We start from the raw sequence: 43,939 nt of genomic DNA on the forward strand, positions 1-43,939 counted from the left end.
GCAGGCTCAAGGATTGGCGCCGTGTGGCAACCCGGTACGACAGGTGCCCGAAGGTCTTCCTCGCAGCAATCGCCCTCGCAGCTCTCGTCATCTATTGGCTATGTGTCCTGACCCTAGCGACGTGCTTCACGGTTGTCACTCGCCAGTATTTCAGCGCGCGTTTAAATCATCTGCAATCGTCCGACTCGGTGATCTCTTGCGTGGCAAACCCTTAAGCGCAAGAACAACCGACACTCTTGGGCACACAAGTTTACTGGTCATCGAAAACCGGTCGCGGCGAACCTTCTTTGTCCAGCGCAACAAATACGAAATCCGCATCCGTCACTTTCTCGGCCTTCCCCGAGTATCTTGGCCTTGCCCAAGCGTCCACGTGAATCCGCATCGAAGTCCACCCTACCGCTTGTAGTGTCGCGTAAAGCGTGACTTCGTCGCCGACTTTGACCGGCCTGAGAAACTTCATGGCTTCGACGGCCACCGTGGCACCACGCCCTTGCGACACCCGACCCGCTATGTTGCCCGCCGCCAGATCCATTTGAGACATAAGCCATCCCCCGAAGATATCGCCCGAAGGATTGGTATCTGCCGGCATGGCTATCGTGCGGATAACCAGCACGCCTTCGTCTTGCTGCCTGCCATGAGTCGCGAGGTCTAGCCCCCGCGCCAGAGCCGCTTCATAATCATCATTCATGTCTGACCTCTCCCGTTTCGGCACTTGGGCCAAGCATTATTGATCTATCACATGACCCGAAGGCTAACCGCTGCAGTGATGCATCGGGCCGCCTTTATAGCGCGGAAAGCCGTAGCCATTGACAAAAACCACATCGATGTCTCCGGGTTTCTCGGCGATACCTTCGCGCAAAATGGCGGTGCCTTCCTGATGCAGGGCGTGTATGCAACGCTCGGCAATATCGTGGTCAGATTGCACGCGATGCGCAATCCCGGCCTTTTCGGCGACGCTTTGAATCAGCGACTTAACGTCCTCGTCCAGTGTGACGTCACCCCCGTCGTAGCGGTAGAATCCGGCCTGTGTTTTACGGCCTTTGCGTCCCATTTCGACCAGCTGGTCATGCACCTGAAACGCGTGCGGATGCACTGCGCCCTCAGGCAGCGATTTACGCATCAGATAGCCGATATCAATCCCCGAAAGGTCCAGCACCTGAAAAGGCCCCATCGCCATACCGAGCCGGCGCAGCGCGGCGTCCACCACCTCGGGGGAGCCGCATTCCAGCATGAGAAGACCCGCCTCGCGCTGATAAGCCTGATACATGCGGTTGCCGATGAACCCGTGGCACACCCCGGCGATGACGCCAATTTTGCCCAGCTTTTTCATGACTGCAGCCAAAGTAGCCGTGACTTCGGGGGCCGTGCGGTCGGTACGAATGACCTCGACCAGTTTCATGATCTGCGCCGGGCTGAAGAAATGCAGACCCGCCACCCGGTCCGGGCGCGCTGTGGCCGATGCGATCTCGTTAATGTCCAGATACGAAGTGTTCGTGGCCAGAATGGCAGTCGGGTGGCAGACCTGATCCAGCCGTTCGAAGATCTTCTTTTTGATCGCCATATCCTCGACGGCGGCTTCGATCACCAGATCGGTATGTGCCAAATCTTGGTAGTCTGTGGTGAGGGTGACTTTTGCCAGAATGATCTCGGCCTGCGCGCGATCCAGTTTGCCGCGTTTGACGGCCTGTTCCAGGTTGTCACGAACACGCTCGATTCCGGCCTGAGCGGCTTCATCCGATATTTCGACCAACGTGACCGGGATGTTTTGCGACGCGAAGACTTGCGCGATCCCTGCCCCCATGGTGCCCGCGCCGATAACGGCCACACTATTGACTTCGGCGGCCTGCGACAGGTCCAGACCTTCGACCTTGTGGGTTGCACGCTCGGCAAAGAAGATATGGCGCAGAGCGGTGGATTGCGAGCTTTTGCGCAACTCCAGCGACAGGGCGCGTTCGGCATCAAGTCCGGCCCGAAAATCCGTGCCCGTGGCCGCCTGAACCGCATCGATGACGGCCAGAGGCGCGTCCAGCCCGCGTTTGCGCTTGCCACACATGGCGCGCCATTGATCGAAAACACCGGGATCAAAGCTGTCGGGAGCAATGGGCCGCTTCAGCTTGAAAGGGGTCGGGTCCATCCCTGTCAACGTTGCCGCAAAACTCAATGCGTCATGTTCGAGATCGTCGGCAATTGCATTGATCAAGCCGCTTTCCAGTGCTTTTTGCGCGCTGACCGGTTTGCCCTCAACCGCCATTTCCAGCGCGGGTTCGACCCCGATCAGGCGCGGCAGTCGCTGCGTGCCACCCGCGCCGGGGACAAAGCCCAGATTGACCTCGGGCAGGCCCAATCGCGCGTCCGCCGTCGCGATCCGATGCGAACAGGCCAGCGCAATTTCCAGCCCACCGCCAAGCGCCTGACCATGGATCGCTGCGACAACCGGCTTGGGGCAGGATTCGATGAACAGCACCAGATCGTTCAGGTGCGGCGGCACCGGCGGCTTACCCAATTCCGAGGCATCTGCCCCCGCCATAAAGGTTCGGCCAGCACAGATCAGCACCACTACGGCAACCTGGGGATCGGTCGAGACAGCCTGAAACGCATCCCACAACCCCTGACGCACAGCCTGCGAAATGGCGTTGACCGGTGGAGCATCCACCCGGATCAGCGCAACCTGTTCCGTTCGCGTCACTTTTACGGCGCTCATGCCTTGTCCTCCGGCTTGTGTGATGGGTTGCGGGTATCTGTACAGAAATTTCGGCGGATCGGGGTATAGAGAGTTTCGATCTCTGCCAGAGGCAAACCCTATAGGCACAAAGATCCCGTCTATATTTTTTTCGTATGGACAGCAGTTAAAAATGATATTTTTATTATCGCAAGACGCTCTCTACCCTGACCAGCAATCAGAGAAGGCCCCACTCCAGGTCGGGCCGGAACAGGAATTGCGAGGTTGTTATGACAAATCTGGGATATCTCGTAACCCGTGCCGCCCGTTTCTGGGCAGACAGGGTTGCTCTTAAGGACGAACGCGTCACACTGAGCTACGCACAGGTGGACGACCGCACGAACCGCTTGGCCACCGCGTTGACCGGGTTGGGCGTTGTACAAGGCGACCGGGTCGCGGTACTGGCCTGGAACCGGGTTGAGATTGCCGAGGCTGAGGTGGCGCTGTTGAAGGGTGGCTTCATCCGTGTGCCAATCAACGCCCGGCTTTCGGCGGATGAAGTGGTGCATGTTTGTGCCGACAGTCAGGTGCGCGTTCTGATCACGGATGAGGCGCATCTGCCCGCCGCCCAGCGCGCACTGACGGAAAACCCCGAACTGCAGACACTGCTGGTCATGGGTGATGGCGGAAGCTACGAAGACGCGCTCGCACAGGCCGATCCCAGCCCGGTCAGTGTTGAAACCGACCCCAAGGACATTGCCGTACACCACTATACCTCGGGTTCCTCTGGGGTTCTGAAGGCCGCGATGCATTCAGTGCGCAACCGCCGCGCGATCCTGCGCAAAATCACGTTTCGGTCGCGCCTGTACCCTGATCAACCTGAAACCTTTCTACACGTGGGGCCCATAACCCATGTGTCGGGGATGGCATTGCTGCCCATGCTTTCGCAGGGGCATACCAATATCATCCTGTCGCGGTTTGACGTGGACAATTACCTTTCGACGCTGGAGCGCGAAAAGGTAACTCAGACCTATCTGGTCCCGACCATGATCAACCGCATCCTCGCCGCACCGAACCGGAGCGCTTACGACCTCTCCTCTCTCAAACTGCTGCGGTACGGTGCGGCACCCATTTCTCCCACCCGTTTGCGCGAAGCGGTCGAGTTCTTCGGCCCGATCCTGAACCAGGGTTATGGCGCAGGCGAGGTCTGCTCCTCGGTCACGCTGCTGACCGAAGCGGACCATAAGCTGGCACTCGACACCCGACCCGAGCTGTTCCAATCCTGCGGCCGCCCGCTGTTCGAGACTGAGGTCAAGGTGGTTGATGAAACAGGCGCAGAAATGCCCGCCGGAGTGGCAGGCGAACTGGTGGTGCGGGGCGAAGACGTCATGCAGGGCTATTACAACGCCCCTGAACTGACTGCGCCAGTTCTGAAGAACGAATATTACCACACCGGTGACATCGCCTATATGGACGAGACCGGCTATATCTTCATCGTCGACCGCAAGAAGGACATGATCGTTACCGGCGGGTTCAATGTTTACCCCAATGAGGTCGAACACGCCCTGTTCGAGCGTCCCGAAGTATATGAAGCCTGCGTCGTTGGCGTGCCCGACCCGGATCTGGGCGAGGCCGTGAAGGCCGTGATCGTTCCGCGAAAAGGTGCTTCGGTTGACGCTGATGCTCTGATCACGCATTGCATTGAAAAACTTGGGAAATTCAAAAAGCCGCATTCAGTGGATTTTGTGGATGAACTGCCCAAGAACGACGCCGGCAAGATTCTGCGGAGGCAGGTGCGCGACGGATATTGGGCCAACTCAGATCGGAAGGTGTGACCATGAACCAAGGGTTGAACCGCGCCACATCCGGGCTTGAGGCCGGAGCTTTCGCCAACTTGCGCGCGAAGGTAAATGATCTGCTGTATGATGAGATGATCCCGTTCGAACGCGAAAACGGTCTGAGTCATGAAACCCGGTTCGAACGTTCGCAACTGGAAGAATGGTGGAAACGCTCGCGCGCGCTTGGCATCTATGGCTGCAACCTGCCAGAGGAGTTCGGCGGGCTCGGCCTTTCGATCGACCAGCTTTGCACCCTCAAGGCCGACTGCACACGATCCAACGCGGCGCTTTATGGCTGTGTTCTGGGCGAAAACGGCGGTCCGATGCGGATCGGATACATCATCACCCGTGCCGCGGATGAGCAGAACGAAGAGTTCTTCTATCCCGCCGCGCGCGGCGAACGTGCCGGGTGTTTCGCGCTGAGCGAACCCAATGCAGGGTCGGATGCCATGCGTATCGAAACCACCGCCGTGAAGGATGGCGACGATTACATCATCAACGGGCACAAGCGCTATATCACCGCCTCACGCACCGCAGATTTTGCCATCGTGATGTGCGTTACCGACCCTGATGCGGGCGCGGATGGGGTGACTGCCTTTCTCATCAATGCGGCCTCACCCGGTTACCGGGTCGAAGGGCACTACCTGCCGATGTCCGGACAGCATATCGACAATGACATTATTCTGGAAAACGTCCGGGTTCCTGCGCGCAATATTCTGGGCGGGTTGGGCAACGGGTTTAAACTGGGAATGGAGCGGATCAACATCAACCGCCTGCTGCAATGCCCAACCATGTTGGGCCACGCCCAGTTCGCGTTGGAACAGGCGGTCGACTATGCCAACCGTCGAGTGCAGTTCAAACAACCCATCGCCAACTTCCAGGCGATCCAGCACATGCTGGCCGATATGAAAACCGCGAATTTTGCCGCTCATTCGATGATCCACGCCGCCGCCGCCAAGGCTGATCGGGGCGAGAACATTCGGACCGAGGCGGCCATGTGCAAGGTTTTTGTCGCCGAAAACGCCTTTCAAGTGGCCGACAAAGCGATCCAGATCCATGGCGCAACCGGCATGACCAAGAACCACCCCGTCGAATGGGTATTCCGACGCCTGCGCATGTTCCGCGTGTTGACGGGCAGTTCAGAGATTCAGCGCAACACCATAGGCAAAGGCATCCAGAAAGAATGGCAAAAGGCACATCCGGAGGCGGCGCAATGACGAATGACTGGTCATTTCTGAACGGGATGCGCATCGTCGATCTGTCGCGTCTGTTGCCGGGGCCCTTTGCCACCCAGACACTGGCCGATCTGGGGGCCGAGGTCATCAAAATCGAAGAACCCAAGCACGGCGATCCGGGACGTCGGCTGGGCAAGGACATGTTCGCGCGACTGAACCGTAACAAGAAATCCCTTACGTTGGATCTGAAGTCGGACGAGGGCAAGGCGGTTCTGACCGACTTGCTGAAGGGCGCTGATGCGGTGATCGAAAGCTTCCGACCCGGCGTGATGGATCGGCTTGGTTTCGGCTACAAGGACGTGCGCGCACTGAACCCGGCCATCGTCTACTGCTCGCTCTCGGGTTTCGGTCAGACCGGCCCTTATCGCCAGCGCGCCGGGCATGACATCGATTTTCTGGCGCTGTCGGGCTATTTCGCCGTCCCCAGTCAAGTCAATGATAAGCTGGCCCGCCCAAAGATCCGCCTGTCGGACTACGCTGGAGCGATGTATGGCGCGCTATCGCTGGCGGTAGCCATGGCGTCGGCCAAAATAAGTGGCAAAGGCCAGTATCTGGATGTTGCGATTACGGACGCCATGGCCAACTGGTCCGCGCCTTTGGTGCGCATCGCGCATGAACTGTGCGGCGGGGACTCAGACAAAATGTCCTTTGTCATGCCCGACAATGACATCTTTGAAACCAGTGACGGCAGGTACATTGCGATCGGGTTGTTCGAAAACAAGTTCTGGGTGCAACTGGCTACAATGATGGACAGCGAATTCCCGCAGCTTGGTCGCACCGAATACGCCACCAACCAATTGCGCAACCAGCGCAAGCGCGAGGTGCATGCGATGATGTCTGAGATGTTTGCCTCAAAAACGCTGGCCGAGTGGGAGGCACTGTTTCGGCCGACCGATCTGCCCTGGGCCGTTGTCTATCAGGACATGCGCCTGTTCGATGACCCGCATTTGCAGGATCGCGGCATGTTCGGAGAGCTTGGCGAGGGCGAAAACAAGAGCTTTCAGGCCGGATACCCGACCAAGTTTTCCGCTGGCCTGAACGAGTTCAATCGCCCGCCGCCGGGCAAAGGACAAGATACTGACGAGATTCTGCGCGGGCTGGGCCATGACGATGCCGCCATTCAGGCGATGCGCGACGCAGGAGTGATCTGATGACCGAGGCTTTTATCTGCGATGCAATCCGAACACCCATCGGTCGGTATGGTGGAGGGCTATCCTCGGTCCGCGCTGACGATTTGGGTGCGATACCACTGCGCGCACTGATGGAACGCAATCCACAAGTGGACTGGACAGCGGTCGACGACGTTCTCTTCGGCTGCGCCAATCAGGCGGGCGAGGACAACCGCAATGTGGCGCGCATGTCGTCGCTGTTGGCCGGGCTGCCGGACACTGTGTCCGGGACCACGCTGAACCGGCTGTGCGGGTCGGGGCTCGATGCGGTCAGTTACGGCGCGCGCGCGATCAAGGCCGGGGATGCCGATCTGATCATCGCAGGCGGTGTCGAAAGCATGAGCCGGTCGCCCTTTGTAATGCCCAAAGCAACCTCTGCCTTTTCCCGCGCGGCTGAGATACATGACACAACCATTGGCTGGCGTTTTGTGAACCCGTTGATGAAAGCGCAACACGGTGTCGACTCGATGCCGGAAACCGCCGAAAACGTGGCCGAGGACTTCGATATCAGCCGCGAAGATCAGAACGCCTTCGCCCTGCGCTCGCAACAGCGCGCAGCCGCCGCGCAAGCGGCTGGTGTCTTCGCTGAAGAAATTACGCCCGTGACGATCCCGCAGCGCAAAGGCGATCCGCTGGTCATCGACACGGACGAACATCCCCGTCCCGATACCACACTGGCGGGCCTGGCCAAACTGAGGGCCCCGTTCCGCGCAGGCGGGTCGGTGACGGCGGGCAATGCTTCGGGCGTCAATGACGGCGCGGCGGCGCTGATCATCGCCAGCGAAGAAGCCGCCAAACGCCATGGCCTGACGCCCCGCGCACGCATCGTCAGTGCCGCGGCAGCCGGCGTCGCCCCGCGGATCATGGGGTTCGGCCCGGCACCAGCCACGCGAAAGCTGCTGGAGCGTATGGGGCTGCAGATCGACCAGATCGATGTGATCGAATTGAATGAAGCCTTCGCCGCGCAAGCATTGGCCGTTACCCGCGCATTGGGGTTGCCCGACGATTCGCCACAGGTGAATCCAAATGGCGGCGCGATCGCTCTGGGCCATCCTTTGGGCATGTCCGGCGCGAGATTGGCACTGACGGCGACACATCAGCTGCAGCGGACCGGAGCGGCCCGCGCGATCTGCACTATGTGCATCGGCGTCGGTCAGGGAATTTCACTTTTGTTGGAACGGGTTTGACCGCATGAGCACAGGTCGGGCCAATGAAACCAGGGCAATAGGGTGCGATCATATGATTTTCCTATAACCAAAATCGAAAGATAATATTACCCTAATGGCCTTAAGCGACGATAGCCTTTGAAAATGGATTTTCAGGCAATGGCGCATTGCCACGAACTCGATGGGAGGAGAACCATGACAAAACTAGGATGGATGAAGAGCCTGGCCGCAGGTGCGGCGCTGGTTCTGAGTGGGACACTGGCGCAGGCCGCCGATTTCCCAGAGCGCCCGATCGACATGGTCGTCGGCTTTAAGGCCGGCGGCGGAACCGACACTTATGCGCGCGCACTGGCCAGCGCAGCCGAGGCATATACTGGTGGTCAGCCGGTAGTCGTGGTCAACAAGCCAGGCGGCGGTGGTCTGGTTGGCGGACGCTTTGTAGCGGATCAGCCGCCCACCGGTTACACCCTGTACCTGGCCTCGGCAGGATCGATCGTCCTTAAGAACCTGATCAAACCGCAGGTCGTTTCGACCGATGACTTCAAAATGGTCGGCACCATCGGTGAACTGACTGCGGGTATCTTCGTACCTGCCAGCTCGCCCATTCAGTCGCTGGATGAGCTGATCGAAGCCGGCAAATCATCAGACACAGCATTGCGCTGGGGGCATACCGGTCGCGGCAACGTCTGGCACATGGCCGGCCTGGGCGTGCTGAAGCCGAATGACGTCAAAGCCAAGGACGTACCGTTCAAGGGTGGTTCCGGCGTCCGTGCCGCGCTGGCCAGTTCCGAGGTCGACTTTGGCGTGATGGGCGCGCATCTGGGCCGTGGTTTCGAGGATGAGGTCCGTCTGCTTGCGGTTCTGTCCAACAACCGCCATCCCGCCGCACCCGACGCACCGACGGCCAAAGATCTGGGAGTAGAGTTCATTCCGGTATCCTCTCCCATGATCGTAATGGCTCCAGCAAGAACTCCTGATGAGGTCGTTGCGCAACTTTCGGACGCAATCGTGGCAATAACTCAGGATGAAGCGTTTCTTGAAACACTGACGACCGCAGGTTTGCCGACCGCAAGTATCAACGGTCCGGACACCGCCGCCAATATCGAGACGTCCAAGGCTGATTGGAGCAAGCTGTTGGAAGGTCTGGAATGACCCAGAACATTGATATCGACGTGGCGCGCAAGACAGCGCGCCACAACATCGTGACAGGCGCAGTGCTGACCGTTCTGGCCGCCTTCTTTTTCTGGAAATCCTTCAACATCTCGTTGGATTTTGTTGACGAGGAAGGCGTTGGCCCCCGGTTCTTCCCACAGGCCATTTGCGTGGCACTTGGACTGATCGGGGTGACCCTGGCGGTGTTCGGCATCAGGGGGCAGGTCGCACCGGCTGACAAAAGCAGTTTTGACGCGAAACGGTTCTTTTCCGACGCTGTCCCGCTGTTCCTGCTCGGTCTCGCCTTTGTCTGGATGTTCGGCGCCTTCGGCTACATCGTTGCTTGTTTCGTACTGCTTCTGATCGCGTCACTGCTGTTTGCCGTGCGTCCCCCGGCCCTGATCCTTCTGCCGGTCATCGGTACGATCATTCTGTACCTGCTGTTCTTCAAGCTGATGACTGTGTTCGAACCAGCCGCAACAATCTTCAACCCCCTGTCCCTGCTCGGGCTGAAGTGAGGTAAGCGACGACATGGAACTTCTGCACGGATTCTATACCATCTTCACCACGCCCGAGACCCTGATGTTCGTGGTTTTGGGCGCAATCCTAGGCGTGATCGTGGGTGCGGTGCCCGGTCTGACGGCCTCGGCTGCCATCGCGATGCTGGTGCCCATCACCTACTACATTGACCCTCTGTCGGCGCTGGCATTCCTTTATGTCATCGGCAAGGCCGGGCGGTTTGGCGGGTCCATCTCGGCCATTCTTTTCAATACGCCCGGTACGACGGCCGCTGCTGCCACGGTCATCGACGGGCATGCTCTGACCAAGAAAGGTCAGGCAGGGAAGGCCCTGAAAACCGCCACGACTGCGTCGGTCATCGGTGACTATATCGGTGAGTTCATGCTGATTTTCGGCGCGCTGACCATCGCGCAGCTGACCCGTGAACTGGGGCCGCCAGATTATTTTGCCATTTATGTCTGTGCCTTCCTGATCATCGGATCGGTGATCTCGGACTCGGTTCTCAAGGGCATCGCTTCGACTCTGTTCGGTGCAACGTTGGCGATGATCGGGCTGGATCCCATCACATCCGAGCCACGCTACAGCTTTGGAATGGTTGAACTGTATAACGGGTTCTCACTTGTACCTCTGCTGATTGGTATGTTCGTGATTTCCGAAGTGTTCGCGCAGGTTCAGGCCGCCCGGTCCGGACAATCGCATCATGACGAGATCGCCGCCCGCAAGCCCGAAGATGATCAGCTCAGCTGGGTCGAGTTCCTTCGCTGCCTGCCCTTCATAGGCCGTGGATCTGCCATCGGCGCACTGGTGGGTCTGATCCCCGGCGTCGGATCGGCTGTGGCCTGTTTCGTGGCTTATGGTTCATCCAAGGCCAAAGCCAAGAACAAGGACGAATGGGGCAAAGGCGCCATCGAAGGCGTGGCCGCGCCCGAAGCCGCCAACAACGCCGTGTCAGGACCATCCATGATCCCGCTTCTGGCGCTTGGCGTGCCCGGTTCGACCATCGCGGCGATGCTGATGGGTGTTTTCCTGATCCACGGCATTCAGGTAGGTCCGAAGATCTTCGAGACCTCGGGCGACATCGTCTATGGCCTGTTTGCCGCCGGCCTGATCGGCATTGCGCTGTATGGGTTGATCGGCTGGTTCCTGGGACCGCTGATCGGTCGCGTCATCGACAAGGTGCCGCAGCAGCTGATCTACCCGACCATTCTGGCTGTGGCCCTGATCTCAGCCTACACCGCGCGGTCTTCGATGTTCGACGTGCTGGTCGCCTGTATCTTTGGCCTGATTGGGTATTTCATGCGGACGCTGAACTTCAGCCCTGCCGCCGCGATCATCGCCTTTGTGCTGGCTCCTGGGGCCGAGCAGGCGCTGCGCCAGTCGGTTCTGCTGACCGACGACGGGTTTGGTATCTTCCTGCACCGCCCCGTGGCGCTGGTCTTCTTTGCCATCCCCGTAATCGCAATCGGTATTCGCATCATCGGCCGGATGCGCGCCCGCAAGGCCACCCGGACCGAGTTGCAGACCTGACAAACCCCTGCCCGAGCGCCTCAAAAGGGTGCTCGGGCAAAACAACAGGGATTCTGAGGATATGCTGGACGACACCAACTCTAATCTACAGCAATATCTGAACGCCCTGCGCGCAGATGGCTTTGGCGGCGATATCGCCGATGACGAGGCCGCTCGGCTGGTCGGGGCGACCGACAACAGCATCTATCACATCGAACCGCAGGCAATCCTGTTTCCCAAGGAAGCTACCGATGTGGTGCGGGCCGCGACACTTGCGGATCGGTTTGGCATCGCGTTGACCGCCCGTGGCGGCGGGACCGGCACCAACGGTCAGTCACTGAATGACGGCGTGGTGGTCGACATGTCGCGCCACATGACCGGCATCCTGTCGTTGAATACGGATGCGGGCACAGTCACGGTCGAACCCGGCGTGGTGCTGGATCAGCTCAACGCATATCTAAAGCCGCACGGCTATTTCTTTGCCCCCACAGTTTCCACGTCCTCTCGGGCGACAGTTGGCGGCATGTTCGCCACCGATGCCAGCGGCAAAGGCAGTCGGATCTATGGCCGCATGTCGGATCATGTCCTCGCCGCCGAAATCACTTTGGCCAATGGGCGTCGAGTTTCAGTCACCACTCACGGTAGTTTGGATGAAGAATTGAGTCGCACTGCGACTGCAATCCGCGCTGACCTGGACTCTCACGCTCAAGAGATCGCCCGCCGGTTTCCCGTCATGAACAGGGGCCTGACCGGCTATAATCTGGACGAGGCGCGCGGAAACGCGGGCGATCTCAACCTCATCAAACTACTGGCCGGGTCCGAGGGCACACTGGCCCTGACTACCCATCTGACACTGCACATCACGCCGATCCCAAAAACGCGCGCCCTGACGGTATTGGCCTATGACAACTGCGTCGCGGCACTGGACCACGTTCCATTTTTGGTCAAATCCGAACCAGCGGCGATCGAGTTTCTGGACGACAAAATCCTTGCCCTTGCCGCTGCCTCTCCGATGTGGAGCGAGGTGGAAAGTGTATTGGGCCAAATCGGCGAGGCCGGCGGTCTTCTGTTCGTGGAATTTACCGGCGACAGCAATGACGAAGTGCGCGCGGGTCAGGACCGTTTGGCCCATATTCTTGATCAGAACCTTATCCATCTCGCTGCTCAGGTGACCACCGCTGCTCCGACCGAGATGTCGGCGCTGTGGGAGATGCGCAAACGCGCGGTGGGTCTGTTGGCCGCGGTGGAAACCAGCCGAATAGGCCTGCCCTTTGTCGAGGACGCCGCTGTTCCACCGGAAAACCTGTCGGCCTTCGTTTCCGAGTTCGGTCAGTTGCTGGATTCCCGAGGTCTGACCTTCGGAATGTTCGGCCACGCAGATGTGGGCTGTGTCCACGTGCGCCCGATGTTGAACATGCGCGACCCGGCGGATCGGGATCAAATCCGCCCGATCTCGGACGCGGTGTCGGCGCTGTGCCAAAAACACGGCGGCCTGATCTGGGGCGAGCATGGCAAGGGAATGCGAGGAGAGTACGTCGAAACCTACGTGGGCCCCGACCTTTATTCGGTGATGCGCCGGATCAAGGCCGCTTTCGACCCCGACAACCGCCTGAACCCCGGCAAGCTGGTGACGGCAGATGCCAGCGAACTGACGGTGACGAGGCTGGATGACGTTCCGATACGCGGCGCACGAGACGCCCAGATTGACGAAACCGTCCATGCCGCATTTGACCGTGCTATTGCGTGCAACGGCAACGGTGCCTGCCATAACTGGGCGCCCGACGACCCGATGTGCCCGTCCTACAAGGTCACGCGTGACAAAGTGCAGGCCCCCAAGGGTCGCGCCAGCCTGTTTCGCGAATGGGCGGGGCTGCGTTCGACCGATCAGGATGTCGGGCCTGTGGAAGAGGCACTGAAATCCAGCCTGGACACCTGCTTGTCCTGCAAGTCCTGCACAGGTCAATGTCCGGTGCGGGTGGATATCCCGGCGATGAAATCCGCCTTTCTGCACGAGTATTTCAAATCCCGGGCGCGCCCTGCCCGTGACCTCCTGCTGCGTCATATGGAAGGGCTGTCGCTGATCCTGCGTAAGTTGCCGCGTCTGGCTAATCTGGCGCTTGGCAATCCGTTAACGCGCGCGGCTCTGAACCGTGGCTTTGGCCTGGTCGATATCCCGACTTATGCGCCGCTGACCGCCGAACAGGCGGTACACCAGGGCAAAGGACGTCTGATCGATCCCCTGAACCTGCCATCGGATTGGGGTCAGAGCCCGGTCGTGCTGGTTCTGGACAGTTTCACCGGCGCGTTCGACACCAATGTAATCGCACAATCGGCGACACTGCTGAACCGGCTTGGCTTCTCCGTCTGGTCCCTCCCCCCAGTAGCAAATGGTAAGGCGCGGCAAGTGCGTGGCATGTTGGACGCGTTTGAAGCGCAGCGCCACAAGACCGGCGCGCTGTTGTCACGGATCAAGATGGATGCACTACCTCTGATCAGCCTCGAACCCGCCGTTACCGATCTGCTGAACAAGGACTACAACCTGGGCAAACAAACCGTTCTCTCGCTGGACCGGTTCCTGTCCGAAAATCTGGACTTGCTGCCCCAATTGGCTGCCGAAGACACCCAGTTCACTCTGTTTTCTCATTGCACCGAGAAAACCGCCGACCCGGCAACACCCCGGCGTTGGCAAACGGTGTTTCGCCGCTTCGGGCTGACGCTTGAAATCGCCGACACCGGGTGCTGCGGCATGGCGGGCCTGTTCGGCCACGAAACCGAGCATCGCGACATGTCCCGTGATCTATTTGACTTGTCCTGGCGCGCGCCCTTGAAAACGGCCGATGCCGGAGCGCTGGCTACCGGGTTTTCCTGCCGGTCTCAGGCCGAACGCTTTGGCTCGGCCAAACCCGCACACCCCAGCGCTGCGCTTTTGGCGCGGCTTGAACCGAAACCTCAAAAAGAAACGAGGCTCTCATGACCGCCAACAACATGATCGTCCTGATGTCCGATGAACATGCTTCCAACATCATGGGTTGCGCCGGACATCCCTTCATCAAGACCCCCAATCTGGATCGGCTGGCAGCGCGGGGCACCCTGTTCGACAGCGCCTATACCAATGCACCGATCTGCGTGCCCGCACGAGCCAGCTTCGCCACCGGCAAATATGGCCATCAGACCGGCCATTGGGACAACGCCACCCCTTACACCGGCGAGCCGAAATCCTGGGGTCATTACCTGCAGAAAAACGGCAACCCGGTGGGGTCAATCGGTAAGTTGCATTACCGCAATGCATCCGATCCGGTCGGATTGGATTTCCAGCAGATTCCGATGCATCTGGTCAACGGCGTCGGAGACGTTCTGGGCTGCGTGCGTGAACCGATGCCGCGCCGCTGGAAAGCACGCGATCTGGCAGACAGCGCTGGCCCGGGCGAGACGTCGTACACCACCTATGACCGCAACATCACCGATGCGGCCTGCAACTGGATCGCGGAGCGCGGACGCGAACCGGCAGGCGACAAGCCTTGGACCGTGTTCATCTCGATGGTCGCGCCGCATTTCCCGCTGACCGCGCCGCAGGAGTTCTATGACCTGTACAAGGATATGGACCTCAAACCCTCGAAACCCGCGCGCGAGGATGACCACCCGTGGCTCAAGGCGTTGCGCCACTGCTTTGTCTACGACAACTTCAACGAAGAACGCACGCAGGCCGCGCTGACCGGGTATTTCGGTCTGGTCAGTTTCATGGATTCCAATGTGGGCCGCATTCTGGACGCGATCGAGGCGGCAGGGCTAAACGCCACGACCAACATCATCTACGTAAGCGACCACGGCGATAATATGGGCGAGCGCGGTATGTGGGGCAAATCCAACATGTACGAAGAAGCCGCGGCCATTCCGATGATCATGGCCGGACCGGATGTGCCGGGCGGAAAAGTCAGCAAGACACCGGTATCGTTGGCAGATGTCTTCCCCACGGTTCTGGAATGCGCCGGTCTGATTGCCGATGACCCCGAGCTGCCGGGCCGCTCGTTGTTCCAGATCGCTGCCGAAGACGATTGTCCCAACCGTGCCGTATTCTCAGAGTATCACGCCGCTGGTGCGATGTCCGGGGCTTTCATGATCCGCAAGGGGCCGTGGAAGTATATCTACTACACCGGTCTTGCACCGCAGCTGTTCAACCTGGACAAAGACCCCGAAGAGATCGACGATCTGGGCACCGCGCCCGACTTCGAGGCCATCCGCGCCGACTTGCATGCCGAGCTTCTCAAGGTCTGCGACCCGGACGCGGTGGACCGTCAGGCAAAGGCCGATCAGGCAGTGATCATCGCAAAACACGGCGGGGTCGAGGCGGTGCTGGAACGGGGCGGTTTCGGCGCGACACCAGCGCCTGGCGCGAAGGCAGACTTCGTCGCTTCGAAAGATGCCGCCACATGAGCGGGACCAATAGGCAGATCCCGGTTTGTGCGGGGCCCGATCCGACGCCAAAAGCGCCGCGATTGGCCATGCCACCGCTGGCTTGCGACTGTCACGCGCATGTGTTTGGGCCGGACGCGCAGTTTTCAATGGTGCCGGACCGGCTTTACACGCCGCCCGAAGCACCATTGGGCGCGTACGAGTATTTGCTGGCCACGCTGGGATTACAGCGCGCCGTCATTGTGCAGCCCAGTATTTATGGCACGGACAACCGGGTCACTCTGCAAGCGGCCGAGACGGATTTGACCAGATACCGAGCGGTGGTGGTCGTGGACAGCTCGACAACCGAAGCCCAGTTGCAAAGGATGCACGATCGGGGCGCGCGCGGCGTTCGGGCCAACCTGCTGTTCAGCGGTGAAAAGGCCATGGCCGAGGTTCGCACCATTGCCGACAGGATCGAACCGTTGGGATGGCACCTGCAGGTACTGCTGGATATCAGCACATTCCCCGACCCATACGCCTATTTTTCAACCCTTCCGGTGCAGACGGTCTTTGACCACATGGGCCATTTCCCTGTGGCAAAAGGGATCGCAACCGAGGGTTTTCAGGCTCTGTTGCGCCTGATGCACGAGGGCAAAGCCTGGACGAAACTGTCCGGCGCGTACCGGATCACCGGCCAGACTGCGCCGCCATATGAAGATGTCACACCCATCGCAAAGGCCTTGATTGCGGCGAACCCAGATCAGGTGGTCTATGGCACCGACTGGCCGCATCCGCACATTCCTGTGGCAATGCCAAATGACGGTGATCTGTTGGATCAACTGGCCGATTGGGCCCTTGATGCGACTGCAATCAAGGCAATACTGACAGACAACCCCGCCCGTCTTTATGGTTTTTGATCGTCGGTCCTGACATGCCTGAAGGTGCCGCGGATCACGCCGCGATCAAACAGCTCATGGCAGATGTCCAGCATCTCCTGCCGAACGGCTCGTGAAGCTGCGTTTAGTGGCTGGTTGCGTGGCCAAGCGAGATAGATGTCTCGGATCAGGTCGGGATTAACCAGCCGTTTTGCCGAAATCTCTCCGCGACGCCAAAGCGCGTCAAGGGATGGCCATGGCAGCACTCCGGACGTCACGCCGCTGCGAATGTAGCTTAGTCTCAACCGTGCGGATTCAGTCGTCACACGCAAATTAAGGGCACGTCCCTTCTTTTCCGCGACATCTTCAACGATTTCACGCACGGCATGTGTCTGCTGGCTCAGCACCAGCGGCACTGTAAACAGGGCTTCAACATCCACCGTCTCGGATCCCGAGCACGGTTTTTCGCCCGCGCGATGGCGCGATACCAGATACAAAGGTTCAGTATAGAGATGCAGATATTCAGCCCTGGTCGTTTTCTCACGAGTGGCCAGTATCCCTAGATCAACGCGACCGTTTTCGATCATCTCTTTCACGGTCAGCGCCAACTCTTCCATGATCCGAAGCTCGACCTCTGGGTACTTTTCGGCAACCCGTTCCAACAAAAGCGGCGCGACGTGGACACCCAGCATCGGCGGCAGAACAATCGAGACCTCACCGCGGGGCGTGTCCGCCTCTTTTCGTACATCGTCGGTCGCCTGCTTCAACTGCGCCACTATCTTGCGGGCATGATGATATAAAACCTCTCCCGCCTTGGTCGGCTTGACCCCGCGCGACGAGCGCACCAGCAATTCGGTCGTCAATTCCTCTTCCAGATTGGCGATGTGTTGGCTTAGCGCAGGCTGGGCGATATGCAAAACCCGCGCTGCGCTGGACACACTGCCCTGATCGACAATCGAAATGAAGTAGCGAAGTTGGCGAATATTCATCACACACTCGGGCAAGACCTGAAGACAAATCCATTATAGCTCGGCGACCAGCAGAAGAAAATGTGATTGCAGGTCAGCGCAGATCCTGCGCAAAGGACGACCGCATCTGTGCCGCCCAGACACCATTGATCCGAGTGACCACCCAAAGCGACCGGAATGAGACCAGTGGCTGGCCTGCCTTGTCGAACCGGTCCACCATCACGTCCAGATGAACTTTGTTTTCGTCGGATTGCAGTACATTCAGATGGCCCCATTCCGTGTGCCCCCAATCCCCCCCTGCCCGAGCGTGAAAATCGCCAAGATAGCTGTCAGGCGTATCCCAGATTTTGACCGTCTCGCCAGCCAGACGATAATGGGGGAAGTGAAGTGTTTCAGCGATGGCTTTCGGATCTCGTGCGTTCAAAGCCTCAACGTGGCGCCGCATGACTTCCATGGCTGACTGGACGGCATCTTCGGACATACTTTATTCCCTTGAAAAATAGGTGTTGCAACGCAATTCCAGTATATATCAAGCCTTTAACGTAACATAGGCCTCTTCGGCCTCTCAGCTGCAAGTTTTGCCGCTAACCCTCGCAAAAAATCGCAATATTGCCATCCAAACTGACCTGTCAGGTGTTGGAAACCACCTATTCAGGCAGCTTACAAAGCCGAGCGCCTAGTCACCGCAAATTCCGGACAAATCAAACAAAGAAACAAGCGATCAGATCGTGCTTTCTTCGCCGTTACTCTGTAGTGACAGTTGGTCCGAAATAACCTGTTTCAGACCGTCTACAGGTCACGCACCATTAGGTTTCGAACCGCATCTGGTGCGACTGTGCGCTTGCAGAGCTGAAGCCCCGGAATCTTGCCGCCAAAATCGCGAAATCAAGTCATCATATCCAAACCCCAAACCTAACCGTGCAGAACCGGAGGAGAGGCATTTATCTATCTGAATTAGATTGAGTGTTAGAGTATCAAGGCTACAAGTTGCCCGCATCGTTCAGCATTGGTGGCGCAAGAATTTGGGGGAAAGTGACGTGTTTGAGTTTTACAACGCAATCTGGAAAACAACTGGACGCCATCAAATAGTGAACATACTGCTTTCGCTTTCAATTGCCGCGTTAGCCGCTTTTCCTTTGAATTATCAGAAGAATATCGTGAACGGGCTGACCGAAAAAGACATAGACCCCGGCCAGCTTCTAGTGCTTGGCGCAGCAATGGGTGGTGTCATACTTCTGAGCCTCGCACTGAAATGGATACTGGGATATCTTTCAAGTGTTCTGGGCGAGGATATGATCCGCAAGCTACGCAAACGCATTTGCGTTCTGTCGCGCGAACGTCCAGCAGGGTCCGATAAAATTGCCTACGGCGCAAAGGCGACAATGGTGTCGGCGGAAGCCGAACAAGTGGGAAAATTCACGGGAAGTGCCTTGTCCGAACCACTCGTTCAGGCCGGAACTCTTGTCGTGGTCGTGGGTTATATTGCTGCCAATCAACCGTCTCTGGGGTTGATCGCGATTGGTATGATCGTACCTCAGATCTTTATTGTCCTCATCGTTCAGACCCGCGTGAACTCGCTGGTCTCGGATCGTGTACACACACTGCGCGATGCCACAAACATGCTCGTAGATGCAGATCGGTCGGCTGCGGAAATAACGCCCCGCTTTGACCAAATCTACGAGACACGCTCTCGAATTTTTGTTTGGAAATTATCCTCTAAATTTGTTCTCAGCGCGATTAATGGAACCGGAACGGTAGGGGTTCTTGTCGTCGGTGGTTGGCAGGTTCTCGAGGGCAATACCGATGTCGGCACCGTCGTTGCCGCGACAGTTGGCTTGACCCGTCTTCAGGGGCCGACGAGGCAGTTGATTGCGTTCTATCGACAAGTCAGCGCGACCGCTGTGAAATTTGACCTTCTGCGTGAAGCAGGCGTCGACATGTGTGACGCCGCCGCTTGAGCTTTGCGCGCGTGTTTGAGGCTAGTCGTTTGTTATAAAGGTACTTTCATATGACGAATGAAGCCGGTTTTGTCTTTGTTCTGATCGCCGTCGCCGGCGTATAAATGGCAAGAAATATGGTTCGCCATGACTTTGCCGCCTTGATGGTTGTTCTTGCGCTTCGTAGCTATCTGCATAGGCACTCGCGGTGACCTAAACGGATGGTTGCGTAGGGCACAAAGAGACAGCCGAGGCACACCGCAGTGAATGGCGGGCAGGAGCCGACTTCCCCCCTTCCTGCACGCCACATGCACAGGCGGTTGCCATAGGACATCGCCGCGCTCATCAGGAAGAAGTTGGGGCATAGCTTCCGTCTTGACGGTGCACTTCGCGGCCGCTGAGCGGCGGATTGAAGACGCAGACAAGCCGCAGGTCAGCGTCCGTCGCCCGCACTAAGTGACGGTCATGCCGATCCAGAGCGTAGAGGGTAAACGGCTCAAGAGAATGCCAGATTTCATCGTCAGCCGCCCTGATCTGACCCTTGCCCTCAATACAATAACACGCCTCTAAGTGGTGGGTGTATTCAAGCTCAAGCTCCGCACCCTTTTTTATGATCGTATCCGTGAGCGAAAAGCCCAGACCATCAGACGCCAGCAATAACCGCCTGCTGTTCCACCCCGGCCCAGAAACGTCCCTATCCGTTCCAAGGATGTCCTTAAGTTCCTTAATGATCATACTGCACCGCCTCGTTCCTATCTTACCGCGCGGTTCATTCCGCCGTCGGACAGTATACTCTGACTGTTAATATATCGAGCTCCATCGCTGGCGAGAAACACGCACGCCTGTCCGATTTCCTCGAATGTTGCAGGCCGCTGCGCCGGGACCTCCAAGCGGGCAGGTTCACGTTTTCACAGAACCCGGGGAGCAAGTTGTTCATGCGAATGCTGTGCCGCGCATAACGATCCCCGTATAGCTTTGAGAATCTGTGCAGCGCGCCGCGAAAAATACTCATGGTATAGGGCGCACGTGGTTCGACTGCATTCATGGACGAGATGTTTACGAAAGCACCCCCGCCTTGTTCGATCAGTATGGGCGTGACGATGCGAGCAATCTTCACAACGTTCAAAACGTACATGTCCAAGTTTTCGTGCCACAACTCGTCACTGAGTTCCAAAAGCGGCCCGTCAAAGTCAGGATCGATGCCTACTGTTTTTGATGGCCTCAGGCACCCCTCCACCGTGACCCATATTGCTGACGATTGCATCAATCCATCCGTACTTGCTCATGGTGTCGTCGATCATTGCCTGCAAATCATCGACATCCAGCACAGAGCCCCGGCGGCCAATGCCCCCAAGCTCCTCTGCCAGTTCAACTGAGCGATTGGAGGGGGACATCAGTGAGACCTTATAGCCTGCCTTTGCCATCTCAATGGTGCAACCCCGGCCAATTCCCTGACCATTTCCGGTCATCAGAGCGACTTTGATATCGGGCATGGCATCTCCTTTCCACAGGTGCAAAGTGTGTGAAATCTATCGAGTAGAAGTCAGTGTAACCTCACGGATTGGGTGGCGCCTATCGAGTTTTCTGGACATTGCTGTCAGGTTTTCTCACATGGTAGAAAACCTCAGACATCTTAGGGCGCTTCAGGCCTTTGATGAAACCGCAACCCACTCAAGCCTCACCAAGGCAGCGGATGTTCTGAACGTCACCCACGAGGCAATCAGTCGGCAAATCAAGTTGCTGGAACTGCATCTTGGCGTGACGCTCTTTCATCGCTGTCCCAATGGCGTTGAACTGACCAAGGCCGGGGAACGACTGTCTCAGTTAACACGCGAGGCTTTTTCGGCACTGCAATTGGGCGTGATGGAGGTAAAGCGATTACATCACCGCCAGTCGATTACAGTGTCCTTGTCCACATCACTGGCACTCAGATGGCTTGTCCCGTTACTGAGTTCGTTTCAGCAAAAGAATCCGGGTATCGCATTATTGCTTGATACGAACGATACCTATGCAAATTTCAACACATCCGAGGTCGAAGTCGCTCTGCGGTTTGGAGAGCCCGGCTGGGACGGATTGTATCATGAGCAAATAAGGCGCGAGGAATTGATTGTCGTAGCCGCGCCGTCCTTTATTAAAAATACACATTCACCAATGCGCGCTGAAGACGTGGCTGATCTCCTATTGTTGCACGATGCTTTCAACGTCGGCTGGGAAAGCTGGGCGACGCAGGTCGGGCTGGGTGCTGATCGGATCAATTCACAAAACATCAAATTTGTGGACAGTGCCGTTCTTTTGGAGGCCGCGATTGACGGACAAGGCGTGGCGTTGGCAAGACACCTATTGGCGGAGAGGGACCTAAAACTCGGTCGGCTGATCCGTTTGGGTGAAAGCAGTATTCCGCTGGATCGCGGACTATACTTCGTCTGCCGACCTGGCGACCAGGAGCGGGTCTCGGTGAGAATTTTCAAGAAGTGGCTCATGGCGATTTGAGCTTTGGGCTCCAATCGACGACCTGCGAAAGCGGTCGTTGGAACACTTGCCGCCAAAGGCAGTCGGATGCGCTCCCCTACGAGCCCATTGCCGCCCCTGATCCCAATTCCATCTTTCACTCATTGAGCAAACCGCACATTCCGGACGTTCAGAGCCAGGCGGCAAATGGCAGGTGAGCGGGACAAAGCTGCCGTCCACTCAGCGCAAGGCAATGCCCGCACCCGGCCTACAGCGGACACTTCAGATCTGCGGTTCGAATGGAGAGCCGACCTTTGTTGCGCACACAGACCAAATTGAACGCCGGCAAGTAAGCCGACATTCAAAGGGTGGGTGTCTCAGGATCTTAGCTGCGCTACCGCAAGTCGGTTCTACATCCAATCCAAACAGAAATTAGAGAACCATCGATCGGGAGATTTATCGCGGAGAAGATTGTAGACTCTAGTAACTCAAGGTTTGTGGAGCCAATATTGGCACCTGAAGCAAGCGAGAAGACTATGTGGTTGCCCAGTCTTCGCTTGGCCTACAGTGTTGTTGGGAAAATCTCCAACCGAAAAAGGAGCACCTATGTCTCGACTTTCAGAACGCAGAGACTTTGCCACCGAAGTCTGCGAGGAGGCTGGGCTACTTGCCAAAAAGTTCTTTGCAGATCGGGTCAATCTTATAGTTGATCAAAAAGGCGCTCAGGACTGGGTGAGCGAGGCGGACAAGAACGTCGAGACTTTCATTCGTCAAAGGATCGCGGAGGCGTGGCCCAACGATGGCGTATACGGTGAAGAGCATGGCGCGGTTGCGGGAGAGAGTGGCTTTGACTGGGTTATTGATCCAATTGATGGGACCACGAATTTCGTGAACGGTATTCCTGCATGGACCATTGTTCTGGCTGGTGTCACTGAGGGTCAAACGGAGATTGGTGTGATCCACGATCCAAACGTGGATGAAACTTTTGTCGCAACTCGCGGAGAAACTGCGACACTTAACGGATCACCGATAAGCGTCGCGTTAGGAGTGCCGTTGCAAGATGGAACAGTGGCTGTGGGATACTCGAACCGGATTGAGAGCCGTCATGTCTTACCTGTTATCGAGGATCTGATCGAGCACGGGGCGATGTTTCACAGAAACGCCAGCGGAGCGCTTTCATTGGCTTACGTCGCTGCCGGGCGCCTTTTGGGTTACGTGGAGGAGCACATGAATGCATGGGATTGTCTGGCTGGGCAATTGCTGGTCTCGGAAGCGGGTGGCGTTGTCGAGGATCAGGACGTTGATGAGATGATCCGAGACGGCGGGCGCGTGATCGTGGGGACACCAGATGTGTTCGAGACGTTGCGTGAGATCGCAGAGAACGCTTGGAACGCTTAGCTCCTACGTCAAAGAGACCCAACATGAATCAGGCTTGAGCGTAGCTAAATCTGCCTGCCAGAAATGGCCTTGTGAGGGTTGGTCGTGCTTGCGGTCTATCGAACAATTCGAGAGTGCGCACCAAAGCAATGTGCCCACTGCTCCGTGCGTCACAATTGCAAGATCCCCGGCATCATGCGACCGGATAATCTTAGTGACTGTCCGATGAATGCGTATCTGTGCTTCGATCGCTGGTTCCCAACCGCGATAGCTACTTTCCGGCTGAGCAAAGAAAGCATCGGCCGCGGCTTCGAAATCTTTCAGCGGCAAGTAACCGGTTGCGCTGCGGTCATTCTCACCAAGATCCAAGTTGCATTTCACGGATAGCTTTCGTGGTGCAGCAAGAATCTCGCCTGTTTCGCGGGCCTTCCGCTCGTCGCTGGTCCATATCTGAGTGACGTTGGACAAGATTCCACTGGATGCAAATTCAGTAGCGCGCTTACGGCCCACAGCATTCAAGCCCCACTCAGTTATCGGGACGGCCGGATCGATAGAGACCTCAGGGTGAGTGATGATAATGAGTTTCGGCATTTAATCCGGCAGAAGAACGGGCCCTTTGTCAGCAAAACCCACTCTGATTTCGGTGCCGGGATCAAGCGGCGCATCGACGTCATCGTGTACGGCAAAAACCTGACCGAATGTACCGATCAGCGTATATTCCATTCGAACGCCAACATAGGTCGCCTTAGCCACCGTGGCTGGAATTCCCTGACCTGAACCGATCACCAGACGTGAGGGTCGCACTGCAATGGTTGCGGTCCCTTCGGACAAACCGCGGCGGGGCAGCGTGTGGCGGTAGCCTTCTATTTCTATCGTTGCCGCGTCGCCATTGATTTCGACGATTTGGCAATCCAATAGGTTTGCCTCACCTATGAAATCGGCGACAAAACGATCGTTCGGGGCATCGTAAAGCTGGCGTGGTGTGCCCATTTGGGCGATCGCTGCGTTGCGCATAACGACAATTTCATCCGAGACTGCCAGTGCCTCCTCCTGATCGTGGGTCACGTAAACAACTGTCAAACCAAGATCTTGCTGGATTGCCCGAATATCCTCTCGCACCTGACGGCGAAGCTTGGCATCGAGATTGGACAGCGGCTCGTCGAACAGCAGAACCTGCGGCTCAAGAACCAGCGCGCGGGCGACGGCAACACGTTGTTGTTGGCCCCCTGACAGTTCCGAGGGAAGACGGTTGTCGAACCCCTGCAGGCCAACCAGTTCCAATCCATACAGAGCGCGGCTGCGGGCTTCGTCCTTTGCAAAGCCTGAGAATGTGAGGCCATACATCACGTTTTCCAGCACGCTCATGTGAGGGAAAAGCGCGTATGACTGGAAAACCATGGATACGTCGCGGTCGGTGGCAGGCAATTTGGTCACGTCCTGATCACCAATTAGGATCTTGCCGGAGCTTGCCATTTCCAACCCGGCAATCATGCGCAGAGTCGTTGTTTTCCCACAGCCTGACGGACCAAGCAGTGTGACGAGTTTTCCTGCATCGACATGCAGGTTGATGTTGTCGACGGCGACGACGTCTTTACCGAATACTTTCGACACGTTCTCAAAGCGCACCGGGGCGGCCTTGGAACCGATTTTGGCGTCGGTCATCGCGATGCCTCCGTTCCGTGTTGCGTGCGTCGACCAATCTGGACCCGGCCAACGAGTAGTTGCAGTAAACCGACCGCCGCGAGCATCACAAAGATCAGCGTCGTCGAATAGGCGATCGCAAGGCCATAGTCATTATTCTCGACCCGACCGATAATGTAGCTGGTCGCCATGTCGTATTCTGCGCTGACCAGAAAGATGACAGCCGAGATCGCCGTCATGGCACGGACAAAACTGTAAACAAGCGCAGCAAGTATCGCAGGGCGCAATAGCGGCAGGATGACGCTTCGGAACGTCTGCCACGAGTTTGCACCAAGGGTCAGCGAGGATTCATCAAGGCTGCGGTCAAGCTGCGACATGCTCGCGATCCCCGCACGAACGCCAACCGGCATATTACGGAAGATGAAGCTGACAACAAGTATGACACCCGTACCAGTGATTTCGATTGGCGGAACGTTGAAGGCCAGAATGTAGCTAACGCCAATTACAGTGCCGGGGATGGCGAAGGACAGCATGGTGCCGAATTCAAAGGCGTTCTTGCCCGCAAAGCTCTGTCTGGTCAGCAAATAGGCCGTTACCAGCCCAACGGCGGCGGTTAATGGCGCTGCAATGGCGGCGATAGTGATAGTGGTCCAGAAACTGTCCCAAGCGGCCCCGGTCCAGCGTATGCCCTCTTCTTCAAAACGGACTGAGAACGCGGTGATGTAGTGCTTGATTGTCAGCGAGTTATCGACCCCCCACAACTCCACCACACTGCCGTAAATGATCATCGCATAAACAACAATTGTGAACAGCGCCCAGCCCAGAGCAATGAGCAGCACAGGAACCGAGAGACCAGTCGGCATCAGCGGATGCACCCCAGCATCCCCTTTGCCAGTGACTGTTGTATAGCTTTTCTTCCCCAGCCAAACACGCTGCGCATAAAAGGCGGAAAGAGTAAAGAACAGCAGCACCATGGCCAGAACTGCGGCCCTGCCTTGATCGTATTGAGCGCCAACGATGGCAAAGAATATTTCGGTCGAAAGCACGTCGAAATTGCCGCCCAGTACAAGTGGGTTGCCAAAATCGGCCATGCTTTCGATGAAGCCCAGAAGAAACGCGTTCGCAAGACCGGGCCGCATCAGGGGCAAGGAAACCGTCTTGAAAGTCTGCCATCTGCTGGCGCGGAGCGTTTGGGCCGCTTCTTCCATCGACGGAGAGACGCCCTCAACCACACCGATCAGAACAAGAAACGCAATTGGCGTGAACGCGAGTGTCTGCGCGATCAAGATGCCTGGCATTCCATAAAGCCAGCGTGTCGGCTGGGTGCCGAAAAGTTCGGCAAAGAACCGGGTGACCGACCCGGACAGGCCAAAAAGCAAGATAAGCGCCAGGCCGATCACGAAAGGCGGGGTGATTATTGGCAGAACGGTCAGAGCTCGCAGCGCGCGTTTATGGCGAAAGCCTGAGCGCGTCACGACCAGTGCAAAGCAAAGCCCCAGGACCGTGGTGATGACGCCAACTAAGATGGCTAGGAACAGTGAATTCCAAGCGGCACCACAACGCGCGCCCTGAAAACACCCCAAACCCCACAGTCGATCATCGAAAAACTTCGAGAAGAATACCGCGATGGAGTACGCGCCTTCTTCGGTGATGAAGGCAGCGAATAGCATCTTCGCGATGGGAAAAAAGACAAAAGCGGTGACAATTGTAATAATGCCACCGATGGCGCTTACGACAAAGACGTCACCGTTAATGGCACCCCTTGCCGCGATCCCCTGAGTAAGCAGGAACAGATAGCTTGAGGCACATATCATCGCGCCGTAACCCATTCCGAACTGACGGTCGCCGAGTTCGCCAAACATCGCCTCCAACCAATGGAAGTTGAAGCCTCTGATGCCAATGCTGAACCCCTGAGCGATCAGCCAGCCAAAGCCAAGCGCCCCTGACAGGATCAGTATTCTGGCGTAAAGTGAATCAGATTTGGGGCACTTCAACACAATAAGCGGCAGGGCGAGTGCGATCAGGAGCGGAGCGAGCCAAAGTTTTTCACCCTGTCCAATCAGAAACGCAGCGGGGGCATAATCCTCATCGAATGGGTAGCCGTCCAAAAGCCACTCGAACGACCAAAGGCCACCGTCGACCATATACCAAGGCAACAGGCAGAATCCGACCCACCCGGCCGTGATCCAGAAGATCAGGACCGGATGGGTCGTTTTTGAAGTCCGGTCAGTCATTTACTGCGGCAGAGTCGAAACCTCTTCGTCCCATTTCTGCAACAGACGCTTCCGTTCGTCTGACGAACCATACTTTTTGAAGTCATAGTCAATCAGCTTGATCTGACTCATGTCTGGCGCGCTATCCGAAGTTTCCGCGCTCTTATTCGAAGGTACCTGAAACGCGTTGACCTGAAGAGCAAGGTTCTGGGCTTCGGGTGAAAGTGCCCAGTCATAGAACTTTTTCGCTTCTTCTTCGTTGCGGGCCCCTTCAATAATCGACATCGAGCCAATTTCGTATCCTGTGCCCTCGCACGGTGCGACGACCTTAATCGGGAAACCTGAAACGGCCTGCTTCACAGCGTCATGCATGAAGACGATACCAATGGTGTTCTCACCTCGACCGGCGGCCTTGATCGGCGCAGAACCAGACTTGGTATATTGGTTGATGTTCGAATGCAGACCTTTCATGAACTCAAAGCCTTCATCTTCGCCAAAGATCTGCACCATCGATGCCAGCGTGGTATAGGCCGTACCTGATGAGTTCGGGTTCGCCATCTGAACGTGGCCCTTGTATTCGGGCTTCAGCAGGTCTTTCCAACAGGCTGGTTCGGGTAGGTTATTGGCAGCGATGAGATCGGCATTGTAGCCATAACCGAGTGCGCCTGAATAGATGCCGATCGTCTTGTTGCCCGCGCTTTCTGCTTGGGATATCGCCCAATCATGAAGCTGGTCGCGCACTGGCGACATGTATTCCATCGTCAAGCCTTCTTCGGCGGCCTGCAAATGCGGATCACCCGTACCGCCCCACCAAACGTCTCCTTTCGGGTTCGAGCTTTCGGCGCGGATTTGTGCAAAGGTTTCACCTGATGACTTCCGGGTCATGTTGACGTCGATGCCCGTCGCGTCTTCAAAGCTGCGCGCCATGAGTTGGCACCAATCTTCTTGCGCCGAACAATAGAGTGTCAGCTTATCGGCCTGTGCCGCCGACAGTGACGCAGCCAGGGCAATCACCGATCCAACTGCAGTGGATGTCAATTTCCTCATTTTTTCCTCCCTTTGAGCTTAGTGCGTCCGGGTTTCCCGGTTCTTTCATGCCCTTCCTCATGCAGCCTTTCGAAGTTTCTTTATGACAATTTTGACTTCTGGATCGTCCGTTAGATTATGCAGCAAATCAGACAGGTCTTTTTCTTCGACCAGCTTTGCGGCTTTTGTCGGTGAAAACCAGTGACGCGTTCGTTCACCTTCTTCCTTCCAGCGTCGCTTCAACTTTTCGACGACCAGAGGATAAAGGGTAACGCGGCAGCGAACGCTGCTTCGCCCCTCGTATCGTTTATCATAGAAAAAATGACCGATTGGCCGTTTCGATATGGTGCCGACTGCGCCTGCTTCTTCCTGAGCTTCTATTTCTGCTGCATGCCATGGCTTTTTGCCATCCATTAGCCATCCCTTTGGGATAACCCACCGGCCGGTATCCCGCGAAGTGACCATCAGAACACGCAACTTGCCAGTCTTGTCCCAGCGCATCGGAAGCGCCGCAATCTGATCTGCTGTTTCGCTGTCGCTCATTCTGTCCCTCAATGCCGCACGATCAAAAAACAAAAGGAAGCTGTCTTATTAGCAAGTTGGCCAGTTAAAACACTCCCTCGATTTTGCTTCTGAATTTGATCAGCCTGTGCATCTTTTGCTCTGCGCTTTGAAACACTTGGAATTTCTCGAATTCTCACAACCTTCCGAGGGTTATGCAACAAAAATTATTGCAAAATGCCCGAAATCCCACAAAGGTAGATTTCGAAACCTAGTCGGGTTGTCGGATGTCCAAAACCAAAACGCGCGGCAAAATGTTTGAAAAGAACCAGAGCCGGGTCAAGAAATCCGATCGGCGCCAACAGATACTGTTGGAGTTGAAGCTGCGCCCGCACGTTCGCATCAACGAACTGGCACAGCGGTTTAACGTCTCTAACGAGACGGTGCGCAGGGATTTCGACGCCCTGTCGAACGACGGTTTGATCGCGCGTGCACACGGGGGGGCGTCAGCCCCTGCGCAAGGACACTTTCCAGGCTTGGATGAACGGACAAACGCACAGGTTGAGGAACGTGAGCGGATAGGTGTTAGCGCGGCAGAACTAATTCAGGGCGGTGAAACGGTCATGATTGACTCCGGTTCAACCACCATCGAGATGGCACGTGCACTGGCTTATCTCGGCACCCACTGCACGGTGATCACCAATTCAATTCCAGTTGCGATGACCCTTGGCCATGGAGCTGCGCAAGTCCTGTTATGCCCAGGGGAATACTTGGCAACTGAATCTGCAACGATCGGAACCGAGACGCTGGAATTTCTGTCCCGTTTCAATGTCGACAGGTGCATGATCGGTTCCTCAGGGTTCTCAACCGAAGGTCCTTCAGAGACAGTGCAGGGTTTTGCTGCAGTAAAAAGGATGATGCTGACACGTGCCGAGAAGCGGCATCTTCTTATTGCTTCCGGCAAGTTCGGTCGCAAAGGCCTGTCTCAAGTGGGCGACCTTAGCGGCCTGGACTCCATAGTTACCGACAAAAAACCAACAGGAGAATTGCGGAACGCTATTGAGGGCGCCGAGGTCGATGTTCTCGTCGCCGGGTAGGCATGCCATGATTGATTGACAGCGGATCGAAAAAAGGGCCGCGCATAACTGGGAGGAAAACATGAAGGTCGATTTCAAACTATTGGTTGGGGCATCCGCAATTGCGCTCATGTCGCTGAGTGGGACGGTGTCGGCGCAGGATTGTCCGCGCGGTGATTTGGACGAGCGTTTTTGTGACGCCGACGGAGATCTGATCGCGGATATTCCTACTGATCCTAGTGAGTGGATTGATCCCGACACGTTGATATTTGCTTATACTCCGGTCGAGGACCCGGCGGTTTATCGGGACGCATGGGTGGAATTCATCGACCATCTTGAAGAAGTTACCGGTAAAAAGGCCGAGATATTTCCGGTTCAATCGAACGCAGCACAGATCGAAGCTATGCGGTCCGGCCGTTTGCATATCTCTGGTTTCAATACTGGATCGAACCCGCTGGCTGTAAACTGCGCGGGGTTCCGGCCATTCACGATCATGGCTTCGGAAGACGGACATTTCGGCTATGAGATGGAGTTGATTACTTTTCCGGGATCAGGGGTCGAGGCGGTCGAAGACATTAAGGGCGGTAAGCTTGCATTCTCGTCACCTACGTCAAATTCTGGGTTCAAGGCACCCTCCGCCATCCTGAAGGGCGACTATGACATGGTTGCGGATCGTGATTTTGAACCGGTCTTCTCGGGTAAGCACGACAACACGGTGCTGGGCGTTGCAAATAAAGATTATCCTGCAGGTGCGGTGGCCAATTCTGTCATGAAACGGATGATCGCTAGGGACGTGATCGATGCCGATCAGGTCGTGTCTATCTACAAATCGCAGACCTTCCCAACCACTGGCTTTGGTACCGTTTACAACCTTCCGCCTGATCTTCAGGACAAAATCAGAGAAGCGTTTTTCACATTCGACTGGGAAGGAACAGCACTTCAAGCAGAGTTCTCTAAGTCCAACGAGGCTCAGTTTATTGAAATGAACTACAAAGATTTCTGGGATGTCATTCGCAAGATCGACGCAGCAAATGGCGTTTCCTACGCTTGCCAGTGACACACGGATAATCGGCGGGCCTGAACGGCCCGCCTACAGCCTATACAGGGACAATTTATGCTGCGTCTTCAGGAGCTAACAAAAACATACAAGACCGGGGATCAGGCGCTGAAAGCGGTTGATTTGGAGGTTCCCAAGGGGCAGGTGCTTGCGTTGATTGGTCCTTCAGGCGCGGGCAAATCGACCATGATCCGGTGCATTAACCGGTTGGTTGAACCCACAAGCGGTGGTGTCCTTTTGGGTGACGTGGACCTGACCAAACTCGGATCGGGCTCTTTGCGTAAAGCGCGCCGCGAAATGGGCATGATCTTTCAGGAATATGCCTTGGTCGAACGCCTCACGGTGATGGAAAACGTGTTGTCGGGACGGCTGGGATATGTTGGGTTCTGGCGCAGCTTTCTGCGGCGGTATCCGCAATCGGATATCGACGAGGCCTTCCGCCTGCTTGATCGGGTGGGGCTTTTACATATGGCCGACAAACGGGCGGATGAACTGTCGGGTGGTCAACGCCAAAGGGTCGGCATCTGCCGCGCCTTGATTCAAAACCCGAAACTGTTGCTGGTCGATGAGCCGACTGCATCGCTGGACCCAAAGACCAGTCGCCAGATTATGCGCCTGATCACCGAGCTGTGTCAGGAACGCGGACTGGCGGCCATTATCAATATCCATGATGTGGCGCTTGCCCAAATGTTCGTTCCGCGCGTCGTGGGCCTCCGCTTTGGCGAAATCGTCTATGATGGTCTTCCAACAGGCCTTACCCCCGAGAAGTTGACCGAGATCTATGGGGAGGAAGACTGGGAAGCGACCATCGAAAGAGTCGACGAAGATGAAGATGTCGAGGCTGCGGAATGAGCCATCGAGAACTGGATGACATGCTTGGAAAAGGCTGGCGTAAGCCTGCCTTTGTCAAAAACCCATTGCTCCGTTGGGCATTGATCCTTGGCTTTCTCGCCTACCTGATTGCGGCCTTCATGACCATCGATGTTGACTGGGGGCGGGTCTATGAAGGGCTGGACCGGGGATGGGCGTTTGTACTCGCGTTTACCAGCCCGGACTTCATTTCGCGGTGGTCAGATATTTGGAGCGGCCTTCTGGAGAGTATCGTGATGACCGTGGCCGCGTCGGTCGTGGGCATCCTGATTTCAATCCCGATTGGATTGGGAGCAGCACGCAATATCGCCCCACTGCCAATCTACATGATTTGTCGAGGCATTGTCGCGATAAGCCGGGCTTTGCAAGAGATCATCGTCGCCATTCTGCTCGTGGCTATCTTCGGTTTTGGTCCGCTGGCCGGATTTCTGACGCTTTCCTTCGCCACCATCGGGTTTCTGTCCAAACTTCTGGCCGAAGATATCGAAGCCATGGACAAGGTGCAGGCCGAGGCGATCAAAGCCTCAGGCGCACGTTGGCCACAATGGATCAACTATGGCGTTCAGCCACAGGTGATGCCGCGACTTGTGGGGCTTTCCATGTATCGGATTGACATCAATTTCCGAGAAAGCGCAATTCTTGGGCTCGTGGGGGCAGGCGGTATCGGGGCAACATTGAACACTGCGTTTGATCGTTATGAATACGACACAGCAGCTGCCATTCTAATCCTTATCATCGGGATCGTCATGGCACTTGAATACCTTTCGGGAATTATCCGGGCGAGGGTTCAGTAATGCCGGTGCTTGAACGCGACGATACGCAAATCTGGCGTCGGCGGACGACGGGCCAGAGTCTGGTTCGCTGGTTCGGCTGGCTGTTGGGCGTGGCGATATTTGTTTACTGCTGGCAACTCATATCGGAATCGACGACTTGGTTTTTCGTCTGGGATGCGCCCCGCATCGCCAACGATATCTGGACCCGTGCAACGCCTCCTAAGTGGGACTACATCACCCAACTGGGCCGCCCGATTTGGGATACTCTGAACATCGCTACATTGGGTACGATCATCGCCCTGTGCATGGCAGTGCCGGTTGCCTTTTTGGCGGCCCGCAACACCACGCCATCGGCCTTGTTCATCCGGCCCATTGCCCTGTTGGTCATCGTTTCGACCCGCTCAATCAACTCGTTGATCTGGGCGCTTCTTCTGATTGCGATTATTGGTCCCGGCGTCTTTGCCGGTGTCATAGCAATCGCCATCCGTTCCATCGGGTTTTGCGCAAAGCTTCTTTACGAAGCGATTGAGGAAATTGATCACACGCAGGTCGAAGCAATCACGGCGACCGGAGCTTCACGCTGGCAGGTCATGGCTTACGGAATCGTTCCGCAAATCCTGCCCGCTTTCGCCGGCATTGCCGTCTTCCGTTGGGATATCAACATCCGCGAATCCACGGTGCTCGGGCTGGTTGGAGCCGGGGGTATCGGGTTGCAATTGTCGGCTTCGCTCAACGTACTGGCTTGGCCGCAAGTTAGTCTGATCCTGATTGTAATTCTTGTTGCGGTCATGATCAGTGAATGGGTTTCGGCGAAAGTAAGAGGGGCCATCATTTGACCGGTTTCTCTGCGCAAGAGGCATTTGACGCCTACGAGGCTGTAAGACATCGCCTTCCGCAAACCAGATATATTGAAGTGAGCTATCGTCGGGCGGACACACTGGAGGACATAGCTCACGAGTTTGACGTGTTCCTCCTCGATGCCTTCGGGGTTCTCAATATTGGTGATACGGCAATCCCAGATACACCAGATCGGGTCAGGTCGCTGACAGCCGCCGGCAAACGTGTTCTGGTCGTATCGAATGCCGCAGGGTTTCCCCACGCAACTCTTATCGAGAAATACAATAGGCTTGGTTACAACTTCGCGCCACAAGACGTGATCACCAGTCGGGCCACGTTGTTGTCTGAACTAAACGGCCAAAGTGAGTTACATTGGGGATTGATGGCAACTCCAAGTGCCGGCCTTCGCGATCTGGAGGAATTGAAACTATCCTATCTGGAGGATGACCCGAAGCCCTACGAAACCGTCGACGGATTTTTGATGATTGGGTCAGCTGTTTGGAATGAAACGCGACAAGCCATGTTAGAGGCCGCTTTGCTGGAACGTCCCCGCCCGGTATTGGTCGGCAATCCTGACATTGTCGCTCCGCGCGAGTACGGTTTCTCTAAGGAACCCGGTCTTTATGCGCACCGGCTAGCAGACCGGACAGGCGTCCCCCCTCAGTTCTTTGGAAAACCTTTCGCCAACATCTATAATCTTGCATTCAATCGTCTGGGGCACATCGACAAGTCCCGGGTTCTGATGGTTGGCGACAGCCTGCACACCGACATTCTAGGTGCACGAAAGGCTGGCATAGCTTCCGCGCTCATCTCTGGATTCGGTTTCTTCGCAGGGCATGATGTTGAAGCAGCGATCATGAAGGCAGGGATAGTACCGAACTTTGTTTTAAACCGGCCTTGATATTAGGGCGTTCCGCTTGGATACGTCTTTCTGTTTACTCGAATGTCGGTTGATCCTGCGTTGCGAACATGCCGACCATGTGAACGAAGCGCCGCGCGTGAACGGCAGCTTTGGAGAACCCTCCGCAACAAATGAACTCTGAACTCATGTCCGGCTTGGGCCGCATTCCGAACTATGCAAAGCCCGCTTTCTGCGCATAGCCGTCGTCGGTTGAACGCGCCGCATCGTTCACTAAGGGCTCGAACCAGTCATTCGCTGCGCGGGTTCAGGCTGGTAGTTTGAGCCCCAACCGGACATTCCAGCTAATGGATCTCACCATCAAACCGTGGGAGCAAACGCCTAGACACTCAGACAGCAGTATTTGAGTTCGAGATAGTCTTCGATCCCGTACTTTGATCCTTCACGTCCCAGTCCACTTTCCTTGATGCCACCAAATGGTGCCACTTCGGTAGAGATCAGGCCGGTGTTCACACCGACCATGCCATATTCAAGCTGTTCCATGAATTGCCAGACCTGCGACAGGTTTTGGGTGTAGACGTATGATGCCAGCCCAAATTCGGTATCGTTTGCGGCGGCAATCGCGTCTCCAATCTCCGAGAACCTGAACACTGGCGCCAGCGGACCAAAGGTTTCTTCCCGTGCAACTGCCATGTCTTGCGTCGCACCAGTGATGACGGTCGGTTGAAAGAAGGTCCCGCCCAACGCATGCTCTGAACCACCGGTGGAGATTTCTCCGCCTTTATCCACCGCATCAGCAATGTGCTCACGGATTTTGGAAACGGCTGCCGGTGTGATCAGCGGCCCAATTGCCGAACCGTCTGCAAACCCATCCCCAACCGGCAGCGCAGCGACCGCCTGCGTCAGCTTCTCGACAAAGGCGTCATGGATGCCATCCTGCACATAGAACCGATTGGTGCAGACGCAGGTTTGCCCGGCATTGCGGAATTTCGAGATCATCGCGCCTTCGACGGCCTTATCCAGATCAGCATCGTCACACACGATGAATGGCGCGTTGCCGCCCAATTCCAGTGACAACTTTTTGACCTGATCAGCACCCTGCTGCATCAGGATTTTTCCGACCCGGGTCGATCCGGTAAAGCTGATTTTGCGCATCACAGGGTTTTCGCTGAACGCTTTGCCGATACCGATGCTGTCGGTGGATGTCACCACAGAGAACACTCCGGGTGGGATGCCCGCCTCTTCTCCTAGTTTCGCCATCGCCAGAGCAGACAAAGGCGTTTCAGCTGCAGGCTTGACCACCATGGCACAGCCAGCCGCAAGCGCGGGGGCCACTTTGCGCGCGATCATCGCGTTGGGGAAGTTCCAAGGGGTGATGGCACCCACGACACCAACGGGTTGTTTCATAACCACAATACGCTTGTCGCGCTGATGGCCCGGGATCGTATCACCGTAGACACGTTTGGCCTCTTCGCCGAACCATTCGACAAAGCTGGCACCATACATGATTTCGCCCTTGGCCTCGGCCAGTGGTTTGCCCATTTCAGCAGTCAGGATTGCACCCAGATCATCCACGTTGGCGACCATCAGGTCGAACCACTTGCGCAAGATTGCGGCACGTTCCTTGCCCGTCAGTGCGGCCCAGTCCTTTTGGGCAAATCGCGCGGCATCGATGGCCGCATTCGCGTCAGAAACCGAGCAATCCGTGACCTGCGCAATAACCTCTCCGGTCGAAGGGTTCGTGACATCGAACCCGGTATCGCGCGCCACCCATTCTCCGTTCAGATAGGCCGCTTCAATCAAAAGATCGGCACGCTTCAAAGTCAGCATTGGTGTCTCCTGTGTGATTGCAAACGGGCGAGGTTTTCCCCGCCCGCTTGAGTTAGTTGGTGAAGCCGGTTCAGGCGTGCAGATCACCGTCGAGCGCGGTTCCATCCGGTGCTAGGCCCGACGGCACTTTCGTGGCCGAGCTGTCCTCGAAGAGGGACTTGATGACACCCCATGCCATCAGGACCACAAGGATCGAGATCGGAAGCGCGGCTGCGATGGCGGCGGTTTGCAGGGCCGACAAGCCACCGGCGATCAGCAGTACGGCTGCAACCAGACCCTGTGCAGCGCCCCAAACGACACGGTGCAGTTTCGGCGGGTGCGCATTGCCCATGGACAGGATCGTGGTGACGACCAGAGTGCCCGAGTCCGAACTGGTGATGAACCACGTCGCCAGCAAGAAGGTAGCCAGTGCCGAGATCAACCACGACAACGTGCCGTTTGACGCCAGCAGGTCAATTGTGCCGTAAAGCGTGCCACCCAGGTTCCAGTTGTTGACCATTTCGATCAGGCCGGCGGAGCCGACGCCATCTGCGGCGTTCATTTCGATGAACAGCGCGTTGCCGCTGAAGATCGAAATCCAGATGAAGGCCATGGTGGTGGGAACGAACATGGCGCCCAGCATGAACTCACGGATCGTACGCCCTTTGGATATACGCGCCACGAACATGCCCACAAATGGTGCCCAGCTCAACCACCAACCCCAGTAGAACATGGTCCAGGCACCTTGCCAGGCAACATCGCCGGGCTCGGATGCAGTCCAGAAACCCATCGACCACAGACCAGTGGCATAGTCACCCATGGCGTTCATAAAGAAGCCGATCAGCCACTGGGTCGGACCAGCGAACAAGAAGAACAGAACCAGCAGGATCGACAGAATGATGTTCCATTCCGACAGAATTCGGATGCCTTTTCCGATCCCCGAAACAGCCGACAGTGTGGCTACAATCGAGATTCCAATGACCAGACCAACTTTGAGCATCGTGCTCGTGCCCGTGTTGAACAGAACGTTCAGACCTTCGGCCATTTGCGTAACACCCAGACCCATAGAGGTTGCGATACCGAACACTGTGCCGAACACCGCCAACAGATCCACAGCGTGCCCGGCCGGTCCGTATATGCGGTCGCCCAGGATCGGATACAGCGCCGAACGGAAGGTCAGCGGCAGCTTTTTACGGAAGGCAAAATACCCCAATGCAAGGCCCGTCATCGTATAGATCGCCCAGCCATGCAGACCCCAATGGAAGTTCGTGACGACCACCGCATCCACAGCCCGCTGCATGTTCATTTCGGTGTGCCCGGCAGCGTCAGCAAACGGGTTGTTTGGATAACCCCAGCCCGCCGCATTGTCGAAATAGAACAACGGCTCGGCGATACCGAAGAACAGGATGCCGATCGAGACCCCTGCCGAGAAAAGCATGGCGAACCACGAAAAATTGCTGAACTCCGGACGGCTGTCATCGTCGCCCAGACGGATGGAACCGAACCGGCTGAACATCAGATAGAGACAGACAAAGAACAGAATGACGACCGAACTGATATAGTACCAGCTCAGCGCGCCCTCGACCCAGGACCGGACGCCTTTGTAGACGCCGCTGGCGAAGTCGACGTTGAGAATTGTGAACAGCACAAAGGCCGCCACCATCGCTTTGGAAGCGATGCTCATCCCGTTGTGCAACCCTTTGAACATCCCCTTGTCAGAGACCAGATGGTCACCACTTTTGGGGGGCTGAATGTCAGCCATGTTGGTATTCCTCCCATTGATAGATAGACGCACCGCTTGCCCTTACTCGCGGTGAAGAGTTTCAGATCAGCGCATGACAAACGGATCCGGGATCGGATCGTCGCTGGTGCGCAGCCAGACCGATTTGATCTTGGTGTAGTCCAGCGCAGCCTGCAGACCGCCCTCGCGCCCATGACCCGAAAGTCCATGACCTCCGAACGGAGCGATGGGGCTGACGGCGCGGTACGTGTTGACCCAGACAATGCCAGCCCGAATGGCGCGGATCATGCGATGTGCGCGGGTCAGGTTCTGGGTGAAGAGGCCTGAGGCCAACCCGAATTTCGTGTCATTTGCGATAGCGATCGCTTCTTCTTCTGTCTCAAATGTGGTCACTGACAGAACAGGCCCAAAGAACTCATTGGTCAGGCTGTCCGCATCTGGTACGTCCGAGCAATCCAGAATGGTTGGTGGAAAAAAGAACCCGTCCCGGTCGATTGGATTGCCGCCAGTCACCAGCTTGGCGCCTTGAGCGACGGACCGTTCAATCAGATCAACTGCGACGTCCCGCTGACGCTTTGTACAAAGCGGCCCGACCTCGGTCGCCATATCATCGGGCGCGCCGATGATCACTGCCTCGGCTTTGTCCTTGAGCCGCGCCAGAAAGGCGTCCTTGATCGAGGCCTGCACTACGAGGCGCGAGCCTGCGACGCAGCTCTGGCCGGTGGCAGCAAAGATTCCCGACACCTGCGCATTCACGGCGCTTTCGATGTCGGCATCCTCAAAGACAATGAACGGGGATTTGCCGCCCAGTTCCAGTGAGGTCGAAGCCAGATTTTCAGCCGAGTTGCGCACGATGTGACGCGCTGTTTCTGGCCCGCCCGTAAAGGCGACATGGGCAACTTTCGGATGGCTGGTTAACGTGGCCCCCGCCACAGGACCACCGGTGATGATGTTCAATACGCCCTTGGGAAACCCGGCCTGATCGAAGATGCGGGCGAATTCCAGCATCGGCGCGGGCCCTTCTTCCGAGGCTTTCAGGACGACCGTGCATCCCGCTGCCAGAGCCGGGCCAATTTTGACAGCCGACAGGAAGAGCTGAGAGTTCCACGGCACAATAGCGGCCACAACTCCAATTGGCTCACGGCGCAGCCACACCTCCATGTCCGGCTTGTCGATCGGCAGATGCGCGCCTTCGATCTTGTCGGCCAGCCCCGCATAGTACCGGTAGTATTCAGCAACATAGGCAATCTGGGCCGATGTCTCGCGGATGATCTTGCCGGTATCCCGGGTCTCCAACTCAGCCAGACGCGGCGCGTTTTCCGCTATCAGGTCAGCCAGGCGGTACAGCAGCTTACCGCGTGCCGTTGCAGTCATCCCTGCCCATTCAGGCGAGAAGAATGCCTGCTCAGCAGCTTCAACAGCCTGGTTGACGTCGTCGGCACCCGCGTCGGGCATCCGGGCCCAGACCGCGCCTTTGGCCGGGTCCAGACTATCGAACTGACCTGAACCATCCGAGAATGTGCCGCCGATATACTGTTGAAACTGCTGCATTTTACGCCAATCCCTTACTGAAACGCCGGCATGACGTCTTTGATGAACCGCTCCAACGAGGCTTTCTTGCGCTCGAACGGCATACTTGAATCGATCCAGAACGAGTATTCATCGTATCCAAGCGCTTCGCTTTTGCGGAGGCGGTCGATGACGGTATCGGCGGTGCCGATGACCAGATCACGCTCCATGTTTTCCGGTGTATAGAATGGGTGCGCGGCGATATCTTCGTCGCTCAGCGGGTCGATCAGACCTTGCGTGATATCCCGTTTGTTCATGAACCAAGCCCCGAAATAGCAATAGAAGCGGTTCAGCTCGATCGCTGCCTGTTTCACGTCCGCCTCATCCACGGCCACATAGGTGTGACGCAGCAGCATGATTTTCGGTCGCGCAATATCCGGGAATTTCTCGCAAGCCGCATTGAATTTGGACATGAGGTCTTCCACCTCACCATCGCCATTCCAAAGCGGTGTCACCTGAACGTTGCAGCCATTCTGGACCGCGAACTCGTGACTGTTCGGATCACGGGCCGCAACCCAGATCGGGGGACCATCCTGTTGCAATGGCAACGGAGCAGAGGTCGTTTTCGGGAACTGGTGGAACTCACCCTCATGCGCGTAATCACCCTGCCACAGCTTCTGAACGGCGGGAATAAGCTCGCGCATGCGCTGACCGGCCTCCCACGCGTCCATGCTAGGCATTAGGCGCTCGTACTCAAAACTGTAGGCGCCGCGCGCGACACCCAAATCCAGACGCCCGTCGGTGATGATATCGGCCATCGCCGCTTCACCCGCCAGTCGGATCGGGTGCCAGAACGGAGCGATCACCGTGCCGGTTCCCAGTCGCACGTTCTTGGTGTGGCGCGCGACATCGACCAGATTCAGAAACGGGTTCGGCGCGATGGTAAAGTTCATCCCGTGATGTTCACCGGTCCAGACCGCGTGCATTCCGCCTTCGTCGGCGATTTTGCACAGCTGAATGAACTCATCATACAGCTGCTTCTGGTCCTGATCCGGAGAGATCCGTTCCATATGCGCAAAGAGTGAGAATTTCATGCCAAGTTAGCTCCCCGCAGTGAGTGGTTTGACTTCGCCACTCACCTCATTTCCGTAATACACCCCGAAATTCCCGATGCGGCTTTCTTTGGCGAACCGCTCGAGCATGGTGCAGATGGCCGGATCGGCGATATCCATCAGAGTGGACTCGCTGATCTCGGTGAAAACACCATTTTCCGGATCGCCATCATCGGCCTGACACAGGAACGAGATGTGTTGAAGTTTGCGCGCTTCATCCTGATAAACTGAGTAGATAAACCCCGGCTCCGCCTGCACGCCGCTCTCGCTGATGAGACGGCTCAGGGCGGCGTTGGCACCATCGGCAACATCATCGGTGGACGGGATTGTCAGGCGGCCATTGCCGTCACCCTGCAGCAGGATTTTCCCATCCCGTTCGATCAGGGCGGACACAACCAATCCTGTCCGTTTGCTCAGGGCCTTGGCTTCGGCAGCGGGGGTTACATAAGCACCCCGGGCATAGCCCAGCCCGGGTGCGATATTGTGATCAAAGGCTTTGACTTCGCCAACTAGGATCAGATGGTCGCCTGCATCAACGGTTCTGGACATGTCACAGTCGAACCAAGCCGAGACGTCATCTAGGATCGGTGACCCGTTGGGGCCGGGCTGCCAGTCAACTGTCGCAAACCGGTCCTCGACTGGGCGGGCAAAGGTGTTCGACACCTCGATCTGGCCTTCGGACAGAATGTTGATCGCGAATTTCGACGTGTTCGCGAAGGTTTCATAGTTGCTTGAGGTGTTCGCAAGGCACACCAGCACCAGAGGCGGCTCTAGCGAAACCGAAGCAAAGGAATTTGCGGTAAAGCCCAGCGGGTTTCCGCTCTCATCATGCGCGGTCACGACGGTGACGCCGGTCATGTAGGTGCCAAACGCATTGCGCAGGGCGCGCGGGTTGTTCAGCATGCGCGGGTCGAATTCGATCATTTTTGGTCAACCTCTTCCGATGGGGTTTGCAACCAGGCATCCAAAGCTGCATTAACGGTCTCAGGCGCAGTCAGATTCACCATATGCCGGTGATTTTCGATCACGATGGCTGTCCCGTTCGGCGCAGCCTCTGCCATTGCGTAGGACATGGCCGGGGTCGAATTTGGGTCGCCGTCTCCGGTCAACGCCAGCAGCGGGCAGGTAATTGTACCAAACCCTTTCGCATAAAGAGCATCGCCGCGTGCGAAAGCGTTATAGGCGGTCGCGTAGCCTTCGATGTTAACGGCTGAAAGCCATGCCGCAACATCATCTCGCGCGGCCTGTTCGACAGGCGTGTCGCCAAACCACCGCCGCAGCGGGGTTTCTACATCGAAAGTTCCGGTGCCGATCAGCTTGGCCCGCTCGATCACGGACTGACTTGAGGCCGCGTCCCGACAGAATACTCCGTTCAGCAAGGCGACTCGCTCAACCCGGTTCGGGTTGCGGACAGCAAATCCGCCTGCAATCAATGCACCCATCGAATGGCCGGCAAGGTTGACGCGTTGCAGCTTCAGCGCATCCAGAACCGCCAGCAGCCAATCCAGAAACACTGGCAGTTCGGAGCCTGCGGGGATCTGATCGCTGCCACCGTGTCCTGGCATGTCCAGCGCAATCACATGATGCGTCTGTGCTAGGTACTCGATCTGAGGACCCCAGGCCGCCGATTGCATACCTACGCCATGGATCAGCACGACGGGGGCAGCTTTCCCGGCATGGGAAAACCCCGCTTCGCGATAAGCGGCTGCGCCAAAGGGTTCAGACAGCTGCAGGGTTGTCGACGTCATGGCCCAGTTCCTTGAGGTCTTGATAACGGTCGCCGATGCGGTGATGCGGACGGCCACCGATCGAGGCACCGAGCGCTATCATGATCTCGTCGGGAGCGGGCGCGTCTGCCACTTGCAACTGGATGGTCAGGTAATGGCTGCGCCGACCGCCGTCGTTCTTGTCCATCAGCGGAATCTGCATCGCTGCATTTGCCGGGCCGCGCGTGTTGGTGAACGCCAGATACGACTTTGCGCCAACTGCCTCGCGATAAAAGTTACCAAAGCGCAGGGTGTGAATCAGCGCCGATCCATGCTCGACCTCGCCGTTGACACCGACGATCGCAGCCTTGCCATACCCTTCGACCTTGTCTCCGCCACCGGCGGCATCCAGCACCATATCAGTCAGCAAGCTGCCGAGGCCCGGCGCACAATCATGAATCTCGGGCTTCAAATCGTCAACAAAACCACGATCGGCCCAAGGATTCCGGATCACCGCAATCGCTGCAATCATCTTCAACGGTTGCTCTGCGACCTTCCCCCCTTCGATCAGGGTGTTTTCTACGTGCAGCAGTGTTTTGCGAATTTCGGCGGGCATAACGGTATTCCTTGCGATTCGTTGCGCTGTAGGATGGTATACCATAATACCATCTGTCAATCATACCTTGTGCAAAAAACACCAAACCGATAGCGTCGCCGCCATGAGCACACCAAAACTAACGAAAATAGATCACCCGCCAGCCACCCTGCGAGACATGGTTCAGGAACGCATGCGCGAGGCGATCATCGAAGGATTGTTCGAGCCCGGCCAAAGGCTTGTCGAACGCCCGCTATGCGATCAGCTGGGTGTCAGCAGAACTGTGATCCGCGAGACCATCCGCTATCTCGAGGCCGAAGGGCTGGTTGAAATTCTACCGGGTCGCGGGCCCATCGTGGCCACCATGAGCCGCGAAGACGCCCGCCAGATCTACGACATTCGCCGTATGCTCGAGACAGCCGCAGCCGAAAACTGTGCCCGCAAGATCACGCCCGAACGAGCTCGGTCCCTCAAAGACGCTTTGAAACGTCTCAAACAGGGGTTCTCTGACCGGACCCCCGGGGCACTGTTTCGTGCCACCGCCGATTTCTATTCCGAGATCTTTGACGGCGCGGGGCACTACATCGCCTGGGATGTCGTCCAGCGCCTGAACGGCCGTATCAGCCGGCTGCGCATGATGACCCTGTCGGCCACCGACCGTGACCGCCCTGGCATCGCGCATATGGAACGGATCTGCGAGGCCATCATTTCCGGTAATCCGGACGCCGCGCGGATCGCTGTTGAAATGCACCTGGATGATACAACCTCAATCGCCGATCGGTTGCTTGCCGAAGAAGAGAAGAACAGCAATGACTAAAACGCCCAAAGGCTACTGGATCGCCAATGTGACCGTAACGGATCCTGATGCCTATCAGAACTATCAGGCGATTGCCCCCGAGGCCTTCCGCAAATTCGGCGCGCGGTTCCTGGCGCGCGGTGAGGCGGAAACACTCGAAGGTCAAAAGTGGCAAAGACGGGTCATCATCGAGTTTGACACCATAGAACAGGCGCGCGCCTGCTACGTTTCGGATGAATACCGGGCCGCGCGAGCGAAACGTTGCGGGGCGTGCCAGGCTGACATTGCTTTGATCGAAGGTGTATAAACTGAATTGACGGATCGGTTCTGCCGCAATTTCTTTGGCGGCAGCATCGATAAAGTCAGTGAGCCAATTATCTTCCACAAGCAGATATTGCATGTCACCGCCTGACCCGACTCCGATCGAAAACGAATTCAGGTGTCTGACGTCAGCGCCAATGGGACAGTTTAGGGTCAGGACTGATCGCCAATAAATGACGAGAGCTGCGAGGGCGATTGCTGCGAGGAAGACCTTCGGGCACCTGTCGTACCGGGTTGCCACACGGCGCCAATCCTT

At 56.9% G+C, this 43,939-nt stretch carries 40 protein-coding genes and 3 pseudogenes; 22 read left to right on the forward strand and 21 right to left on the reverse strand.

Annotated features, from left to right (window positions below):
• Positions 1 to 101, forward strand: a pseudogene (locus tag ACR0J0_RS22455) (IS5/IS1182 family transposase); the annotation flags it as partial.
• A gap of 149 nt (positions 102 to 250) precedes the next feature.
• Here the strand turns inward: ACR0J0_RS22455 and ACR0J0_RS22460 are convergent.
• Together ACR0J0_RS22460 and ACR0J0_RS22465 are read right to left on the reverse strand one after the other, a co-directional pair.
• The gene (locus tag ACR0J0_RS22460; protein ID WP_480666249.1) at positions 251 to 589 is read right to left on the reverse strand and encodes an acyl-CoA thioesterase; all 339 of its coding nucleotides are present in this window, start codon (positions 587 to 589) and stop codon (positions 251 to 253) included.
• A 162-nt stretch (positions 590 to 751) separates the two neighbouring features.
• Positions 752 to 2,701 carry a 3-hydroxyacyl-CoA dehydrogenase NAD-binding domain-containing protein gene (locus ACR0J0_RS22465; RefSeq protein WP_480666215.1) on the reverse strand — a complete coding sequence of 650 codons (1,950 nt, stop codon included), beginning with the start codon at positions 2,699 to 2,701 and terminating at the stop codon, positions 752 to 754.
• A gap of 248 nt (positions 2,702 to 2,949) precedes the next feature.
• Here ACR0J0_RS22465 and ACR0J0_RS22470 point away from each other — a divergent pair, with 248 nt between their 5' ends.
• The 10 genes from ACR0J0_RS22470 (at position 2,950) to ACR0J0_RS22515 (ending at position 16,553) form a co-directional block, all read left to right on the forward strand.
• Entirely contained in the window at positions 2,950 to 4,494 is a 1,545-nt protein-coding gene (locus ACR0J0_RS22470; RefSeq protein WP_480666216.1) for a class I adenylate-forming enzyme family protein, read from the forward strand.
• Positions 4,495 to 4,496: 2 nt separating this feature from the next.
• A complete protein-coding gene (locus ACR0J0_RS22475; RefSeq protein ID WP_480666217.1) occupies positions 4,497 to 5,714 on the forward strand; it encodes an acyl-CoA dehydrogenase family protein in 1,218 nt (405 codons plus the stop codon).
• Positions 5,711 to 6,883, forward strand: a complete 1,173-nt coding sequence (locus ACR0J0_RS22480; RefSeq protein ID WP_480666218.1) for a CaiB/BaiF CoA transferase family protein — start codon at positions 5,711 to 5,713, stop codon at positions 6,881 to 6,883. Before ACR0J0_RS22475 ends, ACR0J0_RS22480 begins: the two co-directional genes overlap by 4 nt.
• On the forward strand, positions 6,883 to 8,088 hold the full coding sequence (gene pcaF, locus ACR0J0_RS22485) for a 3-oxoadipyl-CoA thiolase (protein ID WP_480666219.1): 1,206 nt from the start codon (positions 6,883 to 6,885) through the stop codon (positions 8,086 to 8,088). Before ACR0J0_RS22480 ends, pcaF begins: the two co-directional genes overlap by 1 nt.
• A gap of 174 nt (positions 8,089 to 8,262) precedes the next feature.
• A complete protein-coding gene (locus ACR0J0_RS22490) occupies positions 8,263 to 9,219 on the forward strand; it encodes a tripartite tricarboxylate transporter substrate binding protein (RefSeq protein ID WP_480666220.1) in 957 nt (318 codons plus the stop codon).
• On the forward strand, positions 9,216 to 9,737 hold the full coding sequence (locus tag ACR0J0_RS22495) for a tripartite tricarboxylate transporter TctB family protein (protein WP_480666221.1): 522 nt from the start codon (positions 9,216 to 9,218) through the stop codon (positions 9,735 to 9,737). Before ACR0J0_RS22490 ends, ACR0J0_RS22495 begins: the two co-directional genes overlap by 4 nt.
• 13 nt (positions 9,738 to 9,750) lie before the next feature.
• Positions 9,751 to 11,265: a tripartite tricarboxylate transporter permease gene (locus ACR0J0_RS22500; RefSeq protein ID WP_480666222.1), complete on the forward strand. Its 1,515-nt coding sequence runs from the start codon at positions 9,751 to 9,753 to the stop codon at positions 11,263 to 11,265.
• Between the two features lie 61 nt (positions 11,266 to 11,326).
• Complete coding sequence (locus tag ACR0J0_RS22505) at positions 11,327 to 14,218, forward strand: FAD-binding and (Fe-S)-binding domain-containing protein (protein WP_480666223.1); 2,892 nt, start codon at positions 11,327 to 11,329, stop codon at positions 14,216 to 14,218.
• Positions 14,215 to 15,675: a sulfatase family protein gene (locus tag ACR0J0_RS22510; protein ID WP_480666224.1), complete on the forward strand. Its 1,461-nt coding sequence runs from the start codon at positions 14,215 to 14,217 to the stop codon at positions 15,673 to 15,675. The genes ACR0J0_RS22505 and ACR0J0_RS22510 overlap by 4 nt, the downstream gene beginning before the upstream one ends.
• Positions 15,672 to 16,553 carry an amidohydrolase family protein gene (locus ACR0J0_RS22515; RefSeq protein WP_480666225.1) on the forward strand — a complete coding sequence of 294 codons (882 nt, stop codon included), beginning with the start codon at positions 15,672 to 15,674 and terminating at the stop codon, positions 16,551 to 16,553. Before ACR0J0_RS22510 ends, ACR0J0_RS22515 begins: the two co-directional genes overlap by 4 nt.
• Here ACR0J0_RS22515 and ACR0J0_RS22520 read toward each other — a convergent pair.
• The gene (locus tag ACR0J0_RS22520; RefSeq protein ID WP_480666226.1) at positions 16,541 to 17,500 is read right to left on the reverse strand and encodes a LysR substrate-binding domain-containing protein; all 960 of its coding nucleotides are present in this window, start codon (positions 17,498 to 17,500) and stop codon (positions 16,541 to 16,543) included. The genes ACR0J0_RS22515 and ACR0J0_RS22520 overlap by 13 nt on opposite strands.
• A gap of 73 nt (positions 17,501 to 17,573) precedes the next feature.
• Positions 17,574 to 17,960: a hypothetical protein gene (locus ACR0J0_RS22525; RefSeq protein WP_480666227.1), complete on the reverse strand. Its 387-nt coding sequence runs from the start codon at positions 17,958 to 17,960 to the stop codon at positions 17,574 to 17,576.
• A gap of 607 nt (positions 17,961 to 18,567) precedes the next feature.
• Here ACR0J0_RS22525 and ACR0J0_RS22530 point away from each other — a divergent pair.
• Positions 18,568 to 19,437: an ABC transporter transmembrane domain-containing protein gene (locus tag ACR0J0_RS22530; protein ID WP_480666228.1), complete on the forward strand. Its 870-nt coding sequence runs from the start codon at positions 18,568 to 18,570 to the stop codon at positions 19,435 to 19,437.
• 324 nt (positions 19,438 to 19,761) lie between these two features.
• On the opposite strand, the gene ACR0J0_RS22535 is transcribed toward ACR0J0_RS22530, so the two are convergent.
• From ACR0J0_RS22535 to ACR0J0_RS22550, 4 genes and pseudogenes are all read right to left on the reverse strand, one after another.
• Positions 19,762 to 20,151: an ectoine synthase gene (locus ACR0J0_RS22535; protein WP_480666229.1), complete on the reverse strand. Its 390-nt coding sequence runs from the start codon at positions 20,149 to 20,151 to the stop codon at positions 19,762 to 19,764.
• A gap of 17 nt (positions 20,152 to 20,168) precedes the next feature.
• Positions 20,169 to 20,306 (reverse strand): SDR family oxidoreductase, encoded by a 138-nt coding sequence (locus ACR0J0_RS22540; protein ID WP_480666230.1) that lies wholly within the window; start codon positions 20,304 to 20,306, stop codon positions 20,169 to 20,171.
• 74 nt (positions 20,307 to 20,380) lie between these two features.
• Positions 20,381 to 20,680, reverse strand: a pseudogene (locus tag ACR0J0_RS22545) (SDR family NAD(P)-dependent oxidoreductase); the annotation flags it as partial.
• Entirely contained in the window at positions 20,607 to 20,909 is a 303-nt protein-coding gene (locus ACR0J0_RS22550) for an SDR family NAD(P)-dependent oxidoreductase (protein WP_480666231.1), read from the reverse strand. The pseudogene ACR0J0_RS22545 and the gene ACR0J0_RS22550, both read right to left, overlap by 74 nt.
• Positions 20,910 to 21,027: 118 nt before the next feature.
• Between ACR0J0_RS22550 and ACR0J0_RS22555 the strand changes: the two genes are divergently transcribed.
• Positions 21,028 to 21,906, forward strand: coding sequence for a LysR substrate-binding domain-containing protein (locus ACR0J0_RS22555; protein ID WP_480666232.1), 879 nt, complete (start codon positions 21,028 to 21,030; stop codon positions 21,904 to 21,906).
• Positions 21,907 to 22,470: 564 nt separating this feature from the next.
• Positions 22,471 to 23,262: an inositol monophosphatase family protein gene (locus ACR0J0_RS22560; RefSeq protein WP_480666233.1), complete on the forward strand. Its 792-nt coding sequence runs from the start codon at positions 22,471 to 22,473 to the stop codon at positions 23,260 to 23,262.
• 3 nt (positions 23,263 to 23,265) lie between these two features.
• Here ACR0J0_RS22560 and ACR0J0_RS22565 read toward each other — a convergent pair whose 3' ends face one another.
• The 5 genes from ACR0J0_RS22565 to ACR0J0_RS22585 are packed head-to-tail and all read right to left on the reverse strand — an operon-like array spanning position 23,266 to position 28,622.
• Positions 23,266 to 23,832: a histidine phosphatase family protein gene (locus tag ACR0J0_RS22565; RefSeq protein WP_480666234.1), complete on the reverse strand. Its 567-nt coding sequence runs from the start codon at positions 23,830 to 23,832 to the stop codon at positions 23,266 to 23,268.
• Positions 23,833 to 24,903 carry an ABC transporter ATP-binding protein gene (locus ACR0J0_RS22570; protein WP_480666235.1) on the reverse strand — a complete coding sequence of 357 codons (1,071 nt, stop codon included), beginning with the start codon at positions 24,901 to 24,903 and terminating at the stop codon, positions 23,833 to 23,835. It abuts the gene before it with no gap.
• Positions 24,900 to 27,116, reverse strand: a complete 2,217-nt coding sequence (locus tag ACR0J0_RS22575; protein WP_480666236.1) for an ABC transporter permease — start codon at positions 27,114 to 27,116, stop codon at positions 24,900 to 24,902. The genes ACR0J0_RS22570 and ACR0J0_RS22575 overlap by 4 nt, the downstream gene beginning before the upstream one ends.
• Positions 27,117 to 28,142, reverse strand: coding sequence for an ABC transporter substrate-binding protein (locus ACR0J0_RS22580; RefSeq protein ID WP_170774139.1), 1,026 nt, complete (start codon positions 28,140 to 28,142; stop codon positions 27,117 to 27,119). It abuts the gene before it with no gap.
• Positions 28,143 to 28,199: 57 nt separating this feature from the next.
• The gene (locus ACR0J0_RS22585; RefSeq protein ID WP_480666237.1) at positions 28,200 to 28,622 is read right to left on the reverse strand and encodes an NUDIX hydrolase; all 423 of its coding nucleotides are present in this window, start codon (positions 28,620 to 28,622) and stop codon (positions 28,200 to 28,202) included.
• 287 nt (positions 28,623 to 28,909) lie between these two features.
• On the opposite strand from ACR0J0_RS22585, the gene ACR0J0_RS22590 reads away from it, so the two are divergent.
• The 6 genes from ACR0J0_RS22590 (at position 28,910) to ACR0J0_RS22615 (ending at position 34,136) form a co-directional block, all read left to right on the forward strand.
• On the forward strand, positions 28,910 to 29,719 hold the full coding sequence (locus ACR0J0_RS22590; RefSeq protein ID WP_480594731.1) for a DeoR/GlpR family DNA-binding transcription regulator: 810 nt from the start codon (positions 28,910 to 28,912) through the stop codon (positions 29,717 to 29,719).
• 61 nt (positions 29,720 to 29,780) lie between these two features.
• Positions 29,781 to 30,755, forward strand: a complete 975-nt coding sequence (phnD, locus tag ACR0J0_RS22595) for a phosphate/phosphite/phosphonate ABC transporter substrate-binding protein (RefSeq protein ID WP_480594730.1) — start codon at positions 29,781 to 29,783, stop codon at positions 30,753 to 30,755.
• Between the two features lie 57 nt (positions 30,756 to 30,812).
• Positions 30,813 to 31,607 carry a phosphonate ABC transporter ATP-binding protein gene (gene phnC, locus ACR0J0_RS22600; RefSeq protein WP_480666238.1) on the forward strand — a complete coding sequence of 265 codons (795 nt, stop codon included), beginning with the start codon at positions 30,813 to 30,815 and terminating at the stop codon, positions 31,605 to 31,607.
• Positions 31,604 to 32,419: a phosphonate ABC transporter, permease protein PhnE gene (gene phnE, locus ACR0J0_RS22605; protein WP_480594728.1), complete on the forward strand. Its 816-nt coding sequence runs from the start codon at positions 31,604 to 31,606 to the stop codon at positions 32,417 to 32,419. Before phnC ends, phnE (ACR0J0_RS22605) begins: the two co-directional genes overlap by 4 nt.
• Complete coding sequence (gene phnE / locus ACR0J0_RS22610) at positions 32,419 to 33,234, forward strand: phosphonate ABC transporter, permease protein PhnE (protein ID WP_480642013.1); 816 nt, start codon at positions 32,419 to 32,421, stop codon at positions 33,232 to 33,234. The genes phnE (ACR0J0_RS22605) and phnE (ACR0J0_RS22610) overlap by 1 nt, the downstream gene beginning before the upstream one ends.
• Positions 33,198 to 34,136 (forward strand): HAD-IIA family hydrolase, encoded by a 939-nt coding sequence (locus ACR0J0_RS22615; protein WP_480666239.1) that lies wholly within the window; start codon positions 33,198 to 33,200, stop codon positions 34,134 to 34,136. Before phnE (ACR0J0_RS22610) ends, ACR0J0_RS22615 begins: the two co-directional genes overlap by 37 nt.
• 339 nt (positions 34,137 to 34,475) lie before the next feature.
• Here ACR0J0_RS22615 and ACR0J0_RS22620 read toward each other — a convergent pair whose 3' ends face one another.
• From ACR0J0_RS22620 to ACR0J0_RS22650, 7 genes are all read right to left on the reverse strand, one after another.
• Entirely contained in the window at positions 34,476 to 35,924 is a 1,449-nt protein-coding gene (locus tag ACR0J0_RS22620; protein ID WP_480666240.1) for an NAD-dependent succinate-semialdehyde dehydrogenase, read from the reverse strand.
• A 70-nt stretch (positions 35,925 to 35,994) separates the two neighbouring features.
• Entirely contained in the window at positions 35,995 to 37,665 is a 1,671-nt protein-coding gene (locus tag ACR0J0_RS22625; protein ID WP_480666241.1) for a BCCT family transporter, read from the reverse strand.
• 66 nt (positions 37,666 to 37,731) lie between these two features.
• Positions 37,732 to 39,195, reverse strand: a complete 1,464-nt coding sequence (locus ACR0J0_RS22630; RefSeq protein ID WP_480666242.1) for an aldehyde dehydrogenase — start codon at positions 39,193 to 39,195, stop codon at positions 37,732 to 37,734.
• Between the two features lie 14 nt (positions 39,196 to 39,209).
• Entirely contained in the window at positions 39,210 to 40,247 is a 1,038-nt protein-coding gene (locus ACR0J0_RS22635; RefSeq protein ID WP_480666243.1) for an LLM class flavin-dependent oxidoreductase, read from the reverse strand.
• Between the two features lie 6 nt (positions 40,248 to 40,253).
• Positions 40,254 to 41,189: a flavin reductase gene (locus tag ACR0J0_RS22640; RefSeq protein ID WP_480666244.1), complete on the reverse strand. Its 936-nt coding sequence runs from the start codon at positions 41,187 to 41,189 to the stop codon at positions 40,254 to 40,256.
• Positions 41,186 to 42,013: an alpha/beta fold hydrolase gene (locus tag ACR0J0_RS22645; RefSeq protein ID WP_480666245.1), complete on the reverse strand. Its 828-nt coding sequence runs from the start codon at positions 42,011 to 42,013 to the stop codon at positions 41,186 to 41,188. Before ACR0J0_RS22645 ends, ACR0J0_RS22640 begins: the two co-directional genes overlap by 4 nt.
• Positions 41,985 to 42,587, reverse strand: a complete 603-nt coding sequence (locus tag ACR0J0_RS22650; protein WP_480666246.1) for an amino acid synthesis family protein — start codon at positions 42,585 to 42,587, stop codon at positions 41,985 to 41,987. Before ACR0J0_RS22650 ends, ACR0J0_RS22645 begins: the two co-directional genes overlap by 29 nt.
• 103 nt (positions 42,588 to 42,690) lie before the next feature.
• Here ACR0J0_RS22650 and ACR0J0_RS22655 point away from each other — a divergent pair, with 103 nt between their 5' ends.
• Together ACR0J0_RS22655 and ACR0J0_RS22660 are read left to right on the forward strand one after the other, a co-directional pair.
• Positions 42,691 to 43,383: a GntR family transcriptional regulator gene (locus tag ACR0J0_RS22655; protein WP_480666247.1), complete on the forward strand. Its 693-nt coding sequence runs from the start codon at positions 42,691 to 42,693 to the stop codon at positions 43,381 to 43,383.
• Entirely contained in the window at positions 43,376 to 43,669 is a 294-nt protein-coding gene (locus tag ACR0J0_RS22660) for a DUF1330 domain-containing protein (RefSeq protein ID WP_480666248.1), read from the forward strand. Before ACR0J0_RS22655 ends, ACR0J0_RS22660 begins: the two co-directional genes overlap by 8 nt.
• A 180-nt stretch (positions 43,670 to 43,849) precedes the next feature.
• Here the strand turns inward: ACR0J0_RS22660 and ACR0J0_RS22665 are convergent.
• Positions 43,850 to 43,939 (reverse strand): annotated as a pseudogene (locus ACR0J0_RS22665) (IS5/IS1182 family transposase); the annotation flags it as partial.

The organism is Ruegeria sp. BF12 (assembly GCF_056538705.1).

Coding starts and splice junctions, on each gene's coding strand:
- ACR0J0_RS22555 (WP_480666232.1), top strand. CDS start 21,028: ATGGTAGAAAACCTCAGACATCTTAGGGCGCTTCAGGCCTTTGATGAA.
- ACR0J0_RS22470 (WP_480666216.1), top strand. CDS start 2,950: ATGACAAATCTGGGATATCTCGTAACCCGTGCCGCCCGTTTCTGGGCA.
- ACR0J0_RS22525 (WP_480666227.1), bottom strand. CDS start 17,960: ATGTCCGAAGATGCCGTCCAGTCAGCCATGGAAGTCATGCGGCGCCAC.
- phnC (WP_480666238.1), top strand. CDS start 30,813: ATGCTGCGTCTTCAGGAGCTAACAAAAACATACAAGACCGGGGATCAG.
- ACR0J0_RS22535 (WP_480666229.1), bottom strand. CDS start 20,151: ATGATCATTAAGGAACTTAAGGACATCCTTGGAACGGATAGGGACGTT.
- ACR0J0_RS22570 (WP_480666235.1), bottom strand. CDS start 24,903: ATGACCGACGCCAAAATCGGTTCCAAGGCCGCCCCGGTGCGCTTTGAG.
- ACR0J0_RS22650 (WP_480666246.1), bottom strand. CDS start 42,587: ATGCCCGCCGAAATTCGCAAAACACTGCTGCACGTAGAAAACACCCTG.
- ACR0J0_RS22615 (WP_480666239.1), top strand. CDS start 33,198: ATGGGTTTCGGCGAAAGTAAGAGGGGCCATCATTTGACCGGTTTCTCT.
- ACR0J0_RS22490 (WP_480666220.1), top strand. CDS start 8,263: ATGACAAAACTAGGATGGATGAAGAGCCTGGCCGCAGGTGCGGCGCTG.
- ACR0J0_RS22620 (WP_480666240.1), bottom strand. CDS start 35,924: ATGCTGACTTTGAAGCGTGCCGATCTTTTGATTGAAGCGGCCTATCTG.
- ACR0J0_RS22475 (WP_480666217.1), top strand. CDS start 4,497: ATGAACCAAGGGTTGAACCGCGCCACATCCGGGCTTGAGGCCGGAGCT.
- ACR0J0_RS22495 (WP_480666221.1), top strand. CDS start 9,216: ATGACCCAGAACATTGATATCGACGTGGCGCGCAAGACAGCGCGCCAC.
- ACR0J0_RS22585 (WP_480666237.1), bottom strand. CDS start 28,622: ATGCGCTGGGACAAGACTGGCAAGTTGCGTGTTCTGATGGTCACTTCG.
- ACR0J0_RS22460 (WP_480666249.1), bottom strand. CDS start 589: ATGCCGGCAGATACCAATCCTTCGGGCGATATCTTCGGGGGATGGCTT.
- ACR0J0_RS22480 (WP_480666218.1), top strand. CDS start 5,711: ATGACGAATGACTGGTCATTTCTGAACGGGATGCGCATCGTCGATCTG.
- ACR0J0_RS22500 (WP_480666222.1), top strand. CDS start 9,751: ATGGAACTTCTGCACGGATTCTATACCATCTTCACCACGCCCGAGACC.
- ACR0J0_RS22565 (WP_480666234.1), bottom strand. CDS start 23,832: ATGCCGAAACTCATTATCATCACTCACCCTGAGGTCTCTATCGATCCG.
- ACR0J0_RS22590 (WP_480594731.1), top strand. CDS start 28,910: ATGTCCAAAACCAAAACGCGCGGCAAAATGTTTGAAAAGAACCAGAGC.
- ACR0J0_RS22640 (WP_480666244.1), bottom strand. CDS start 41,189: ATGATCGAATTCGACCCGCGCATGCTGAACAACCCGCGCGCCCTGCGC.
- ACR0J0_RS22520 (WP_480666226.1), bottom strand. CDS start 17,500: ATGAATATTCGCCAACTTCGCTACTTCATTTCGATTGTCGATCAGGGC.
- ACR0J0_RS22635 (WP_480666243.1), bottom strand. CDS start 40,247: ATGAAATTCTCACTCTTTGCGCATATGGAACGGATCTCTCCGGATCAG.
- ACR0J0_RS22630 (WP_480666242.1), bottom strand. CDS start 39,195: ATGCAGCAGTTTCAACAGTATATCGGCGGCACATTCTCGGATGGTTCA.
- ACR0J0_RS22560 (WP_480666233.1), top strand. CDS start 22,471: ATGTCTCGACTTTCAGAACGCAGAGACTTTGCCACCGAAGTCTGCGAG.
- phnE (WP_480642013.1), top strand. CDS start 32,419: ATGCCGGTGCTTGAACGCGACGATACGCAAATCTGGCGTCGGCGGACG.
- ACR0J0_RS22515 (WP_480666225.1), top strand. CDS start 15,672: ATGAGCGGGACCAATAGGCAGATCCCGGTTTGTGCGGGGCCCGATCCG.
- ACR0J0_RS22625 (WP_480666241.1), bottom strand. CDS start 37,665: ATGGCTGACATTCAGCCCCCCAAAAGTGGTGACCATCTGGTCTCTGAC.
- ACR0J0_RS22505 (WP_480666223.1), top strand. CDS start 11,327: ATGCTGGACGACACCAACTCTAATCTACAGCAATATCTGAACGCCCTG.
- ACR0J0_RS22655 (WP_480666247.1), top strand. CDS start 42,691: ATGAGCACACCAAAACTAACGAAAATAGATCACCCGCCAGCCACCCTG.
- ACR0J0_RS22465 (WP_480666215.1), bottom strand. CDS start 2,701: ATGAGCGCCGTAAAAGTGACGCGAACGGAACAGGTTGCGCTGATCCGG.
- ACR0J0_RS22580 (WP_170774139.1), bottom strand. CDS start 28,142: ATGAGGAAATTGACATCCACTGCAGTTGGATCGGTGATTGCCCTGGCT.
- ACR0J0_RS22575 (WP_480666236.1), bottom strand. CDS start 27,116: ATGACTGACCGGACTTCAAAAACGACCCATCCGGTCCTGATCTTCTGG.
- ACR0J0_RS22550 (WP_480666231.1), bottom strand. CDS start 20,909: ATGCCCGATATCAAAGTCGCTCTGATGACCGGAAATGGTCAGGGAATT.
- pcaF (WP_480666219.1), top strand. CDS start 6,883: ATGACCGAGGCTTTTATCTGCGATGCAATCCGAACACCCATCGGTCGG.
- ACR0J0_RS22645 (WP_480666245.1), bottom strand. CDS start 42,013: ATGACGTCGACAACCCTGCAGCTGTCTGAACCCTTTGGCGCAGCCGCT.
- phnD (WP_480594730.1), top strand. CDS start 29,781: ATGAAGGTCGATTTCAAACTATTGGTTGGGGCATCCGCAATTGCGCTC.
- ACR0J0_RS22510 (WP_480666224.1), top strand. CDS start 14,215: ATGACCGCCAACAACATGATCGTCCTGATGTCCGATGAACATGCTTCC.
- ACR0J0_RS22660 (WP_480666248.1), top strand. CDS start 43,376: ATGACTAAAACGCCCAAAGGCTACTGGATCGCCAATGTGACCGTAACG.
- phnE (WP_480594728.1), top strand. CDS start 31,604: ATGAGCCATCGAGAACTGGATGACATGCTTGGAAAAGGCTGGCGTAAG.